The sequence below is a fragment of the Chryseobacterium sp. CH21 genome (assembly GCF_004119445.1).
Classification (GTDB): Bacteria; Bacteroidota; Bacteroidia; order Flavobacteriales; family Weeksellaceae; genus Chryseobacterium.
On sequence record NZ_QICI01000041.1, the window covers coordinates 1 to 57,671 of the forward strand.

Sequence of the window (57,671 nt, forward strand, 5' to 3'; positions counted from 1 at the left end):
GAAGTTCAATGCATTCTAATTTGAAAGCAATGCTAAATTTTTCTTTTCTATACATAAAAAATGCCCCTAAAAAGCGTCTAACTTTTTGGGGGCAGTCCAATCGTCCGGCTTTTTCTATTTTTTTAAATAAGAGATTAAATTTTTTCTCCGTTCACATATACTTCGTATCCGATTTCTACATTCGGTTCTAACGTTTTTGATACAGAACAGTATTTTTCAAAAGAAAGTTCTGCTGCTTTCTGTGCCTTTTTTGGATCAATTTCTCCTTCTAAAAGGAACTTAACGTTAATAGATTTAAAAGGTTTTGCATCATCTACCTGTACTCTTTCTCCTTCTACTTCAGCCTGGAAACTCTTGATTTCCTGACGCTGCTTCTTCAAAATAGAAACTACATCAATTCCGCTGCAGCCTGCCACCGCCATCAGTACACTTTCCATTGGAGAAACACCTTTTGCTCCCGGCTGGGAAGTATTATCCAAAAGAATAGAATTTCCCTGAGCATTGGTACATTCAAATAAAAAATCGTCGTTTATTCTGTTAAGTGTAATTTTCATTGTTTTTTGCTTATTGCTTCTACAAAGTTATAAAATTCCTCTTGCTTTTATCTCCAAATATTTATTGATAACATCGATATTCAAATTTTCCGGAAGCGTATAGACTGTATAAATTCCATATTTACGGAGTTCCTGAATAATCAGTTTCTTTTCAAATTCGAATTTTTCAGCAATGACCTCATCATAAATCTCCTGCATATTTTCAGGATTTTTGTTGATGAGCGTCTGCAATTCCGAATTTTTGAAAAAACAACAACCAGCAAATGGTTTTTAGCGATTCCGCGGAGATATTTCAGCTGTCTGTTTAATCCATCCAGTGTTTCAAAATTGGTAAAAAGCAGAATTAAACTTCTTTGATTGAGGGAATATTTTACATCCTGATACAAACGGTTGAAATCACTTTCGAAGAAATCTGTTTTAATATTATAAAGTGCTTCAGAAATTTTCTTCAGCTGTCCGGATTTATTATCCGCGGCAATTTTATTTTCAGCTTTTTTAGAAAATGTCATCATTCCGGCTCTGTCTCCCTTTCTCAAAATAATATGAGACAGTGCCATCGTTGCATTAATGGAATAATCCAGTAAGCTTAGTCCGTTGAAAGGCATTTTCATGGTTCTTCCTTTATCAATCAGCATAAAAATACGTTGTGATTTTTCATCCTGAAACTGGTTTACCATCAGGCGGTTGGTCTTGGAAGTAGCTTTCCAGTTGATTGTTCTGATATCATCTCCGGGAACATATTCTTTGATCTGCTCAAATTCCATCGTGTGTCCCAGCTTTCTGACTTTCTTGATTCCACCTAATAAAAATTCACTCTGAATGGCCATCAGCTCATATTTTCTGAGATGAATAAAAGACGGATAAGCAGGCAGCATAGCATCTTTCTGGAAAATAAATCTTTTTGAGATGAATCCCAATGGTGATGATGCATACACATTTAAACCTCCAAAATGATATTCTCCCCTTTCTTTAGGCTCTAAAGTGTATTGAAAAAAGGTGTTTGCTCCTGAAGCAATTTGTTTTTGGATCAGAAAATCTCTTTTCTGAAACTGGAACGGGATTTCGTCAATAATCTTAGTGTTTATAGTAAAACTATAATTATTTTTGATGTCAATTTTTACAAAATTCTCATCTCCGTTGGAGAGTTTTTCCGGCAGAATCCTTTGAACCTGTAATGCATTCTTTTGATTAAAAAGCAACAGAAAATCTACCATTGCCGCAAGAAAACAAATCAGGAGTGCAATATGGGCTGCCCACATCAGCAACGGAAAGAAAAATGCCAGGACATACAGAATCCCCACTCCGATGAGTGTAAAAAAGAAACGTGTATTGATGTATAAGTTTTTCATTGGTTAGGTGGCAGGTTGCAGATGAAAGGTTTTAGGTGGTCGTTTATTAGCTTTTCCACATTCATTATTATTGTAAGGAATTAATGAGTCCGTTCAACATTTTGGATATTTCTATAATTTCCTGATTTAATTTCAAATAACCATCTTCATTTAAAAAACCGAGATTTTTTGAAATGATTAATTGTGTTTCTACTTCTGCACAACTGCCTCTTGCTATTTTTAAAAATTGTAGATAATCAGGCTTGCTTCGTCTTGAGTTTCCCTCAGCAATATTAGAGGGAATAGAAACAGCAGACCTTCTGATTTGTGATATTAATCCGTAGATTTCGGTTTTAGGAAAAGTTTCAGTAATCCTATAAATATCAGTAACAAAATCAATCGATTTCTGCCAAACTAAAAGTTCTTTAAAATTTGCCATATATAATAATTTTGTCACTATTTAAGCATTCACTTACTATCAACTGCTACCTGCCACCTATTATCTACTACCTATCTAGGAATTTCTATTCCTTCTAAAATCTGACGGATAATTTCATCTGCGGTAAGACCTTCCATTTCTCTTTCCGGAGAAACGATTACTCTATGTCTTAACACAGCATAACTTGCTTCTTTAATATCTTCAGGAGTTACAAAATCTCTTCCTCTTAAAGCTGCAAATGCCTTTGACGCTGTAAGAAGCGCCAGTGATGCTCTTGGAGAAGCTCCCAGATACAAGAATTGATTTTCTCTGGTATTGATGATAATTTTAGCAATATATTCCATCAGTTGGGTTTCCACAATGATTTCTTTTACGAGTTGCTGGTAGTTTTTCAACTGTCCGGCTGTGATAACCCTGTTTACACCTTCTGTTTTATCTTCTTTTTTGCTTTCGTGCTGATTTTTAATGATTGCGATTTCCTGCTCAAGATTAGGATATCCTACATTGATTTTGAATAGAAAACGGTCCAGCTGAGCTTCCGGAAGTCGGTATGTTCCTTCATGCTCAATTGGGTTTTGTGTAGCAATAACCAGGAAAGGTTCTTCCAAAATATAACGTGTCCCGTCCATTGTGATCTGTCTTTCTTCCATCACTTCAAATAATGCAGACTGTGTTTTTGCCGGCGATCTGTTGATCTCATCAATCAGGATGAAATTGGAGAAAATAGGTCCTTTTTTAAATTCAAATTCTGAGTTTTTTACATTGAATACGGATGTACCTAAAATATCAGAAGGCATAAGATCCGGCGTAAACTGAATTCTGCTGAAACCTACGTCAATGGTTTTGGCCAATAATTTTGCAGTGATTGTTTTCGCTACTCCCGGAACTCCTTCAATAAGAACGTGACCGTTTGAAAGCAGTGCAGCCAAAAGATGCTCAATCATCTTCTCCTGCCCTACAATTACTTTACCGATCTCGGATTTTACTTTCTCTAAGCTTGCACGAAGTTCAATCATATCAATTCTCGACTGAAACTGTTCTTCCTGCTTATTAAGATTGATAGAGCTTTCGTTTTCTATATTGGGGTTGTCAAAATTTTCCATAGTAAAATTTAATTTACGATCTCACAATGTAATAATTATATGCTTTCATTGAGACTACATTATTATCATAGATCGAGTTTCACATTGTTATTTTATTTAAGTATATCATCAAGGAGTTTATTGATCCTTGTAAGGTCTTCTTTCATTACACTGGCGTAGGGATACTGAGCTTTTTTGATAAGTATTATCGCCTCACCTATCATCTCTACTGGCTTTCCGGTTTTCAGTTGTAATTTTTTGGCAAATTCTTCATCTAGATTCTGTGTATCTATCAACAGATCCATTCTCACTTTATTCAGAAAATATTGGGCTTTTTTTGCCATCATATCATGAAAATCACCTTCCTGAAGATACAGATTTCCAATGCTTTTCACAAAATCCAGGGAAGTATTTCGTAAGGGTTCTTCTACAGGTACTATTCTCTGTTTTCTTTTTGCATTAAAGAAAATGAAAAGGATAAATCCACCCAAAAATACCCACCAGGCATATTTTAAAGCCGGATTCGACAATACGAATCTCATAAAGAAACGGGATGCAGAACTTTTGTTGGATACAAACCAAAGAGTTTCTCTATCCTGCAAATATGAAAACACATCCTGAGCGTACTTTACATTTCCCGGTTTGAGAAGATAATAATTGGTTAGAAAAAGAGGTTCAGTATGAGCATAGATATGTCCTTTTCCAAATTTAACTTTGATAAAGTTGGCCTGATCTGTATTTTTTCTCTCTACCGTTTTCCCAAGTACTTCTACTTTAGGTTTGATAAATGAGAATCCTCTGCCTGATGGAAATTTATCCAGCCTAATAAAATCATTCTGATACTTTTTATCCGTAAGCTTCAGTACATTTTCCTCTTGAAAAGAAATCTCAGAATCATAATATCCGATACTGTCTGAGACTTCTTTAGGCATACGGGTTACCATCAGCATGGCATCTGATCCTTCAGCTACCTGAGTCAGAATTTTATTCCAGGACTCTCTGTCAATATCATTTTCAATAACAACAATATTATGAGGGGGCTTTTTATGCTGACTGTAATATTCGTAAGGTGCCTGCTCAATCTTCTTCAGATTATTTTTAAAAAGATCTTTAGCTTCATTATTAAAAACAAACAACCCGAACGGAGACTTTTCATTGAGATCAAAATTCTTCCGCCAGTCTACAGTTTCTTTTTTGTTAACTTCAAGCAATGCCAAAATAATCATCACAACGATGAAAATTACAGCATATGTTTTGAAAGTTTTATTCATGGTTACTATGGTTATGGTTTAAATGCCTGATACTGATTTTTAAATTTCTGGTAGCTCTCTTCTTCAATGTTGAATTCTCCGTACCAGACATAATCAAAAATATAACACAGATTAGAGAAGTCATTTTTCAAATGAGGAGCTTTGAGCTCTGCAGCATAGTCTTTATTTGTTTTTTCCGGATTCCAGTTGATCAGTTTTTTGTCACTCAGTTTTTTCAGCACAAACAGGAATTGGTAACGAACTGCCGAACGGTAATCTCCTGCATGTTCAAATTTCGCAATACTTTCCGGGAAATTGATTTCATGGATATTCTCATGAAGTTCCTGTACATTGAGATCCAGTTTTTTATTCTTTTTACCAAAAATAAAATTCCCATCCTTTCCCATGATATATTTAATGATGAAATACAACAAAAATCCTACAAGAAGAATCGCAAACAGACGAATAAGGACAGTGGCAAATTCTCCCGACTTAGTCAGTGTCGTTTCACCAAAAATACTCTGTATAATCTGATTAATTTTTCGCATCAGCTTTTGAAAGAAAGATTCTCTCGGTTTTGATACGGAATAGTCAAATTCATTTCCTTTATATCTTGACGGAATGTTTTCTTTAAATGTTTTAGGATATACCTCATTCTCCGAGACCGGATTTTTCATCAATACAGAATCCGCACGCAGCATATTTCTGTAATGCCCTGTTGTATATAATGAATCTACCAGATTATCAGAATCAGCATTATCGTCCTGAGCATAAACCTGCCCAAAAGAGAGAAAAAGCAATATGAAAAAAATAGTTTTATTCATTGATTCCAATCGTATCTATTTCTGCCAATTCTACTTTCTGATGAAGATCTGTTCTGCTGTCATAATACATCAATCCCGCATTCACATACATCAGATTTGAAAGAAAAAATGAAAGCAGCATCGAAATTCCATACAATACAAAAAACAGGATTCCCGCAGTTCCGGTAAAAGGATTCTGTTCAAAATTTCCGTCTGGTGTAGAAGTAAGGAGCGATCCGTAAAAAAATATCATAGGGATAAATGTGAATATAGATGTTATCATATAAATAATAATAAACATCACAAATGCAGATCCCCAATATTTCCAGTATGGTGATTTCTCACTGCCATTCGGGTAAGAAAACTGAGAACGTAAAGAGTAGCTTAAACTTCCCCAGAAACCTCTGTCCGAATTAAAATAATCATACATCAGAAAGGTAGTAAAATTAAATATCGTGGGATATAAAAGCAGGATTAGAAACAATCCGATAATAATAAAGATGAGGATATAAGAAAATCCAACCACAAATAAAATTGCCGGAGTAACAATAAAGATCATCCCAAGGCACAGCTTGCCGATTCTTCCGGCATTGTTTTTAAAGTCATTCAGAATTTCATCAGCCTTTATCTTTTCTGCCCCTTGTGCAATTCTTTTTAAATAAAAAACCGGATACAGGTAATTGACAATCATCAAAACCATGAAAAGCAGAAATGTCAATAATCCTACTGTAATCAGCATTCCGGAATTTTCTGAAAAATATTGTTCAAAATAATATGTTTCACCGCCAAGATTAGATCCGAATATCTGTGAAAAGAGTTCTTTATATCCAAAAATCACCACAGTAACCATTAAGATCAAAAGCAAGCCATTGATCAGAATATAGTTTTTGAAATAATTCTTTCCGTATAATTTGAAAAAGTTGAAACTATCACTTATAAAAGTTCCAAAATCTCTTTTTTTATAAAATTGTATCATTGATGTGTTTATTAGTTTTTTTGTAGACAACAGACGGATATACAAAATAATAAAATCCTATAATTGCCAGTGATCCTAAAATAATGACCAGGTTCAGAAACAAAGGCATTTTCAAAGCATGTCTTGTAACGTAACCTTCTATAATCCCTGCACAAATAGTGAAAGGAACAGTACTTAAAAATATTTTAAATGAATCTTTAAATCCTTTTTTAAAAGAATTAAACCTTGAAAAAGTTCTTGGAAATAAAATAGAAGCTCCCAGAATCAATCCGCACATGGCTTCTACCACCATGGCAAAAATTTCAAAAACTCCGTGAAGCCAAATTCCTCTTGCACTGTCTTTCAATGCTCCGTAATCATAGAAAAAATACTGAAAAGCTCCCAACATTACACTATTGGAAAGTAGCGCAAACAAAGTACCTACTCCTCCGGCAATTCCGTAAATATATAATTTTGCTCCAACCTGAATATTATTAAAAATAATTCCGATCGTGCTTCCCCATGTACTTCCACTCTGATAAACGCCTACAGCATTGTTATTTTTGATATTTTCAACGGTTTCATTCACATATCCTTCGCCCAAAATAATATTGACAAAATCCTTATCATAAATTGCAGAAAGCACACCTATTGAGGTAAATAAAATGAAAAACAGAAATGCATACATCAGATATCTCCGATACTGATACACCAACAGTGGAACTTCAGTTTTAAAAAAGTAAACCAGCCTGTTCTCCTCTACCCTTTTGGTTTTATAGATTTTCTGAAAAATCTGGGCAGATAAATGATTCAGATAAACGGTGGTGTTGCTTTTGGGATAATAAGTCTGGGCAAATGAAAGATCATTGATCAGGTTTATATACAATGAAGACAGGTCATCAGGATTTTTTTTAATTTTCCCTTGAATAACCTGTTCGATTCCCAACCATTTTTCTTTATTTTGTTTAATGAAATAAACTTCTCTCATAATTGTTAAGGCTAAAATAATAAAAAATATGTCTCAAATTGCGATAAATACCTCACAAAATGTAAATATTAATTTTAATATTGCTGGTGTAGGAGAAAGGATGCTCGCCTTCATTATTGATCTTCTGATCAGGATTGCTTACGTGGTAATTATCCTGTATTTATTCTTTAATATTTTCGATTTGGGATATCTGTTAAACGGCCTTGATGACTGGTCCATAAGAGCTGTTTATCTTGTACTTACCTTTCCTATTTACATATATCCTCTTGTATTGGAAAGCCTGATGGAAGGACAAACTCCCGGTAAAAAACTGATGAAAATAAAAGTGGTAAAGATTGATGGTTATCAGGCCAGTTTCGCCGATTATATGATCCGCTGGGTTTTCAGGATTGTAGATGTTTCATTTGCCGGTGTGATAGGACTTATTTCTATGATTGTTTCTAAAAATAACCAGCGTCTGGGTGATATCGCATCCGGAACAGCTGTGATTTCCCTAAAAACAACATCAATATCTCTCATACTATTCTGGAAAATATTCATGAAAATTATATTCCTTCTTTCCCTCAGGTAATTGCTTTAAGTGATAATGACATGAGAATCATCAAAGACAATTATACCAAAGCTTTGAAAGTAGATGACCGCCAGATCATCAATAAACTATCTGATAAAATAAAAAGCATACTGAAACTGGAAATAGATCCTACGAAAATGACGGAAAGACAGTTTATCAATGTCATTATCAAAGACTACAATTACTATACAGGAAAAGACAATTAGTAGAGTCAATCGTCAATTTTGCTTCGCAAGTGAATGGTCAATCTGAAAAATCTTGAGTAATTAACAGCAAGACTCATTGCTTATTGCTTATTGCTTATTGCTTATTGCTTATTGCTTATTGCTTATACAAAGCTCGGTGCAATTTTTGTATATTTATCATTAAAGTCCTGAAACATGAAATTTGAAAACAATAAATCCGGAAACGGCGGTGTTCTTACTTTAAATAACGAAACAAAAGAAGTGGGAAGACTTACTTATACTATTTTTCCTGAAGATCATAAATTCATAATCTCTTTCGTATTGGTACACCCGGAATTTGAAGGCAGAGGAATGGGAAAATATTTAGTTGAAGAAGCCATCAGATTTGCAAGAGAAAACAACTGGAAAGTATACCCGCACTGTTCCTATGCAAGATCTGTGATGATGAGAATGAGTGATGTGGACGATATTTTTTTAAAGAATTAAAACCTCATTGAGCAGGATATCTTCAATATCATCAGGATAATCCACTTTAAGATGATGATCAGAAGCTACCCACTCCATAATTTCCTGAAGATTTAAAACCTTAGAATTGGGGATTCCCATTTTGTCAAGAGCACATGCATTGCATTCCTGCTCATATTGATTATGGATAGGAATGACAAATAGTTTTTTATCCATAAACAAGGCTTCCGCCGGACTTTCAAAACCTGCGTTGCACAAAATACCTTCACAGCCTTCAAAGTATTTCAGATACTGGCTTTCATCAATAGGAAACACTTCCACATTTTTTACTTTCACCTGTACTTTGCTGTATTTTGAAAACACTTTCCATTCCACAGGGATTTTTCTTAAAACCTTGATGATATTTTCATCTGCAAAGCTTGGAAGATAGACAAGATAATATCCCTGTTTGTAAGGATTCAGATTTCTGATCTTTCTTCTGATCACCGGTTTTTTGATCTGTGGATGATAATTCTCAAAATGAAATCCTATTTTTCTCTCGCTGGGAACATAGTATTTTAAAATCATTTCTCCAAGAAAGTCCTTTTTCTTTGGTTTTGGAGTTTCCGCAAAACTCATGGAAGCTTGATGACTCAGTTCTATCATCGGAAGCTTCTTCAGCTTGGAAGCCCAGCCCGTCAAAGGTTCATAATCATTAATGATCAAATCATATTGTGACAGCTCAAGTTCTCTGATGGTTTTAGCGGCTTCAAGAAATTTATTTTCTGTAAATGTTTTTCGGTACGATAAGCCGCCTGTTTTGTTATAAAGAAGGGAAATACCTCTGTATTGGAAATTAATATCAAAATCAGCCTTTAATTGCGACTGGTGTCCACTGATCAATGTGTCAACAGATGCATATTTTTTGAGAAGAGGAATAATTTCCTGCGCCCTGGCAACATGCCCGTTTCCAGTACCCTGAAATGCATACAAAATCTTCATTTAGGAAAAGTTGGTTACAATTTTTAAAAGAGCAGAATTATCCATCTCCGGGATTTCTTCCACTTCATCATCTTTCAGTAAGTGTTTATGGTCATCATAGTAAAAAATCTTCCATTCTTTATCATAATATTCTAAAGCAGACAGATTTTCAATCCAGTCACCGGAGTTCAAATAAGTACAGGATCCTTTTTTATTGACTACCTCACGAATCTGTGGTTGATGGATATGCCCACACACCACATAATCATATTGATTGTCAATGGCCAGCTCAGAGGCTGTAAGTTCAAAATCTCCGATATATTTAACTGCTTTTTTCACATTGTTTTTGATCTTTTTTGAAAACGAGTATTTCTCTTTACCCATTTTTTCTAAGAACCAATTTACAACATTATTGATAATAATAAGAAGATCATACCCTTTTCCGCCAAGTTTGGCGATCCATTTGGAATGCTGGACGGATGCATCGAAAACATCACCATGAAATATCCAGGCTTTTTTCTGATCGATATTCAGACAGACTTTATTACAGACTTTAAGTTTTCCGAGTTCAAAATCTGTAAACTTACGAAACATCTCATCATGATTGCCTGTAATGTAATAGACGTCTGTGTTCTTTGTGGCTAATGAAAGAATCTTTCTGATTACTTTCAAATGAGGTTTAGGGAAGTAAGACTTTTTAAACTGCCAGATATCAATAATATCGCCGTTTAAAACTAAAGTTTTAGGCTGGATAGAATTGAGATATCTCAACAATTCTTTAGCCTTACATCCATAAGTTCCCAAATGAACATCCGATATAACAACTAATTCAATGTTTCTTTTCATAGTTTTGTACAAAGAAACTAATTGAAAATTAACTGTATATGAATGCTATATTATTTTTTATAAAGAGTCCATCAGCTCTTCTGTGATTTCCATGTTGTGATAAACGTTTTGAACGTCGTCATCCTCTTCGAAACGCTCAAGCATTTTCATGTTAGCTTTGAACTGTTCTGCGTTTACTTCTTTTGTATTGTTTGGAATTCTCTGAAGTTCTGCACTTTTTGCTTCAATTCCAAGATCATCCAATTTGTGAGATAAAGAACCGAAATCTTCAAAAGCAGTTGTAATCATTACTTCTTCTTCGTCTTTTTCTACATCTTCTGCACCTCCGTCAATCATTTCCATTTCAAAATCATCCCAATCCATTTTGATTTGAGCTAAATCAATGGTGAAAATTCCTTTTCTGTCGAAGATAAATGCTAATTCACCGTTTTTACCAAGGTTACCGTCAAACTTATTGAAAACAGCTCTTACATTGGCTACAGTTCTTGTTGTATTGTTTGTAGTACATTCTACAAAAAAAGCAACACCACCTTGCCCATACCCTTCATAAGTGATTTCTTCATAGTTTTCTGCATCTACACCACTTGCTTTCTTAATTGCTCTTTCTACATTATCCTTAGGCATGTTGGCCCCTTTTGCGTTTTGGATACATCTTCTCAGTGCAGGATTAGATTCAGGATCTGTACCTCCAGCTTTTACAGCTAGTGCAATATCCTTTCCTATTTTAGAGAATGTTTTGGCCATTTTATCCCATCTGGCCATTTTAGAAGCTTTTCTATATTCAAATGCTCTTCCCATTTTAATTTTTAAATTTCCAACAAAATTACTCAAAAGTCAACAAAAAAAAAATACCTCCAATAAAATTGGAGGTATTCATTATTTAGAAAAATTAATTATTTTTTCTTTTTAGCAGCAGCTTTTTTCTTAGCTGGAGCTTTTTTAGCTTTTTTCACTACAGTCTTCTTCTCTACAACTTCTAGATCAGATTTCTTAAGTGCATCCCAAGCAGCACCGTTGATAGCCTCAACAACTACTTTTCTGTCAACCATTCTTTCAGCGTCAGAAGCTTTTTCAGAAACAGTAGCGTCTCTTTCACCAACTCCTACTGATTTCAATTGATTACCACTAACACCTCTAGCTTCTAGAGCACCTACTACTGAAGCAGCTCTTTGTCTAGAAAGTTTCAAGTTGTAAGCATCAGCACCTTTCTTATCAGTGTGACCTGTTACTAAGAATGTACCATCGTTAGATTGCTTAATGATAGTCGCAGCTTGATCTAATTTACCGCTAGATTCAGGTCTGATAGTAGCCTTATTGAAATCAAATAAGATATCTTTAAGAGCACCAGTAGCTTCTTTAGCGATTACATCTTTTGGCTTAGGACATCCGTTGTATTCTGGAAGACCTGGAACAGTAGGACAAGCATCATCTTTATCTAAGATACCGTCACCGTCTGTATCTGGCCAAGGACAACCGTTGTTTTCAGCAGGACCTGCTACTGTAGGACAAGCGTCATCTTTGTCGATTACACCGTCACCGTCAGTATCTGGCCAAGGGCATCCGTTGTTTTCAACTGGACCAGCCACTTCTGGACATTGATCGTCTTTATCTGGAACTCCGTCACCGTCAGTATCAGGACATCCTTGGAATTCTGGTAAACCTGGAGTATCTGGACAAAGATCATCTTTATCTAGGATACCATCCTTATCTCTATCTCTGTTTCCAAATCTGAATAAGATAGAAGCAGAAGCTTGCCAGAAGTTAGCCACTGTAGATTTATCACCTGGAGTTGATACATAATCTCCTTGAACACCAAGACCGAAGTTCTTAGTTACCCAGAAGTTAGCACCAGCACCTGTAGCTACAGTAAAGTGGTTAGCTTTACCATTTTCGTTACCATCCTTACCATTTACAACGTTTTCGATTGGATTACCGTTAGCATCAACAGATGTTCTAGGGAAAGTAAGAGCTGTATAGTCATGTCTTAAGTAGTTAGCACCAACTCTTAAATATGGATCAAACCAAGATTCTTCGTTCCATAAAAGACCTGCAGCGTGAGCCTGGAAACCTAGACCTGTCATTAGGAAAAATTCTTTCCCCATGTTGAATCTTTTGTTTTCAACATTTCCAACAGAAGTCTGCCAGTCAATTACTAAACCTTTACCAACATTTCTAGCAACTGTTAACTTAGATAGTGGAGGTGTAATAGAGAAATTGTTCACATTGAACATACTCTTTGTCAAATTGTTAGCAGAGAACGTATTACTGAAGCTTGAACGTGCTGCTACATGATTTTCTGCATGAGCACCAACTCCGATTAACCACGGATTGTTGGTAGTCTGTGCGAAAACAGTAGAGGCAACAGTAAGCGCCAATGCTGAAATTCCTAATTTTAGATTTTTCATAGAATTAAATGATTAAATAATTGATAATGCAAAATAAATATAATTTTTCTTTATATACAAAGTTTTCAATGATTTTTAACTTTTCTTTAATATTCTGTCGAGGTTCCGTTTATTTTCTCTATCTTTTATCGCCTCTCTTTTATCGAAAAGTTTTTTCCCTCTACCAAGGGCTATCAGAACTTTTGCTTTCCCTCGGTCAGTGATATATAATTTTAAAGGTATTATGGTGTTCCCAGCATCCTTTAACTTTTTTTCAAGTTTTTGCAATTCTTTTTTGTGCAAGAGCAATTTCCGTTCCCTTTTTGTTTTATGATTATAAAAAGTTCCTAATTTATACTCATCAATCATCATGTTTATGATGTATAATTCCCCATCAATAAACTGACAGAAGGATTCTGTGATAGATGCTTTGGAAGAACGTAAAGATTTTATTTCTGTACCCGTCAAAACCATTCCGGCTTCGTATTCTTCCAGAATTTCATATTCAAAACGGGCTCTTCTATTTAATATGCTAACTGTTTTTTCAATCTTCATCATTTTAAAATTTCGTTAATAAAATATATAAAAAATACCATACATTTAAAAACTTGACTATTATATTATTACAGAATACCCAAATTCTTTTCGTATTTTTGCGCCAAATTTACAAAACTATATGTTAACAGTATCTAACTTATCTTTACAATTCGGGAAAAGAATTCTTTTTGACGAGGTAAATATTATGTTTACCAAAGGAAACTGCTACGGGATCATCGGAGCAAACGGTGCGGGAAAGTCTACATTCCTGAAAATACTAACAGGAAAGCAGGATCCTACAACAGGGCATGTATCTCTGGAACCAGGGAAAAGAATGTCAGTTTTGGAGCAGGATCACTTTGCTTATGATCAGTATACTGTTCTTGAAGCTGTTTTGAGAGGTAATAAGAAATTATTTGAGATAAAAGAGGAAATGGATGCGTTATACGCAAAAGAAGATTTCTCTGACGAAGACGGTATTAAAGCCGGAGAATTAGGTGTAATTTATGATGAAATGGGAGGATGGACCGCAGAATCTGATGCGCAGACTATGCTTTCAAACGTTGGAATCAAAGATGATATGCACTGGCAAATGATGAGTGAACTTGAGAATAAAGACAAAGTAAAGGTTCTTTTGGCTCAGGCACTTTTCGGAAACCCTGATGTGTTGATTCTGGATGAGCCTACCAACGACCTTGACATTGATACCATCTCATGGTTGGAAGATTTCCTTGCAGACTATGAAAATACAGTAATCGTTGTATCTCACGACCGTCACTTCCTTGATACGGTTTGTACACACATCGGTGACTTGGATTATGCTAAGCTAAACCTTTACACCGGTAACTACTCTTTCTGGTATCAGGCTTCTCAATTGGCAACAAGACAAAGAGCTCAAGCCAACAAGAAAGCAGAAGAGAAGAAAAAGGAACTTCAGGACTTCATCGCAAGATTCAGTTCTAACGTTGCTAAGGCAAAGCAGGCTACTGCAAGAAAGAAAATGATCGACAAATTAAATATTGACGATATCAAGCCTTCTTCAAGAAGATACCCTGCTATTATTTTCGAAATGGAAAGAGAGGCCGGAGATCAGATTTTAGATGTAAAAGGTCTTGAGAAAACAAAAGACGGTGAATTACTATTCTCTAACATTGATTTAAATCTTAAGAAGGGGGACAAAGTAGCTATACTTTCTAAAAACTCTTTGGCGATTACAGAATTTTTCGAAATTCTGGCCGGAAATGTAGAAGCTGACAAAGGAACCGTTGCATGGGGAGTTACAACCAACCAGTCTCACATGCCTTTGGATAACACCAACTTCTTCCAGGAAGATCTAAGTTTAGTTGACTGGTTGAGACAGTTTACAAAGAATGACGAAGAGCGTCACGAAGAGTTCGTAAGAGGATTCTTAGGAAGAATGTTATTCTCAGGAGATGAAGCTTTGAAATCTTGCAAAGTACTTTCCGGAGGTGAGAAAATGAGATGTATGTTCAGCAGAATGATGCTTCAGAAAGCTAACGTTCTTTTACTAGATGAACCTACCAACCACTTAGACCTTGAAAGTATCACAACGTTGAACAACTCTTTATCCAACTTCAAAGGAAATCTTTTACTGGCATCTCATGACCACGAAATGCTTTCAACAGTCTGTAACAGAATCGTTGAACTGACTCCTACAGGAATCATTGATAGAGAAATGACTTATGACGAATACCTTGCTGATAAAAAGGTAAAAGAATTAAGAGAGAAAATGTATTCTTAATCCGAACAACATTAAAATTTATATAAAAATCCCTCAAAGTAAATGCTTTGAGGGATTTTCGTTTAAACAATAAATAAAATAATTATTTCGTCAGTTTTGCTGTAGGCAAAGAAACGGTTCCCGGATCTTTCCATAAGCCATCTTTTTCTGCTTTCTTTTTAATAGATTCGGCTCTTTTGTTGCTATCCGGATGAGAATTGAACATTTTCTCAAAATTGGTCTGTGCACTTCCTTCTGAAAGTAAACCTAATTTTTTGAATGCTGTATAAGCTCCTACCACATCATATTTATTTGCTTTCATGAAATCATATGAATATGTATCTGCTTCCGACTCCTGTTTTTTGCTGTGTGAAGCATCCAAAAAAGCATTTGCCATCTTTCCTACCTGGCTTTCATTAAGTGTGGCTACCGCTGATGAAGCAGATGAAGCGGCATCTAATGCAGCTGCTTTCAGGTAAGCCGATTTCATAGCATCCTTGGTATCCTGATTTTTCACGTGCCCAATTTCATGTCCGATAACTGCAAGTAATTCATTATCCGTCATAATATCCATCAGAGAGGAGAATACACGCACACTTCCGTCTGCACAGGCAAACGCATTAATGTCTTTTACTTTGTAAACTTTATAATTTAAATTCAACCCGTCCTGAGATTTGTGTTTTCCAAACAGTTTGTTCAGTCTCACGGTATACGGATCTTTAGGACCTGCTACAGCATTATTTTTATCCATCCAATCTACTGATTCTTTGGATAATTTAACGGCATCTTCGTTGGTAAATGTTAAGGCTTTTGCACCGTTTGAGACCATTCCGGCAGCTTTTCCGAGATTAATTTTCTGTGCATTGATCGAATACATAGCCCCCAATAACATAAGGCTTAAAGTAATTTTTTTCATAGTCATTTAAAATTTGGAGCACGAAGATAACTTTTTTGAGAATTATAGAGGTAAAATTTACTTAAATCTTTACTGAATATTATTTTTATTCTCAACAAGATGATCATAAAAACACTTAAAAAGTATCATTTGAATGAGTACAGCATCACTGTAAAGACAACCTCTGAAGGAAATAGAAAGAGAGATATTACGATCATTTTTATCAGCAGGGATAAGTTTTACAAATGATACCGTAAGTCTTATTTCAAAATCTAATTTGCTGATTTTTAAAGCCGCTTTTAGAACTTTTTTCCTTATTTTTGTGAAATGAGTCAAAAATGGATTTACAAGCCTGAACCCGATGAGGAAGTTGTGGACAGACTAAGTTCGTCACTTGGTTTTGGTACTTTTGAATCTAAACTTCTCGTTTTGAGAGGTATTGACAACTACCAAAAGGCCAGAGAATTTTTCAAACCCAATCTTACCGATATACACAATCCGTTTTTAATGGCAGACATGCAAAAAGCTGTAGAGCGCATTGCCACTGCAATTGAAAATGGTGAAAAAATATTGGTATATGGTGACTATGATGTGGACGGAACCACAGCTGTTGCTTTAATGTACCTTTATCTCAGTAAAATTGTTGAGAAAAAATACCTTGATTATTATATTCCAGACAGAAATTCTGAAGGATATGGAATTTCTACAGAAGGAATTGATTTTGCCAAAGAAAATGGTTTTTCATTAATCATTGCTTTGGACTGCGGAATCAAAGCACTTGATATGATCAGCTATGCCAGTAATCTGGATATAGATTTTATTATCTGTGATCACCACCTTCCGGGTGAAGAAATACCTAATGCAGCAGCAGTACTTGATCCTAAAAGAAATGACTGCCGATATCCGTTCAAAGAACTTTCTGGATGTGGTGTTGGTTTTAAACTTTGCCAGGGACTTAATACAATTTACAAATTACCGGAAGCTGAATTATTTGAACTGACTGACCTTCTTGCCATCTCCATTGCAGCTGATATTGTTTCTATGACAGGAGAAAACAGAGTTTTGGCTAAAATGGGATTAAAAACACTTAGAAAGACCAGAAATCTTGGATTAAGACTTTTGATTCCTGAGGATAAGCTTTCTCATTTTGAAATTTCCAATATTGTTTTTGAAATAGCTCCAAAAATCAACGCTGCCGGAAGAATCTCTCATGGTAAAGCAGCTGTAGAGCTTATGGTTTCTGACAATCTGAAACATGCTAACCAGATTGTAAGTGATATCATGAATCTCAACGATGAAAGACGTGAGCTGGATATGAATTCCACCCTTTCTGCATTGAACCAGATTATAGAATCTCAGCAGGAAACCAAACATACAACGATTGTTTATCATCCTGAATGGAACAAAGGAGTCATTGGTATTGTAGCCTCAAGACTTATTGAAACCTACTATAAGCCAACCCTTGTATTTACCGATGGTAATAATGGGGAAATGGTAGCTTCAGCAAGATCTGTCTCTGATTTTGATGTACATGAAGCTCTTGATCTGTGTTCTGAATATTTCCTTAAATTCGGGGGACATCACGCTGCTGCCGGACTTTCGATGGAGAAAGATAAGTTCGCGGCTTTCAAGGAAAAATTTGAAAGAATTGTTTCTGAAAAAATTAAAGAACACCAGAAAGAACCTTCCATTACCATTGATACGGAGATTAAAATTGATGAAATCAACAGAGAGTTTATCAATTTTCACAGAAAGTTGGCCCCATTTGGACCTCATAATATGAAACCTATTTTTACCCTGACAGATCAAAAGCTCTCAGGATATGTAAAAACTATGGGAAAGGATAATAATCACCTGAAATTTTACATCAAACAGGAATCTACAGGACGAAATATTGAATGTGTCGGATTCAAACTGGGACAGTTTGTGGAAGATTTTAAAAATAAAAATTTTGATCTTGCTTTTACCCTGGAAGAAAATCACTGGAAGGGCAATGTAACTCATTATCTGAATATTAAGGATGTAAAATTTAGAGAGTAAGTAAGGTTGCAGGATTTAGGTTGCAGATAAAATCAGAATCAACAGGAAATTCTGTCAACCTAAAAACTTGATTTCCTTGTTTATACTTTAAATCACTACCACCTATTACCAGCTCTACTACCTAACAAAAAATGAAAAAAATCGGTTTATTTTTCGGATCATTCAATCCTATTCATATCGGACATCTTATTCTGGCTAATTATATCCTGGAGAACTCCAATATGGAAGAACTTTGGTTTGTTGTGAGCCCACAGAACCCTTTTAAAGATAAAAAATCTTTACTGAAAGATCATAACAGGCTTGATATGGTACAGCTTGCAGTGAAGAATTACCCGAATATGAGAGCTTCCAACGTGGAGTTTTCTCTTCCGATGCCTAGCTATACCATCGATACCCTTACCTATCTTCATGAGAAATATCCTGATTATTCTTTCAGCCTGATCATGGGTGAAGATAATTTGAAGAGTTTTCATAAGTGGAAAAACTCTGATATTCTGATCAAAAACCATCATATTATTGTGTATCCAAGAGTATTTGAAGGAGAAAAAACAGATTCTGAATATCTGCAACACGACAATATTTCTTTGATAAAAGCACCGGTAATAGAACTTTCCGCCACTGAAATCCGAAATATGATCAAAGATGGTAAAAATGTAAGACCTATGTTACCTCCTGAAGTTTTTGAATATTTGGATGGTAGCAGTTTTTATCAATAAACCATGAAACTGTACTTATTCTTATTCTCTGTTCTTTTGCAAAGTTGTTTATATGCCCAGGAATCAACAACTTTAAAAAGCGACTCTCTTAAAGAATTACAGAAAATTGCTATTGCTGAAAGGAAAAGCTATAATAAAAAGCATTGCAGTGAAGATTCAATCAAGGCTGTAAAAAGCTCGGAAATTCAAAACAAATATTTCATCAATATTGCAGCTCCCTCTGGTGATAAGTTTTTACCCGGAGAAGAACTCAAAATAATTTTAAAAAAGCATAATATCATTTGGGGCGGAGAATGGATGGGCAGTGATATAGGTTGGTATTCTGGTGAATGTTATTATTCGGTAATGACTGAATTGACTGAAAAAAAATTTGGTAAAGATTTTATTGATGGTCTCGTTAAAGAATCTGTAGCCATGTATGTAAAAAAACACCCTGGTAAAATCTTTGATAACGATGAGCATTGTGAATGGACCTATAAAGGTAAGTATCTCAGCTATACAGAGGATAATGATCAGTTAAATAAAGACTTCTTTAATAGTTTTACTTACCCAGAAGGCTATGAAAATTACAATCCTTCTTTTCAAAAATACCGTTCAAGCACTGTGGTTACGCTCATGTTAGATCAAAAAGGAAAGGTTTTGAAGCATCAATTTAGTCATCGTATTTATAATGATCACAATTTGAAATATATCCCTTATTTCGAAAAAGAGATCAATAAGTTTATAAAATACACTAAATTTGAGCCTGTAAAATACAGTGGGTATCCCGTAAAAAGCGAAACATCCTTTTTTATCTACTATAAATAATTATTCATGGACTTCATCGAAAAAATATTCTCAAAATATTCTCAGGAAAAAATTATCAAATGGTTTAAACAGATTTGTCTTGCTGAAGCCATTTCATGTCTTTTGCTGTACTGTGTGGCAATGATCTGGATTCGATATGATGAAAACTTATATTCCATTATCTTCATCAGTGTTATTGGGAGTTTACACGGATTATTTTTTACACTTTACCTTTTACTCTGTCTTCCTGCAAGAAAAATTTATAACTGGGATGATGAAGATTTTGTTTTCGCTTTATTATCCGCATTTTTCCCTTTTGCAACAATTTGGGTGGATAAAAAACTTGCCCGATTTGATAGGGAGTGATATTAAAAAACTTCTTTTTTTAGTTATTTTATCATTCTCGGCGATGATGATAAGATTTGCCATGATAAAATCTTAATGATTTCATATTGTTCAATTCCTCAAAATTTCATTACTATTCTACAAAATAGTATAAGCTTTTAAGTATAGAATACCTATTTCCTCTTTTTTTTCTGATGAAAATGGTCTCTTACTTTTTAGAGACTCATCTTATTTTTCCCTTTCAGCTCTTCATTTTCTGGTAATAAATCTCAATATTTTCAAATTTTTAAACTTCTATAATTGAAAAAATTTGAGAATGTATGTAACGAATTTATGGGTATTGTTGTCTTATTATACAGAAAGGTAAAGAATTCAATATTTTCAAATAAATTTTACTAACTGATAATCAATACGTTAAAATTATTTAAAAATATTTTTAAGTACTTTGTATTGCATGATACTAAATTTATTATATATCTTTGCAATGTAAAATAACAAACCATACAAGCTATTAATTAAAAAAGAATAATAATGAAGACTCAAATTCTTATTGCAGCACTATTTTTCGGTGGACTTGTCACTGCCCAGCAGAAAAAAGACAGTATGAAAGTAAATGCTATTGATGCAGTGAATATCAAGAAGCAGGTTTTCAAAAAACAAGGTGACAGATTAGTTTATGATGTAGCTTCTTCATCTATTGCTAAAGGAACCAACACCTTCAATCTTTTGAAACAAACTCCGATGATTTCCAGTATAGACGGAAAAACGCTGAAGATTTTGGGAAAAAATGATGCGATAATTTACATCAACAATAAAAAAACCAATATGGATTCTGAAGCATTGATTGAAATGCTGAAATCTACTCCATCTGAAGATATACAGAAAATAGAAGTCATTACAGTTCCGGGAAGTGAATTCCAGGTAGAATCCAAAGAAGGGGTTATCAATATTGTCATGAAAAAAAGTAAAAATAATGGCTACAACGGAACGCTGAAAATGCAGAATGAGCAAGGTTATTACAACAATCCCAATGCAGGAGCTTCTTTTAATTTCAGACAAGGAAAATGGTCCGGTAATTCTAATTTCAGAACGGGAAGCTGGACAGACAGACAAAGATACACACTGTCTAACGGAGATCCTACTTTTAGAAATGAATCATATGGATTTAATGATGATCCCAACAAAAATTACGGAGGAGGTTTCAACATTGATTATGAGATCAATAAGAAACACAGTCTGGGATTCTCTTACAACATGAGATACAATAAAAGTTTCAATTCTGTACTGGATATTACCAACTGGCAGGATGGAGTTTTGAACAACAGAACTGTGAATAATGAGGATGCACAAACCAGAAATCATTCTTTCAATTTAAATTATGAAATGAAAACCGACTCTCTGGGAAGTAAGCTGACATCGAATGTGTCTTATTTATGGTTCAACAGGAATAAAGTAAGTTTTAATGAAAGCTTTCCTCTGAACAGTAATCCTGATAACAATTATTCTGCATTACATCAGTCTGTACCCCAAATTATCAACAATTATGCTGCTAATATTGACTATCTGAAAAAGACTGCTAAAGGATCAACATGGTTGATGGGTGTAAGCTATAATCACACCAATACCGATAATGATACCAAGCAGGATAAATTGAAAAACGGAGAGTTTGTCATAGATCCTAACCAGACGAATCATTTCATTTATAAAGAAAATATTTTGGGAATTTATCTGAATTATGAAAGAAAACTGACTGAAAAGTTATCCGGGAAAATAGGAGCACGTTATGAAATGACAAGAAGTACGGGAGATATTGTAGACAAAACAGGATTTGAAAGAAACTATAATAACCTTTTACCTTATCTGAATTTAAATTATGCCATCAATTCAGACCATAATTTGAGTTATACTTTTTCCAGCAGAATCAGAAGACCAAGATTCTGGGAACTGAATCCTTCCAGAACTTACTTTACTCCTACCAATTATACGCAGAACAATCCTTTTATACTGGCTGCTAAATTTTATAATCAGGAGCTGAACTATATGTATAAAAATGCCTATTACGCAAACCTTAGCTTTAATATGGTAGAAGATGCTGCCGCTTCTGATCTGCTTCCATTACAGGGAACGGTAACACGTCCTAAAAGAGATGCCAATGGTAATATTATTACTGATGGTAGTGGCAATGCAATCACGGAAAAAGTAAGATTTCTAAGATATATCAGAACTAATTATGGAAAAAACAGAGAGCTAGCTTTAACTCTTGGGATGAACAAATCATGGTTCAAAGATATCTGGACAACCAATTATTCTGTGAACTTAGGCTATGTAACATTTACAGGCGGTGTATGGGAAGACCCAACTTCTATGCCGGTTCCGGGAGAAACTGAAGAAGTGGAACCATATATCATTGATGTGAAAAACTACAATATGTCTGTTACCATGAATAATGTCATCCGACTTTCATCTAAAAAAGACTGGTTCTTAGGAGTTAATTATTTCTTTGGAAGCCAGACTGCCATGGAAGGAGGTATGATAGGAGCAAGACAAAGTTTTGATTTCAACGTGAAGAAAATTATCGGCGACTGGACGATTGTAGCGGAAGTTAGCGACTTATTTAATCAAAGCTTCTACAGAATTAAAGGAGTACAGCCCAACGGAACCTATAATAATATTGCCAACTTCAATTATCCAAGACTGATGAGCATAGGGGTTACTTATAATTTTGGAAATCAGAAACTGAAAAAAGCAAGGGAAATGAAATCAGCTAATGATGCTGTAAAATCAAGAACCTAATCTTTAAAAACTTTTATCATTAAATCCACTCTTAAATAAAACAACATGAAACGTATAATTTTGTCAATGGCCATCGTATTTGGTACCTGCGCATTTGCTCAGGAAAAGAAAGCAGACACGGCAAAAACAAAAAATATAGAAGGAATTACCATCACAAAACAGGTTTTCAAAAAACAAAGCGATCGTTTTGTATATGATGTGGCAGCTTCTCCCATAGCCAAAGGAAACACCACTTTTGACCTTCTGAAGCAGACCCCGTTATTATCTTCTACGGATGATAAAACATTGAAAATTGCTGGGAAAAATAATGCTCTAATCTATATCAACGGAAGAAAAACGAATATGGATTCTGAGTCTCTGGCTCAGTTCCTGAAAAATACTCCGGCAGAAAACATTCAGAAAATTGAGGTCATTACCGTTCCTGGAAGTGAGTTTCAGGTAGAATCATCCGATGGGATCATCAACATCGTTCTCAAGAAAAAAATGAGTGATGGCCTTAGCGGAAACATGAGAATGTCTAATACCACCAATAAATACAACGGAAGCCAGGCAAGCTTCTCTGCCAATTACAGAAAAGGTAAGCTGGGAGTGAGCGCCAATCTTAGTGGTGGAGAAAATATTGAAGCACAAACCTACACTTTAAGAAATGGTACTGCTAAAACTTCTAATCAATCCACAGGAGATATTGATGATCCTAATAAAAACCTAGGTGGTTATTTGAATATTGATTATCAGCTGAATGAAAAAAGTAATATGGCTTTGTCATGGAACACATGGGCGAATAAAAGCTATAATTCAACAGTCAATCTTTTCAATACCATCAAGACAGAAGACGGCACAAAATATACATGGTCTAAAAACAAAGAAGATGCAAGGTCTTATAACAATTCACTGAACTTAAATTATGAGTTAAAAACTGATTCTCTTGGTAGTAAGCTTAATGTAAATGCAGCGTATCTTAATTATAAAAGATTCCAGTTTACAGACAACAGAACGTATATGTCTGATGCGAATATGGGAACTGGAAATATGACAACACAAGTATTCCAGGATCTACCTCAGATCATTAATAACTTCTCCGGAATGGTAGATTATATTCAGAAATTTAAAAATGACCTGACGATATCGGTAGGAGGAAATTACAACAAAACCAAAACAGACAACGATTCTAAAAACATAACGTACTCTTTTGATCCCGCAAAAGATCCGGACCCAAGACCCAATCACTTTATCTATGATGAAAATATTTACGGGGCTTACCTTACTGTAGAAAAGAAATTCTCGGATAAAATCTCTGGAAAAGTTGGGGCAAGATATGAGATTACAAACAGTCTCGGAACGTCTGATAATGCACCTACAGACGAACTTAAAAGGATTGAAAGAAATTACAACAACATCCTTCCTTATTTAAGTTTCAATTACGCTATCAACGATAAAAATAATATTTCGTACTCCTTTTCAAGCAGAATGAGAAGACCAAGTTTCTGGGAAATCAATCCTGTAAGAAATATCCTGACGGATGACAATTACACGCAGAACAACCCATTTGTAAAAGCATCTTCTACCTACAATCAGGAGCTTACGTACATGTTTAAAAATTCATATTTCCTGATTTTAAACCATTCTTACATTAAAGATGCTATCACTCAGGTTCCGCTGCAGGGATATCCTGTATCGCCGGATGGTACAGTGGGTGCCAATCCTGTATTGAGATACATCAGAACCAATTTTGGTGATAAGCAGGAAATGTCTGCCATGGTAGGTATTCAAAAGTCGTTTTTCAAACAATACTGGACTACCAATTTTAATATTGGAGTTCAGCACAACATCAACAACGGGAGCCTTGATACCGATCCTACTACAGGAGACCGATTCAGAAACCAGGATGGTAAAAACATCGCTTACACCAACAAAACGAGTTCTACCAGTCTTTTGATTCAGACCAACAACACCATTCGTCTTGATAAAAAGAAAACATGGTTCTTTGGAGTTAATTATTTCTTCGTAGACAAGCAACAGATCGAGCTTGGATTATTAAAAGGCTTAATGAGCTTAGACCTCAGCCTGAAGAAAATGTGGAACGACTGGACCTTTGCAGTGAATGTGAATGATGTTCTGAATACCAACATTGTCAAAATTGAAGATTTTCAGGATAACGGAAATTACAACTACATCCACCAAAACCGTTACAACAGAAGCTTTACGGTAAGTCTCACTTACAATTTCGGAAATCAGAAAGTGAAAAAGGTAAGAGACATCGAAGGCGCATCAGATGCTATTAAAAGCAGAACAAGATAAAAATTATCTTTCTTCATATTCAATTATTCTTACGGTATCCGCTGATTCTTTTCAGCGGATTTTTTTATATTTAATAACTATGAAAAATCACGTTCCAGTTATTTTAATTTGCCTTAGTTTTCTTTTTCTTTGGACAGGCTGTACAGAAAAGAAGATAAAACTGGGCAAGGATATCAACTTTGATAAGGAGGAAAATATTCATTATGGGAACAGTCCTGAACAGGTAATGGATGTCTATATTCCCAATACAAAAACAACCAAAGAAAAGGATGTTTTTATCATTATTCATGGTGGAGGCTGGCGCTCTGGGGATAAGTCGCAACTTACTTTTTTCACTCTTTCTATGATGCAGAAATTTCCTGATCATATTTTTGTCAACATGAATTACAGGTTAACTTCAGAAACAAACTATGGACTTCCTAATCAGGTAAATGATATTAAAAATATTTCTGTCTTTTTAACAAAGAAATTTAAGTACAGTCCGAAATTAATATTATTAGGAAACAGCGCCGGAGCACATTTATCCATGCTGTATGCTTATCAATTTGATACAGATAAAAAAGTAAAAGCTGTTATTAATATTGTGGGTCCTGCTGATCTTTCTGATCCGGGTTTTAAAAATTATCAGGAATATTCCTTTGTGGAAAGAAGATTGGTAGATCCTCGTATCGTAGAATCGGGGATTTCCAGAATAGATTTTGCAAGCCCTGTAAAATGGATCAATGAAAGCTCCCCTCCTACTTTATCGTATTACGGAAATTCGGATCGTGTTATTCCTTCTTCACAAAAGAAAATATTAGATTCTGTTTTAAATAAAAACCATATCCCTCATGAGTCTTATCTATTCAATGGTGGACATCTGGACTGGGATAAACATCCTCATGATCAATTTCTTATTGATAAAATTGAAACATTTCTTAAGAAAACAGACAAAAAATAATACGTTCTGATTTTTCAAAACGTGTTATTCTTTTATATTTTATTTTAAATTTATTCTGATTTTGCAACGGCTGTTCTTTCAGAAACACCATTCGCATTGAAAGCTTCAATCTGGAAGTAGTAAGCATCTGTTCTGTCTGCTCCCGTAAAGAAATATTCATTCTTTCCGTAGACCATAATGCTTCCATATAATTTATCAGGAGTCTTACCGAAATAGATTACATATCCATCCGCATCAGGGTTCTGCTGCCATTTCATCCAGATACTTCTTCTTTCACCATATTTTTTCGGGTCAGCTCTTAAAGGTACAAAACCTTCCACTTTAGAGGGCTGTTTTCCTGCTCCTTTCCCAAACACTCTGAAACCACTTAAAGCAAATTTGCCTGTTGGCATTTTCAGGTTTTCCATTTTCAGGAAACGGGCTTTTGCAGGTTGTTCAAGCTCAACATAGTCATGAGGAACGTCTTTTGTATTTTTGCTTTTATCAACAATCACATTCCATTTCTTCCCATCATTGGAACCATAGATTTTATACTGATGCATTTTCCCTAAGGTTTTCCCCATAAACTCCGCATCCTGATCTGCATAATTGATCTGAATGGCATTGATCGTAGAAACTTCTCCAAGATCTGTCTGGAACCATTCTCCGGAATTCCCTGTTTTGGCACTCCAATACGTTTTGATGTCTTCATCTACAGCATTATTGGGCTGATACCCTCCTAAAGTAGACGAAACCTGAACCGGTTTATTATAATTCAAGAGCATCCATCCGGCAAAAAGACCTTTAGTAAAATCTTTACCTTGTGCATACTGCGGAAGATAAGTTGGATAATCCCCATACGCCGTATTACAGTACATGACATCATCTTTATCAAAACCGGCAGGCCAGATTCCCAGTCTTCTTTCAAAATTATTTTTAGTAGAAATAAAGATGGTGGAAATGTGCCACCAGTTTTTATAATTGTCTTCAAAAGTAGCTCCGTGACCTGCTCCTCTGGCAAAACCTCCCGGTTTGTAAGAGAATGGATTATGCTGTTGATATTCGAAGCCTTCCAAAGGACTTTTGCTCACGTATACTCCATCAGAATATCCACTGAATTCAGTTGCCGGAGCACCATACTGCATATAATATTTTCCGTTGTGTTTCGTCATCCATGCTCCTTCCACAAAAGGCTGAAGAAAAACATTATCATTGTATTCACCAAAACGTTCCCATCCGTGATCTTCGGGTTTTAATTTAATAATAGGCTTTACGAAACCTTCAGACTGAAGGTTTTTCACTTTCACTTCTGTTCCAAGCAATGGCCATTCGTTACTCGAACCCCAGTACAGATACAGCTTATTTTTATCTTCGTCATAATGGAATGCCGGATCCCACGCTCCCACTTTCAAAGTATCCACTGCAATTTTCCAGTCATCTTTGGTAGGATTTGTACTTTTCCAGATCGGGAAATCCTGTTCCCAGGTAGAACCATACACATAAAGAGTATCTTTCATAGCCCATACCGCAGGAGCATTAAGATCATGGGTATATTTATTATCTCTTAAAAATTTACGTTTGACAAATTTCCAGTCCAGCATATCATCACTGTACCAGTATCCTTCCTGATTGGTAGAAAAAAGAAACAGTTTATTCTTAAAATTAACAATCACCGGGTCTGCCGTAGCACGGTGTTTCCCTTGCTTTGAAAAAACTTCGAAAGGAGTATAACCATAATCAATATTAATGGGATTACAGAAGGTTTTCTGCTGAGCCCCTACAATCATTCCAAGAAAAATTGCTAATGACAGAAAGTATTGTCTCATTATTAGATTTTAAAGATTAGGGCAAAGTTAACTAACTTTTTTTGGTTTTCTCCAAATAAAGCCATCAAGCAGATAATGAGTAAGCTGCGGAACCACCAATAACGGAACAAGGAATTGAAATATTTTTTCAGAAACAATCACATTTAGGGAAAAATGTTCATTCCATACCAGAGTTTCCCATAAAAATTCTTCCAAAAAAGCAAATCCTAAAAGAACTCCAACAAATAAAAATATTCCTGAAAGAGATTTAAAAATCTGCATTCTTTTCAACTGACTATTTTCCTTTTGCTGTATTTCCCGGATATAAATCAATGCGATATAAGGAATTCCGTGAGAAACTACATTCAGAAAAGTAAACAAAAGGTCATTATTGAAGTAGACAATCCCAAAATACCAGGAAAGAAAAGTTCCGGTGATCAATATTATTTTCGGGATATTAATATTTTTTGTTTTAAAAGCTTCGAAAACCGTTTTAATGATCCAAATGAGTAGAATTGTAAAGTATGCAATCGTAATCAGAGGAAGATAGTTCGGAAGATTTTGAAGCCAGTCAAACTCATTGTTGACAAACCATGTAAAGGCCCGAGGGGTTTTAAACCAGTACAACATCGGAAAAATAGTGGCAGAATAAACAGCGACCTCATCTATTTTCTTGCTCCAGTTATTGGGTTCAAAACGGGCATAGATCCTCATAAAACCGTACTGCTGGCGTATAAAATGAAAAACGGCAATCAATGCCAGTACCGACCAGAATGTCAGGTTCCCGAATTGAAACAGGATAATTCCCAATATCCAGCTTACCGCAGGAATCCCGAGATAAAGCAATTTATTTTTCTGTATCTCTCCCTTTACGAAATACGTTTTGAACAAAGTAGAATATACATGTGCCACATCCACAAAAACAATCAGGAAAAGCCATGTGTAAAAGGAATAATGATTTTCCAGCCCCTGAATCTGTTTCTGAAAAAGAAAAATAACAAGCAATACAAGGAAAGGTGGTGATAAAATAAACCACCAGTCTGTTTTTGCATTATGTATCCACGGCTGTTTCATTGTATTGTTTTATATCATTTGTTCTGCAGTCCGGATTCCCTGATAAAAGGCTTCTTCAAAAATAGATATTCCTGAAAGATCAGAATGGGCAAAGAAAATTTTTCCATCTACAGATTCTTTTGCTATTTTGGTTTCTTCGCCAAAAATCTGATTGGGAACGGGAGCAATCATGGCATGTCCTATTTTATGAAACTGCATTTCGAGAATAAAATCTTCTATCAGAGGATGTGCTTTCTTCAAATCATTTAAAACTAAATCTTTCAGTTCAGCCTCTTTCATAGCGTAGAGCTTTTTTCTTGCCTTTTTGCAATCTGCTGTTGAAAAACTTTTATAGTGGGTAATCACTTTCTCACCAATAATCTGGTTCAGATTCTGATGTTGATCAAAGATATAGCCTAATCCTGAAGAACCGTAGATCACATTATCCCATGCCAGTTCTTCATCTCCTCCAAATTCATTCTTTAGCGTAATGGTTGTTAAAAGCCAGGGCACATAATGAAATGATGATGCTCTTTTTTGATTAAAAATCCTTTCATTCACAAACTGTGGTGATGCAAACAGGACTTTATCAGCAATGATCTTTTTCGTTTTCTTTTGAGCATTATCAAAACTCAATACCTCAATTTTATCATTGATTTTTACATCAAAAACAAGATTTTCAGGCATATGTTTTCCCTCCGTGTATTTTGAAAAATGTTTTGCAAGCCTCGCATTTCCTTCCGGCCAGGTGAATACCTGATCTTTGTATTTCGTGCTCCAGTTGTTTTTTCTTCCTGCAAAATAATGAATTCCCGCCCATGCTGAAACGTAATCTATTCCTAATCCGAAATCATCTCTACATGAATAATCCAACAGCCAGAGAAGTTCTTCGGAGTGATAATTATTTTCTTTGAGCCAGTCTTTGAATACAATTTTTTCAAGCTTTACAACCTCATCTTCTCTGCTTGAATCATGTACCGGAATGGCAAACCAGTATTTCCCCTGCGAATCTTTCTTTATCCGAAGCTCATCCATCAACTTAAAAAAGCGGTTAAGCTCTTGCTGGGTTGTTGCTGAAATACCTCTTTGAGGAACAATGTCATTCTGCCAGAAATTTTTATAAAATAGTCTTTCCTGTTGTGGAAAGGTCATTTGGTATTCATCAAGAATGGGTTCTCCGTTATCTTCTGTTCCTAAACATATTTTGCACTCTTTCAGGAAGTCTATAATTTCTACGTTTTCCTTATTGGGTAAGGGTAAATAATGTGCTCCTAACGGAAACTTTGAAAATGAATTTTGCCCATTGGAAGAATTTCCTCCCAAATGGTTTTCCATTTCAAGGAGAAGATAATCCTGTTCATTATTTTGGTTAAAAAATCGGCAAGCAGAAAGTCCGGATATTCCTCCACCTACGATAAGATATTTTGTGTGGATAACTTCTGAAAATTGTGGAAAATCTTTTGCCCATAACTTATGTCCGAGAACATGATTAGTTCCCGTAATCTTAAGCAGCAATGATTTTACTTTCTTTTCGCAGTACTGCAAAAAGGGAAGCATCAGGCTACCTAAAAATATAGTTTTAAGAAAATCCTTTCTACTGTACTTTCCCCCACTCTTCATCGAAATAACGGACTAATATCTGATTATCCAGACGGTTAACTTCTACATCTTTCACTTTCATATCTTTGTTAAAATATGCCATTTGTGAAAAGTTATAATCATAGTATTTTAAGCCGGGAAGCTTTCTGTATACTCTATTATTGATCGGTTCAAATGAAGCCATCGAAAATCCCCACTCCCCAAAAGACGGAACATAGGTATGATAGGCTGCTGTGAAAGGAAAAATCTGATTGATTGTTTTTTCGATACACCAGAAAGATTTCGGAGCAAAATACGGAGAGGTGGTCTGAACCACAATTTTCGTATCAAGCGTTGTCAGCTTCTCCAGTTCTTTATAAAACTGCAGGGAATATAGTTTTCCTAAGCTGTAATTGGATGGATCCGGAAAATCGATGATAATGACATCAAACTTCTTTTTGCTGTCTTTTACCCAAATGTAGGCGTCTTTATTGATAATTTCTATTTTCGGATTGGAAAAAGAATTTTGGTTTAACCTGCGCATGGTTTCGTTGGTCTTGAAAAACTGAGTCATTTCACCATCAAGATCCACAAGGGTTACTTTTTTAACGTCTTTATATTTTAATACTTCTCTGGCTGCAAAACCATCACCACCTCCCAAAATCAGTACATTATCAATGTTTTTTGCCATAGACATTGCAGGATGTACTAACGCTTCATGATAGCGGTATTCATCAGTGGATGAAAACTGTAAGTTGTTATTTAAATATAAACGGAATTCGTGAGTATTTCTCGTTAAAACGATTCTTTGATAGGGTGAACTTTTGGTATACACTACATTTTCACCATAAAGTTTCTCTTCAGAATAAGACAGAATTGTATCTGAGAAAAAGAAAAGTCCCAGCAAGAATGTAAATGCTGCAATAGATTTTACTTTTAAGGATAAGGGTTTTGATAATTCCTTGGTAAGGTAATAACATAGAAATATCGCAATAGAGATATTAATTAACCCAAAGAACAAAGGTGTTTTTACAATTCCCAGCTTTGGAATTAAAACCAGAGGAAAAAGAATCGATGCCAATAAAGCTCCAATATAATCGAATGCAAAGACGTTTGAAACTAAATCTTTAAACTGTACTCTGTCTTTCAGAATGTTCATCAAAAGAGGGATTTCCACTCCAACCAAGCAGCCTGTGAAAAAGACAAAAAGGTATAGAACGCTTTCAAAGTGTGCCAGAGTATTAAACAGAATAAACAGCACCACAGAGCTGATTCCGCCTACGATTCCCACAAGGATTTCGATCTCAATGAATTTATCAATAAGATTTCCTTTGATGAATTTTGCAAGGTAGGAACCTACTCCCATTGAAAAAAGGTATACCCCAATAATGAAAGAAAACTGCTTTACAGAGTCTCCTAAAAGATAGCTCGCCAGGGCTCCGGCCACCAGCTCATAAATCAATCCACATGTAGCAATGACGAATACTGAAAACAATAAAAGCAGCTCAAGAGGAATCCTCTTCTTATCCATGAATTGCCGCGCTTATAATCATTGAAATTCCGATGATAAATGCTCCGAAGACAATAGCCAGTGCTATATTTTTGTTCTGAGCGATCTCATGCCATGTTTTTTCCGGAGTAAGTTTTTCTATAACGAAATAGCATACAAGCAGAATTGCGATTCCCAGAAATGAATAAAGAACCGAGTTGAGTATTGGTAATAAATTGATGTTGTCCATAGTTTTTATATTTTTATTTGTGATAGTATCTGTAGAATCCTACTCTGGAATGGCTTCTGGTAGTTCCATCGCGGTATGTTTCCGTTTTGGCACAGTCGCAGACCTGATTTCCCCGGTAGGTAAGGTATACAAACCAGGTCATGAAAAATCCTCCGATCAGGCAGAGCATCCAGTTTTGTCTTATGTAATGTAAAATAGTGTTCATCATGATGTGGCATAAGGGGTGTTTGAGCTGTTCTTCCATTTACTCACATTAAAGAAATGTCTTCCTATCAATAAAGCAATAAAGAGTACAATCATTATGAATAAAATGAATCCGAAGTTCCAGAATGAAACGGGAAGCCAGGTTGCCTTGAGCTGTACATAAGTATTGCTTGAAATAGGATCTGTAGTGAGTTTAGGTGCTTCAGCATTGATCAGAGAATCTATTTTTGAAGTTCCGAACGACGCTTTTACCAGTTTACCCAATTCTGTTGTATCTTTTTCTAAAGTTTTTCCGTCTGTAAAGGTTGTAGTTTGGGCCTTAAACAAGTCTGTAATTTCAATAGTTCCTGATTTATCCCGGGATATCATCACCTTCGAATCCGGAGACTGAAGGTTGGAAAATGTTGGTAAAGCCCCTTCCTTCTCTGCAGAAATAAGAAAGTGATATTGTCCGGAGCTTACTCCGCAAAGATTAAATTCTTCGGACTGACTTCCTTCTGACCAGCTTTCTCCATCTTCGTAACCATGATACTGTTCGATATCTTTGGAGGTATAGATAATTTCATTGGTTTTTTCATTCACAAGACTCAGCTGGATATTTGCCCAGGAATTATCAACACCTGAAAATGCATTTACCTTTAATGGTGCTGAACCTCCTGAAAGGGTAAAACTTTTGCTCACCATTTCCTTGTCCTGTACATCTGCAAAGTTGATGGTCTCCGCAAAAACAGTTTCGTTGGTTCTTGAAGTATAAACATACAACTGAAGCAGACATATCATTAATGCAGCCACACAAAAGATGTTGACCATCTGTTTGATATCAAAATAATAAGGCTGAACGATCCCCACTCCCGTGTAATAAGGCATGTGAGCTATTTTAAAAGCTCTTTTTACATCATGTTTTGAAATGTGAACTCCATAAAAATATTCGCTTTTCTTGCTGGTCTTCTCCTGAGAGATCATACGGGTTCCATTGACATATTCTTTGTAAGTGGCAACACTGAAATCAAGGTGCTCATCAAAAAATCCGGCTGCAGCGTCAATGCTGCATGGAGTGTTTTCGTACCAGCGATAAGTTCGTCCGAGATAGGTTGGTAATTTCGAATTTTTACTTTTAAAATCGTCAGGGTGCATTGAGGTTATAAAGACCCAATGGCCATCACTTTCACTCAGGAAAGCATCATTTCCTTTACTGTCTTTTAAAGAGTATTCACGCCAGAAAATGCCTGTTCCGTATTTCTTGACAATAATAGAAACAACGGTATATTCTACACCTTCAATTTTTCCTTTCTGTCCGACGTCCAATACAACGTTTTCGGTCGGTACTTTCAAATGTTTGGTCTTCTTATTTCCGGCTGCATCAATGAGATGAGAGCAGGTGTTACAAACATATTCCTCGATAGGAAAAGTGAGGTCTAATTTATTTTCTGATTCGCATGCTGGGCAGACGTAATGCATTTTTTATCTGTAAATTTTGTGTTTCTGAATGGTATTAGCTTTAAAATACTGAACCACTTCATCTGCAATCTGCTCTACTTTTGTGGTATTGTCCTGTGTATAATTACAAAGAAAAACATCAAAAGTAAGCTGTTTGAATTCCGGCCACGTGTGGATACAAAGGTGAGACTCTTTCAGGATTACTGCTGATGTAAAACTATCATTTTCAAAAATATGATTGGTAACTCCTACAATTTCTACATCTTTGGTTTTCAGAATTTCTTCTGTAAACGTCAGAAAACCTTTGCTGTCTAATAACAAATCTTCTGACTCTGTTTCCAAAGTCAGAAGAATATGTAAACCTTTACTTGATAATGGGTTCAATTAATTTTTTTGGTAAATATATTATTTTTTTGGAAGAAAAACCTCAGCAAGCATACATCTTGCACTTCCTCCACCATTTACTTCAATGGTATTGAGGTCAGAATAGATAATTTCGCAGTATTTTTCAATAGCAGCTACCTGTTCTGAAGATAAAGACTGATAAGCTGTCTGGCTCATCACCAAAAATCTCTCACCGGCTTTATTTTGAACCTGAAGCATATTTCCTGCAAACTGCTGCATCTGTTCTTCTGAAATTTCAATAATTTCTTTTCCGGAACCTTTAATCGTTTCTATTACTTTTTCTCTTTCCAGCTCATCATCAATACAATCTAAACAGATTACGACAAATTTATCGGCTACACACATCATGACGTTGGTATGATAAATAGGAAGTCTTTCTGTCCCTACTGTCTGGAATGAATGAAATACAACAGGAGTGAATCCGTATTTTGAGCAGAATTCTCTGAACAGTTTTTCATCCAATCTCAAAGAAACAGAACCGTAAGCAATTTTGTTATCGTGATCGAAAATCATACTTCCCGTTCCTTCCAGGAAATGTCCCTGAGTTTCCGAGAAAGACCAGTCATCTACTTCAACCACTTCAAATCCTTGAGCTTCGATAGTTTCAATAATATCATCTCTTCTTTCCACTCTTCTGTTGGAAGCGAACATAGGATATAAAACTACTTTCCCGTCTTTATGGAAGCTTACCCAGTTGTTTGGGAATATAGAATCCGGAGTATGAGGATCCAGCGTGTCTTTTATCGTGATTACGTTAATCCCTTTTCCTCTTAGTTTTCCGACAAAAGTACTGAACTCAGCCAAAGCTTTTGACTGGATATCAGAACCTGTCTGCTCTACCTGAAATAATTATTTTTGCTGTTTCAGCGTTGTAACCGAATGCAATCGGTTCTATCATTAATACTGTATCTGTTGTTTGCATTTTTTATAAGTTTGAGGGTATTAGCGTATAAGAGTTTGAGAGTCTGAACAGCGTTTTACAAATTATTATCTTCTTTATTCATTGAAGAAAATGAACACCACTTTTCTGACTGACTCATCATATTAACTAACATCCCTATTATTTGGTTATACTTTTTGTGCAAAATATTGTATTGCTCTTCATTCATGTAATGGCAGGCAAAAGCAAACTGAAGCCATGTTTGAGTTTCTCTTGCTTCTCCTTCTGAATCTGTAAGCTTAGCTATGAAGGATTTTTCATATTTTCTTTTCCCCCAAGCCTCACTAATATTTGCCGTTACAGATCTTGACGATCTTCTTATCTGATCTGTAAGTGAGTAAAGTTCTTCTTTTGGAAAGGATTTTGAGAGCTCATAAATCAGCTGTGCTATTTCAAATGATTGTTGATAAACTTTTAAGTCCTGATGAAATTTGATTGTTGACATACCCAAATATTTTTTTAAAATTAAAAAAATATTCAAACCCATCAACACTCAGACTCTAAAACTCCTTCACTCTCAAATCCTAAAACTCTCACACTCAATTACTCCCTAACAAGCGGCATTGTAGAGCATCTCAACAAACCACCCATTTTGGATATTTCTCTGTAAGGAATTTCTTCAACCGTCATTCCCCATTCGTTTCTTAAATGGTCGTTCATTCTGGTGAATGCTTTGTCTGAAACCACTACATCGGGAGAAATGGAGAAAATATTCGGAAACATCTCAAACATTTCTTCATCATTGATGTGGAAACAGTTTTCTTCTCCGAAAATATCAATGATCAAACGATAATCACTTTCATCTACGAATCCATTTTTGTAGATGATACATTTGTCTTCTCCAATCGGATTAAATGTGCAATCCAAATGCAGAATCCCTTCAAACGGAACTTTATCGTTTTTCTTCAGTTCCAGATCTATAATTCTTTTCTTTGGAAAATATTCTTTTAAGATTTCAATGGCATACTCGTTGGTTCTTGCCGTCTTATAGTTTCGGTAGTCTTCGCTGAAGCAGGTTCCGATGAAAATAAAATCATTCCACACAATTACGTCTCCGCCTTCAATATGTGCCGTTTCCGGAAGGTTAATGATCTTTCTCCATGCTACTTTCTCAAAAACGCTTTTGTATGCTTCCTGCTCGTCTGCTCTGTCTGCAATCACATTGGAAATGATCATCTTGTCATCTATCACAAAAGCTACATCTCTGGAAAAAACCTGGTTGTAATCTTTGATGATACTTGGGCGCAGTACTTCAACGTTATACTTTTTTAAAACCGCTTCAAAAGCGTTCATTTCATTGATAATATCCTCTTCTTTAGGATAAATATTATGTTCGATTGAGTAATATGACTTGGCGTCATAACTTTCCTCTAGTGTGGGAACGGCTCCCAATGAATTAGGCTGGCCTAGAACTACTGACTTCAGCCTACCCGTTTCGTTTTTAATGTTTAGTCTCATAAAGATTTATGCAATACTACAAATATAAGTAAAGGTCGCTACCTATAAAACTTTTGGATTGCTTTCTCCTTATAATTTTCTCTAGTAATCCGGTTCTTCTGGATGACAGTTTTATTACAGTTATTTTATCCGGATAATACAACAAATACAGAAAATACAACTATCTGATTCTCACTTACAATTTCACCTTACGCAATTACTGTTGAAATGTACGTACTTACTTAATGTAGCTGGTCTCATTTTCTGTGTACCATTATATTCGCAATACTAATCTTAAATCTTATTTATTATGAAAAAGATCCTTACATTTTTTTTTACCGTATTATTTACCGTAATATCAGTAACCAGTTTATGGGCACAGAAATCTTTTAGCGTCAAATATGTAGGTGAAGCTAGTCTTAGCAGTTCTCCACCTAATCATATTAAAGTGGAGGCTGATTATGATCGTCATTATCATATTGTTTCACCTCCTTACAGTTCTACACAGACCACTCATGTTCTTGAAAGCAAGTATATCACCAACGGAACAACTGTCGCTTATCTTTCTCCTTCGACTCCCAGTCCAGGTACAGGTCAGACTTTTGAACTGTTCCATTTAAAAGTAACCTGGAATACTCTACAAAATGGATTTCCAATTTCAAGGGTCTATACCTTTAATGATTTACAGATTCTCTCTGTCAATAACGGGAATGAAGTAGACCTCACGATACAAGGGGCCAGAATACGTCTAAAGGAGATCAGTTCAGGAAACCATTTTCTTTATCAGGTTACGCTCACCACCTACTAAGCAAGCTGATACTGTTTCCTCACAAAAAATAAGCTCCGCTTTTACAGGTAGGATTTGTTTTTTAATTTTTCAAAAAAATGACTGACATCATTTATCTACAATCTACTATTTTTCATATACATACAAACACAATTTTTGGTTACATTTAAAAATAAAGTCCTATATTAGTGATATAATTTTCGCGAAATTATAACCCATAAAACTTAACTATTAACACCAAAAATCAAAGTCATGAACAAGAACATTAAAGTGCTAAAACACGCACAAAAACTAGGTAGAGATCAACAAAAATCAATAACAGGCGGAATCGGACCTACAAGACCAAGATACTGCTGTGAATGGGATGCTGATGGAAAATGTATCATCTGGACATGTGGAAATTGTGTATGCCCATAATAAAAAACGAAAACCTGCTTTATCAAGCAGGTTTTCTTATCTTGTTCTGTTTTCTTCTTCTGTTTTCTGAGTTTCCTTTACCTGATATTTTGAACTTCCTATCGTATAACTGAGTGAAAATATCAGCCTGCTGCTGTCCCACCAATGGGTAAAACGGTTATCCATAATCTGCTTATGCCTGAATTCCAACCTCTGTTCATATGAATCCAGCAGATTATTAAATCCGATCTTAGTATTCAGTTTATTATCAAACCATGACTTCTGTAATGATACATCTACCGTATATCTTGGTTTAATGATGTAAAGGCTATTCCCCGTTTTAGATTCATAAGTAGCAAAGACATTTACCGTAAATCCTTTGGGAAGTGAAAATACCTGATTGAGTCTCAGCTCATAATTATAGATATTCAATGCAAAGACTTCCTCCATATAAGGTCTGAATTCATAATTGTAATATCCTGCAATCTGGCTGGTGATATTCCACCATTTTGTAATCCTGACCGGAAAACTTGTTTCCAGAATTGCAAAATTCCGATAGGGAAGATTGGTTCCCAAATATTCCAGAACATTCGTTTCCGGATTATAGAGAGGATAGCGGGTCATCACATCTTTTTCTTTTCCTACAGTAAAGCTTGTAATCCAGTTTTTATGCCGATAGGTTGCTTTGATTTGGCTGGTAAAAGAAGGCAATAGATAAGGATTTCCTATCCAGTAATTTAACGGACTGAAATAAAACCGGAACGGATTAAGTTGTGAGAAAACCGGTCTTGTTATTCTTCTGCTGTAAGAAAGAGACAACTCATTGAAAGCATTAAAGGTATACGATGCACTTAGAGACGGCAGCCATTTCAGATAGTTTCTGGAAACAACAGAATCCAAAGTAACGGTCTTGGAAATACTGCTTGTATTTTCAAACCTTAATCCTGCGTTGATTTGAAATTTCCCCATTTTTTGTCTGTAAGACACATATCCAGCCCATATTTTTTCTTTGTATGAAAATATATTACTCCGGGTAGGATCAAAGACAAACTGGTTTCCTGCTGATAATGTATCATATCTGATATTATTATTGGTATCAGAATGACTGTATTTAACACCTGCTTCAATATCGGTGTTATTTATTTTTTGAGAAGCATCTATCTGGGCGGTATGGATATTAATTTTATTAAAAAGGTCAGATTTCCAATAGGAAAGTACATTCGCTGTCCCATGATCTTTATTGATAAAATCATCATTCTGTTTATTATTAACCGAAAGATAGTTTCCTAAAAAACTGATTTTAAATCCTTTGTTCTGGAAAGAATAATCTGCTGTTATTCCATAATTGTTCTGGCTGTAAGCTGTAGGATTCCCGCTGGCAGTATTTACTACCACATTAGTTTCACTTTGATCTGTTGTATATAATGATCCGTTGCGTATTCGGTCAATGTTCCGGAAGTTTCCTCTTAAATTGAGTCCGAATCTGTTTTTATCATTCAGTCTGAAATCAGCACCTGCCTGCAGATTATAAACCTTTCCAAAGTCTTCCTGATAAGTACGGGTACGCATGATATTTGTATTTGCCAAACGCTGTAAAGCATGATAACGATAGGTTGAAATTCCTTCATTGTAACCTGTCTGTACACTGTAGGTCACTTTTCCGGTATGATAAGAGATATTTACTGCATTTTCACGGGAGTTGAATCTATTAATGTATACATTCCCGTTATAGCCTAATTTCCATCCAAGACTGATATTCTTTTTGAGTTTAATATCAATAACTCCTTTAAATTCTGCATCATACTTCGAAGACGGATTGGTATTTACCTCCACAGATTCTACCATTTCGGGAGATAAAGACCGTAAATAAGCCTGCAATTCCTGATTACTCATGACGACAGGTTTTCCATCAATCAGAATGGCAGGTGTAATTCTTCCTCCAACAAAGATTCCGTCTTCCTGGTCAACTGTAACACCAGGAGTCTTTCTCAGGACATCAAGAAGATGAGTGGAGGTTTTAAAATCTCTGTTTCCGGCAACAGACAACACAAGATTACCATCACTCATTTTCATCTTTCTGGGAGCAGACTGAATGATAACTTCTGAGATATTTGTTGTGGAAGATTTTGCCTCAGCCAGAGAATCCTGAACTTTTGCTTTTACAACACCCTGCTGTGCTTTTCCAAAGAATAACAGAAAAAACAGGAATAGCAAGAACCATAATTTAACGATCATAAATTTTAAATTTTATGAAATCAAAAGTATCGGCTTGCTGTAATATTACGGTTTTGAAATTGAAATTCCGCAGTACTGAATTATAAATTTGAACTCTGAAACCTAGGTTCAGTAAGGGTTTGAGACTGTTTATACAAAAGAGGTGTTGTATTTTTTATTTTTTTGAAAGTTGAAAAGAAAGTTGATTTGGAATTGAATCCCACTTCATAGCCTATCTCTTCAATTTTCAGATAAGAACCATTTTCTATTTTTTCACAAGCTTCATTGATCCTGTATTCATTGATGCAGGTAGCAAAACTTTTCCCCAAATTATCATTCAGCAGCTGAGAAAGCTGGTGAGAAGAGATGTTCATTTTGGAGGCAAGATCACTCAATTTTAAATTCGGATTTTTATAGAGCTCTTCTGTATCCATTAATCTTTCTAATTTTGATACAAAACCATCAGCCTGTTCTCCGGAAATCTTTTTATTGGAATATTTTTCTGTTTCTTTTACCGGAAGCTGTTGGTATTTTTTATTAAATAAAATCAAAAAGTTGGCATACAGTACAAACGAAAACACAAGGCTTCCTCCTGCACAGTAAATTTGTAGCCAGCCTGTAGAAATCAACTGGTAACTCAAAAATATAATCACATTGCTGACCAGAATCGGGAGTACAAAGTTATTGGGACTTTTATGATTCTGTTTATGTAAAATATAATACTGATAGACCGTAAGAAATACAAATACAGACCAAACAGCATAGATAAAAGTAGCAAAATAGTTATCCCATGTAATGGGAAACACCAGATATAATACCCCGACAACTCCTAAGATAAGGGTTAATATCCCGAACCATTTCTGACAGTTCTTCCAATCAAACTGATCCTGCTGGAAGGAAGATTTCACATAATAATATAAAGCCGGTCCAGCAAAAAATAAGGCTGATAGTCCTAAATGTGCTATAATTCTGGGTAAATCGGGATAAAAATAAAAACATACAGAAACCACTACTCTTGAGCTTAACATTAAGAGAAGAATTCCGAGGAAAAAATCCGGGAGATATTTCAGTTTTTTAACAAACAACAAATAAATGCCCAGCAGAAGTCCGTTGAATGCTCCTACTGCGCTGAAGAAAAATAACATCTGTTGTCCGAAAGTCATTGGGTATTAATTTTTTACAGTAGTAAATTTAATCAAATTATTATATTCGATTTCGCAAAATAACTGAAAATATTAAAAATTGATACTCAGAAGTGTTTTCCTTTACATTACGATCCGTTTTCCGGTCTTTTAAAGATAAGTGATTTTACGATGGAAATAATATGACCATTTTAAAAATAAAGAATCCCAAAGCAAGCTTTGGGATTCTTTTATAGTATAAGCAAATATTATCTGCTTGCGATGTCGATGTAGTTTCTTTCCTGAGCACCTTGGTAAACCTGTCTTGGTCTTCCGATTGGGTCTCCTTTCAGTCTCATTTCTTTCCACTGAGAAATCCATCCCGGAAGTCTTCCTAATGCAAACATTACAGTAAACATTTCTGTAGGAATTCCTAATGCTCTGTAGATGATTCCTGAATAGAAGTCTACGTTTGGATATAGTTTTCTTTCTACGAAGTACTCATCTTCAAGAGCTACTCTTTCTAACTGCATTGCAATGTCAAGAGCTTTATCCTGAATACCAAGCGCAGTAAGGATATCATCAGCAGCTTTCTTGATAATTTTCGCTCTTGGGTCGAAGTTTTTGTATACTCTGTGTCCGAATCCCATTAGACGGAAGCTATCTCCTTTATCTTTAGCTTTAGCAACATATTTAGATACGTCACCACCATCTTTTTCGATAAGCTCAAGCATTTCGATTACCGCTTGGTTAGCACCACCGTGAAGTGGTCCCCAAAGTGCAGATACTCCAGCAGAGATAGAAGCGAAAAGACCTGTGTGAGCAGAACCTACCATTCTTACTGTAGAAGTAGAACAGTTTTGTTCGTGGTCTGCGTGAAGGATTAATAATTTATCTAAAGCATTCACTACTACCGGATCGATTTCGAAATCAGCGTTTGGTAGTCTGAATGCCATTTTGTAGAAATTCTCTACGTAATTTAGGTTGTTATCCCCGTGGTTTAATGGTAAACCTTGAGTTTTTCTGTACGTCCAAGCACAAAGGTGAGAGAACTTAGCGATCATAAGCTCAGCAGCATGATCCATTTCTTCTTTAGAGTTTACGTTTACTGCTTTTGGGTTGAAAGCTGTCAAAGCAGAAGTTAAAGAAGATAAAACTCCCATCGGGTGAGCAGAACGAGGAAAAACATCAATGATTTTTTCATTTCGTCTGCGATGAAGTTATATTTTTTAATATTGTTGTCGAATGAAGTAAACTGATCCTGAGTAGGTAATTCTCCATGTAATAAAAGATACATTACTTCAGTGAAGTTAGATTTTTCAGCAATCTGCTCGATTGGATAACCTCTGTAGAATAATTCTCCTTTATCTCCGTCTAAGTAAGTGATGTCGCTAATAGTAGCTCCTGTATTTTTGTAACCTAAATCCAGAGTGATCAAACCTGTCTGGTCTCTTAATTTTGAAATATCAATCCCTCTGTCTCCGATAGTACTATCCACGATTGGATATTCATATGAATTACCGTCGTAATTCAATATTACTTTGTTGTCTGACATTATTTATTTATTTTTTTTAAATATACCACTTTCCATAAAATACGGCAAACAAAAATTATCGCTTGCCGTTATTTATAAATTCAATTATCTTTTTATCTTAAATGCTTCCAGTCCTGGGAAAATTGCAGTTTCACCAAGAGCTTCTTCAATTCTTAACAATTGGTTATATTTTGCCATTCTGTCTGATCTTGAAGCTGAACCTGTTTTGATTTGTCCACAGTTCATTGCTACTGCTAAATCAGCAATTGTAGAATCTTCAGTTTCTCCTGATCTGTGAGACATTACTGAAGTGAATTTGTTGTTCTGAGCCATTTGTACTGCCGCCATTGTTTCAGAAAGAGAACCAATCTGGTTTACTTTTACAAGGATAGAGTTGGCAATATTTTCTTTTACTCCTCTGGATAGTCTTTCTACGTTGGTTACGAATAAATCATCACCTACCAACTGTACTCTGTCACCAATTTTATCAGTAAGCATTTTCCAGCCTTCCCAGTCGTTTTCCTGCATACCATCTTCAATAGAAATGATTGGGTATTTTGCAGCCAGTTCAGCTAAGTAAGAAACCTGTTCGCTGCTTGAAAACTGAGCGGCATCAGGGGTCTGGAATTTTCTGTAATCATAAATTCCGTCTTTGTAGAATTCCGAAGCGGCACAGTCTAGTGCTAACATAATGTCGTCACCTGGCTTATATCCTGCTTTTTCGATTGCCTGAAGTAAAGTATCTAAAGCATCTTCAGTCCCTTTGAAAGTTGGTGCAAAACCACCTTCGTCACCTACTGCAGTAGATAGACCTCTTGAATGAAGGATCGATTTCAGGTTGTGGAAAATTTCAGTTCCTTTTCTCAATGCGTGAGAGAAAGAATCTGCTTTTACCGGCATAATCATAAATTCCTGAAATGCGATAGGAGCATCAGAGTGAGACCCACCATTGATTACATTCATCATTGGAACAGGAAGTGTGTTGGCATTCACACCACCTACATATTTGTATAGAGGCATTCCCAATTCTGCAGCTGCAGCTCTTGCTACTGCCAAAGAAACACCAAGAATAGCATTAGCGCCTAGATTTCCTTTGTTAGGCGTTCCATCTAGATCGATCATAATCTGATCAATATAATTTTGTTCGAAAACCGGCTGTCCTACTAAATTCTCTGCAATTACTTCTTTTACATTTTCAACAGCTTTCAGAACTCCTTTCCCTTGGTATTCTGAACCACCGTCACGTAATTCTACTGCTTCGTGTTCTCCTGTAGATGCCCCTGAAGGTACAGCTGCACGGCCCATTGCTCCGCTTTCTGTAAATACATCTACTTCGATGGTAGGGTTACCTCTGGAATCTAAAATCTGTCTTGCTTCTATGTAAGAAATTGCACTCATTTTTTATTTTTTTTGTTTAGACAAATTTAATCAAAATTTAACTTTCAGGGGTATTTCGAGGGATTTTTTTGAGATAAATCCGAGTTAAATTTTAGTTAATTTATATTATGATAATTCTACAATTTCTTAGCAAAAGATCAGCGATTTAAAATGAGAAAATAATGCTTTTAAAACTCTTAGTTTTTGAATAATTTTTGACGTTAGAATTTCAAATTTCTATGATTTTTTTATAACCCTTATAAAGTGACTCTGAATAAAAAGCTGGTCCCAGGGTTTTCGGATATGATATTGCATTCTCCAGACAGTTCATTCATTCTTCTTTTCATATTCCGCAGGCCGTTTCCTTTTGACTGGTCATCTTGAATTCCCCTTCCATTATCAGAAATTCTCATGGAAAAGTTATTTTTTTCCTGTGAAAACGAAAGTTTCAAGGTATTGGCATGGCTGTGCTTATATACATTATTAACAGCTTCTTTTAAACAGAGAAAGAGATTACGCCTCATTTCTGTGGAAACCGGTGTTTCCGTAATGATGTCTTCACATTCAGAATGCAGTACTATTTTTGTTTTCTTTAGGAAATTTCCGGTATAAAGTATGGCATAGTCTATGAAGCTACCTAATGTATCATTTCCGGAATTCAAGCTCCAAAGCATCTCTCGCATAGAAATATTCATTTCTTCGGAGGTTTTCAGAAGTTCGTCAATGTCGTTTTGCAGATCATCATCTTCTGCTTTCTGTTTCAGAAATTCTGCCTGAAGTTTTAATGCGGAAATTCCTGCTCCAAGATCATCATGCATATCATGAGAAATACGTTCCCTCTCCTGCTCCAGAACTTTTTGTTTCTCTAGTTCTTTCTGAAGGAGCTGATTTTGGTATTCGGCTTCTTTGAGCTGCTGCTGCTGAACAAAAAAAAGCTGCCTTTTATTATACAAAACAACAATAAGAACAATGAAAATAACAAAAGTTATCAACAGAATAACGGCAATAATATAGGCCAACCTTATTGTATCCGGCAATTGTTTCATATTGTGTTTTATTTTCCGCTATTCTCGAAATTTTTTAAGCCCATATAGAACATTCCATACATGATGATATTAACGCAATACTGCATGGTTTTTAAAATTTGTAAAAAACCCGGATCATTATCCTGAAGAAAAAACATGGGGATGGATCTGAAAATAAAAAAAATACTCCAAAAAAGTAATCCGCATGATACCCAGAAATGCGGGTCATTAAAGATTTTTATTTCGTCAAAGTTTTTTAATCTGATATAAAACCATACCAGTGCATTAATGATAAAATAAAAGCAAACTAATATTCCCAATGTGTTTTCATAGTTTTCACCGTAAAACTTTACAAACAGAGCAATATAAGCCAATATAGCAATCAGAACATACAGAAAGAATATTCTGAGTTTTTGAGGGAAGATTCTTGCATAGTATCTGTTGAAAAATATAAGCAGAAAAATACTGTAATAATTAAAAAGATAAGCAAAGTCAAATTTCTGGATGTATATTTTATAGTGTCCATAAAGTTCTAGGCACAAAGAAAGGAATAAGTATATTGTAAAATAGTTTTGGCTGGAAAGACCTTTCTTTCCAGCTAAAACCATCGACTTTACAGTATCTATAAAGAGTATTGATATGTATATAATCTGAATGAGCATTTCTATGGATATAGTGAGCCCATATCGAAGAATCCTTCTTTTCCTATAAGATCATCCGGCAGGTATCTTCCAATCATGGTAAGTCTTTTTTCCTGGCCTTGATAAGCGGCTTCATACTCAGCGACTTCAAAAACATAATAAGGATTATCTTTAAAATAATCTTTGATGATCTCAATTTCTATTACTTCACCTGGGATAAACTTAACTTCTTTGTAAAGACGCCCTTCAATATTCCTTTCATGTAAAATCCTATTGATGTCTGCCCAGGTATAACCAATACACCATGTCTGTTGTAAAGGATTACTATAAGTATTCATTTTATGATAAAACTCGGATGAAGTGTATTGAGTATACATTGCTCTTGCCTCATCAAGACTAATAAGATCCTTATCGATCTCAAATTTATGTCCTAAATTAAAGATGATATAATGCGCAAGTGGATCACCATTATGGTCCAAAGGTGTTGCAATAAAGTATAAAAATTCATTGGCTCCAGTAGAAAGATGGGTGTTGCCTGTATACTTTGCGTAGTCTTTCTGGGTAATAAAGACAAAGTCAAATCTTAGTTCATTACCTCGAGTGCTAAATGTATTGTATAAAGCTTCAAAAGTACTGATGTCTACGGAATAACTATCCAAATACGGATTGACCAGTTTTGAAGCCGCTCCGGAATTGTTTAAAACACCTTTTTTTGCCTGAAACATAAACATGATTCCGATATCGTGATCCATATACCCTGCTGCAACCAACGGATTGGTTCTCTCTTTGTTTTGTGTAATCAGATTCGCAAGTTTGTTTCCAATGCCCTCTTTTCCCAATTCGGGATTTTTTAACTCTAATGTCTCCATAATTTCTTAGTTTTTAAAATTGTTAAACTTATTGATAGCCTCCACTTTATTGTTTACGTGGAGTTTTCTGTAGATATTGCCAACATGTTTTTTAACCGTATCAATACTGATACATTTTTTATCCGCTATTTCTTTATAAAGAAGTCCTTCAGAAAGAAGCTCAAGAATTTCTTTTTCACGTTCTGTGAGTTCATCGAAACCTTTTATTTCCGTAAGATTTCTTTCGAAATGCTTGAGAACTCTGCGTGCAATTGAAAAACTCATAGGAGCTCCACCACTGTATACATCCCGGATGGAAGAAAGAATTTTATCCATGCTTTCTCCTTTAACGAGATATCCCATGGCACCAGCTTTTAAAGAATTAAAGATTTTCTCATCATCATCGAAGCTGGTACACATGATAAATTGTGTATGGGGCATTTCTTTTCGTAGTTTTTCTATGATTTCTATTCCCAGCATATCTTGCAGCTGGATATCCATCATCACTACATCCGGAGAAATATCAGGAAGGTTTTTCATGGCATCATTTCCATCAAAGAATTGAGCAATTACCTTCATATCCTGTTGATAATTGATGACTTTCTTCAACGCATTGTTGTAGTTTTTTTCATCCTCTACTATGGCGATGGAAATACTCATGACTTTGTTTGTTTATAGCAAATTTCAACAGAAAACAAATTGAAATCAATTACACCTTTGTGTAATATTGACAATGGAGTTTATAGTTATGGTTTAGTTTTTTTAATTCTATTAAATTTAATCAATTTTTCGTTCCAAAACCTACATTAATTTAAATTAATAATATCATAATAAAACAAACGATAAATAAATGACAAAATTTCATTTTAAAAATCAGCTTTATATACAGAAAAATTCATTTTAAGGAACAGCTACTGATTGGGTTTTAATTTAACGGAAAAAGAAGAGAATTATATTTCAATATTGACAGAAATTTCTCATCTTGTCAGGCATGATTTTTGTAAAAATTAAAGAATAAAAATCATAATAAATATCAAATAATATAATCATGAAAAAAGGTCTTTTAGCACTTGGTGCTGTACTTACATTAACAGCTGTGAGCTGTAAAAAAAGTGAAAGCGGAAACAAAAGCGTTATCAAAACAGACAGCTCAACAACTGTAGTGACAGACAACAACGGGAAAATAGATTCGGTGACACAAAGTTCTTCAACAGTAGATATCAACGGGAAGAAAACTGAAAAGACAGATTTTGTTTATAAAGCTACAGACGGAACGTTAGTAAAAGTGATCTTCAAAAACGATCCCAAAGAAAGTACAGTAGCCATTACCAGCAATAAGAAAACATTCACATTGCCAAAGACAGAAACCAAAGGTGATGAAACAATTTACAAGAAAGATGATATGACCGCAAGAGTAAAAGGAGACAGTCTTCACCTTGAACAGGGTAATAATATTATCGAGCTGAAAAGAACAAAGATTTAAAATAAAAAATGTCCCAAAACCTACTGGGACATTTTATTTTTACAGATTATTAAATCTTTTTCAGCAAATCACTATTGATCCATCCATATATTGGCTCACCATCTTTTCCTGGCTTAAACAAGACATATACATAGAACCACCCCAGTTTACTTTGAATAAATTCAACCTGGGTATCTTTTTTAAGCTCTACAACAACTTCGAATTCTGTTCCTGCACCATTTCTTACATTGGCATATTCAGCATTCACTTTATACATATCTGCAGTATCGTCTTCTCTCCCTAATAATTTCGCTCTGAAATTCTCCATAGGAAATGCAGGTCCCGGATCATTTTTTCTGAAAGGAGCAATATCATCATGACCCAGAATATTTTTGATATTGTAAGTTTCCATCAAAAGTTTGCAAACCTGAAAACATGTTTCAAGTTGCTTTTCTGTAAAGCTATGCCAATAAGAGGTTTCATTTTCATGCTTATGCTTGGCGGTTACGACTACATCTTTTGAATACTCTTTTTCAAACCATGCATAAAATCTTTCATTTACTTTGGTAAGTCGGCCCGGATTTTCAAGTTCAATCCCGATAGAAAAGTCATTAAATCCTGAGCGGTCTGCCCATCGGCTTCTTCCCGCATGCCAGGCTTTTTTATTGAATTCCACCATTTGGGTAATCCTGCCATCACTATCTATTATAATATGTGCTGAAGCTTTTGCTGTAGGATCCTTAAACCAGTTTATCGAATTTTCAGCTCCCCGTCCTGCAGTAAAATGAATGATAATGTATTCCGGAACAATAATTCCCTCTTTATTGGGAGTCTCTATAAAGCTAATGCTCTCCCCGGAAATTGTTTTTCCTAACTTATCTTTAAGATGATCATGATCAAGATTTTTTTAAACCCTCAAAGTTATTCTAAATATATTAATTAAACGTTAACGAAATAAAAAAACCATCCGAAATACGGATGGTTTTTATTTAATATCTGAATGAATATTATTATTCTTCAGTTTTTTCTTCAGTAGTATCAGCTTTAGCTTCTTCTACTTTCTCTTCTACTACTGGAGCATCAGCAACAACTGCTGCTTTAGCTGGCGTAGATCTTCTGCTTCTTCTTGTAGCTTTTTTCTCTTCAGCATTAGGGTTGTAAAGCTCGTTGAAATCTACCAATTCGATAAGAGCCATATCAGCAGCATCACCTGGTCTGAAACCTGTCTTAATGATTCTTGTATAACCACCGTTTCTTTCAGCGATTTTAGGAGCTACAGTTCTGAATAATTCAGCAACCGCAAATTTATTTTGAAGGTAAGAGAATACTACTCTTCTGTTGTGTGTAGTATCTTCTTTTGCTTTTGTTAATAGAGGCTCAACATATACTCTTAAAGCTTTAGCTTTAGCTACAGTAGTGTTGATTCTTTTATGCTCAATTAGAGAACAAGCCATATTAGAAAGTAAAGCACTTCTGTGAGAAGCTGTTCTTCCTAAGTGATTGAATTTTTTACCGTGTCTCATTATTAATTATTTATCAGCGTCTAACTTATATTTTGCAACGTCGAAACCGAAGTTAAGACCTTTTGAATGCACTAATTCTTCTAGTTCTGTCAAAGATTTTTTACCAAAATTTCTGAATTTCATCAAATCAGACTTACTGTAAGAAACCAGTTCTCCAAGAGTTTCTACTTCAGCTGCTTTAAGACAGTTAAGGGCTCTTACTGAAAGATCCATATCTGCTAATTTAGACTTAAGAAGTTGTCTTGTGTGAAGAGTTTCTTCATCGTATTGGATAGATGCTTTTACAGCTTCAGTTTCAAGCGTGATTCTCTCATCAGAGAATAGCATGAAGTGATAAATTAATATCTTCGAAGCTTCAGTTAAAGCATTCTGAGGGCTGATAGAGCCGTCAGTTTCTATATCTAATACAAGTTTTTCGTAGTCTGTTTTTTGCTCTACACGATAATTTTCAATGCTGTATTGTACTTTCTTGATCGGCGTGAAAATAGAGTCGATAGCAATAGTTCCTACAGGAGCATTGTTTGACTTATTTTGTTCAGAAGGAACATACCCTCTTCCTTTTCAATATTGAAAGTAATTTCGAAAGTTACATCACTGTTTAGGTTGCAAATCACTAAATCTGGGTTTAAAACCTCAAATCCGTTGATAGACTTTCCTAAATCACCAGCAGTAATAACCGTTTGACCTGAAACTTTAGCAACAACCTGCTCGTTAGCCTGGCCTTCTGCTGCAGCTTTTAATCTTACCTGCTTAAGGTTAAGAATAATTTCGGTAACGTCTTCGATTACTCCTGGAATAGTTGAAAATTCGTGCTCTACACCTTCTATTTTGATAGATGAAATAGCGTATCCTTCCAGAGAAGAAAGCAACACTCTTCTCAAAGCATTACCGATTGTAAGCCCGAAACCTGGTTCTAAAGGTCTGAATTCAAATTGACCTTTAAATTCATCAGAGTTAAGTAAAATTACTTTATCGGGTTTTATGAATTGTAAAATTGCCATATTATTGGGTTGAGCAAAAATTTGATTAAAAAATTATTTAGAGTAAAGTTCGACGATAAGGTTCTCCTTAATGTCCTCCGGAATTTGGATTCTTTCAGGAGCCGAAATGAAGGTACCTTCTTTCTTCTCATCGTTGAATTGTAACCACTCATAGTTTGACTTAGAAGCCAATGCATTGGTAACAACATCAAGAGACTTAGACTTTTCTCTTACAGCGATTACATCACCAGCTTTTACCAAGTAAGAAGGGATATTAAGAATCTCTCCGTTCACAGTGATGTGTCTGTGAGAAACTAATTGTCTAGCTCCAGATCTAGTTTTAGCAAAACCTAATCTGTAAACTACGTTATCCAATCTTGATTCACAAAGTTGTAATAGAACTTCCCCTGTTACTCCTTTGCTTCTGTGTGCTTTTTCAAATAAGTTAGCAAACTGTCTTTCTAAAATACCGTAAGTATATTTAGCTTTTTGTTTTTCAGCTAACTGAACTGCATATTCTGATTTTTTAGCACCTCTTCTTTTGTTAGGACCGTGTTGTCCTGGCGGTTGGTTTTTTCTCTTTTCGAAGTTTTTATCATCTCCGTAGATTGCAGCACCAAACTTTCTAGCAATCTTAGTTTTAGGTCCAATATATCTTGCCATAATGGGTAAATTCTAAAAATTAAACTCTTCTTCTTTTTGGTGGTCTACATCCGTTGTGTGGCATTGGAGTCACATCAACGATTTCGCTAACTTCAATTCCTGAATTGTGGATAGATCTGATAGCAGATTCTCTACCTGCACCTGGACCTTTCACAAACACCTTTACTCTTCTTAAACCAGCTTCGTGAGCTACAGCAGAGCAATTTTCAGCTGCCATCTGAGCAGCAAATGGAGTATTCTTTTTAGAACCTCTGAATCCCATTTTACCGGCAGAAGCCCAAGAGATAACCTCTCCGTTTTTATTTGTTAAAGAAATGATGATGTTATTGAAAGAAGCCTGAATATGTGCTTCACCAATAGCTTCAACTTTTACTTTTCTCTTCTTAACTACTTTAGTTTGTTTTGCCATAATTCCTAACGATTATTTACTAGCTTTTTTCTTGTTAGCAACAGTTTTTCTCTTTCCTTTTCTGGTTCTAGAGTTGTTTTTCGTTCTCTGGCCTCTTAAAGGTAATCCAAGTCTGTGACGTATTCCTCGTTGGCATCCTATGTCCATCAATCTCTTGATGTTCAATTGCACTTCAGATCTTAATTCTCCTTCAACTTTTACGTTGTCTAAGATATAAGTTCTGATGGCAGCCAATTCATCGTCATTCCATTCGTTGACTTTTTTGTCTTCGCTGATACCGGCAGCTTTAAGGATTTCAGAAGAAGTACTTCTTCCAACTCCGTAGATGTAAGTTAAACCGATAACTCCTCTTTTGTTTTTTGGTAAATCAATACCTGCAATTCTCGCCATAATTTAATTAACCTTGTCTTTGTTTAAATTTTGGGTTCTTCTTGTTGATTACGAATAGTACACCTTTTCTGCGTACGATTTTGCAATCAGCGCTTCTTTTTTTAATTGATGCTCTTACTTTCATTTTGATCGTATTTATTTTTTAACAAGAGCCAAATGGAGATCCGTAGATTCCATTTGGCGTTTGTTTAATATCTAAATGTGATTCTCCCTTTTGATAAATCATAAGGAGACATTTCTAGTTTTACCTTATCACCAGGTAAAAGTTTAATATAATGCATTCTCATTTTACCAGAAATATGAGCGATAAGAATATGCCCATTTTCTAGTTCTACACGGAACTGAGCGTTCGAAAGTGCTTCCGTTATAACGCCGTCTTGTTCAATATGTTTTTGTTTTGCCATAAATTAATATCCAGTCGTTCTTGATAATTTAGACTGCATTAAGCCATCATAATGATGGTTCAGCAGATATGTATTAATCTGTTGAACTGTATCTAAAATTACACCCACCATAATTAATAGTGACGTTCCCCCGAAAAATAGGGCAAACGCATCTGTCTGAACAAAGGTTCCATGCACAATTGCCGGAAGGATTGCAAAGATAGACAAAAATATTGCACCTGGCAAGGTAATTTTTGATAAAATATCATCTAAATAATCAGCGGTCTCTTTTCCTGGTCTTACTTTCGGTACTAAACCTCCATTTCTCTTCAAATCATCAGCCATTTGGTTTACCGGAATTGTAATTGCAGTATAGAAAAACGAGAAGATAATAATTAATAGTGCAAACAATACATTGTACTGCCAGCTAAAAACATTCTTGAAACCTGCAAGAAAAGTATTAGACTCATCGAATTTTGTTAATAATCCTGGTACGAACATCAATGCCTGAGCAAAGATAATCGGCATTACACCAGCAGCATTTACTTTCAATGGAATCCATTGTCTTGCTCCCTGCATAAGATTTCTGTTTACACCTCCTCTTGCTTGAGCTCTGCTTACATACTGAATTGGGATTTTTCTGACAGCAACTGATAAGATCACTGCTAAAAGAACAACCACCATCCAGAATAATACTTCAATAAGGATCATGATAGATCCCATTCCTCCTTTTCCATTCTGCACGGCCATTTCCTGTACGAATGCTTCTGGTAATCTTGAAAGGATCCCCACCATAATAAGGATAGAGATACCGTTTCCGATACCTTTGTCGGTGATTTTTTCACCTAACCACATTGCGAATACTGAACCAGCAACCAAGATAACAATACTTGGCAACCAGAACATGATAGAATTTGGCTCTACAAAGTATGCAGACTGGAACTGAGCATACGGTAAGAATAATTGAGTAATAGAAGTTAAGTAAGAAGGTGCCTGTACCAGACAAACTCCAATCGTTAACCATCTTGTAATTTGGTTCAATGTATTTCTACCTGACTCTCCATCTTTCTGAAGCTTCTGAAGATAAGGAATAGCCATTCCCATCAACTGAACAATAATAGAAGCAGAAATATAAGGCATGATACCCAACGCCATTACGGAAGCGTGGCTGAAAGCTCCCCCCGTAAACGACGAAAGCAAGCCAAGGAGACCTGCTCCTTGCTTGTTACCGCCTTGATTTTTATAATGCTCTAAGAGATCTCCCACCTCTGCAAGGTTAATTGCAGGAAGTGAGATATAAGATGCGAATCTATACACAAGGATAATACCTAACGTAAAGAGAATTTTATCTCTTAATTCCTTTAGGCTCCATATATTTTTAAGTGTTTGTATAAATTCTTTCATTAGTAAGTATTATAAGGTAATTGCTTTTCCACCTGCTTTAGCAATAAGCTCTTCAGCAGATTTAGTGAATTTGTCAGCAGAGATTGAAACCGCAGATTTCAATTCTCCTCTACCCATAATTTTCACTAATTCGTTTTTAGAAACTATCCCGTTTTCTACTAAAACTTCTTTCGTGATATCTCCAGTGATGGATTTGTTCTCGATTAAAGTTTGAATAGTATCAAGGTTAACTCCTCTAAACTCTTTTCTGTTTACGTTTTTGAATCCGAATTTAGGTAATCTTCTTTGTAAAGGCATCTGTCCACCTTCGAAACCGATTTTTTGAGAATAACCAGCTCTAGCTTTCTGACCTTTGTGTCCTTTTGTTGAAGTACCTCCTTTTCCGCTACCCTGACCTCTACCAATTCTCTTTGAGTTGAAAGTAGATCCTGCAGCAGGTTGTATGTTATTTAAATTCATTTTAATTTCTCTTTTATAAAATTATTTTTGAACTTCAAGTAAGTGTCCTACAGCAGCGATCATTCCTAAGATGGAAGGAGTAGCTTCATGTTCTACAACTTGGTGAAGTTTTTTTAATCCTAATGCTTCAAGCGTTCTCTTTTGGGTTTTTGTTCTACCAATAGCGCTTCTTACTTGCTTTACTTTAATTGTTGCCATTGTTTTATATATTAACCGTTAAACACTTTACTTAGAGAAACTCCTCTCATTCTAGCGATTTCTTCAGGTCTTCTGATGTCTAATAACGCTTTGAAAGTAGCTTTTACTACGTTGTGAGGGTTAGAAGATCCTTTAGATTTTGAAAGGATATCGTGAATACCAGCAGATTCCAATACCGCTCTTACCGCACCTCCGGCGATAAGTCCTGTACCGTGAGAAGCAGGTCTTAAGAAGATATCTGCACCACCGTATCTAGCAGTAGTTTGGTGAGGGATAGTGTGGTTCATTACAGGAACTTTCACAAGGTTTTTCTTAGCATCTTCAACTGCTTTAGCAATTGCAGAAGCAACCTCTTTAGATTTTCCTAAACCGAAACCGATAACACCTTCTTCGTTACCTACTACAACAATAGCAGAAAATCCGAAAGCTCTACCTCCTTTTGTTACTTTTGTTACTCTGTTAACAGCTACGAGACGATCTTTTAATTCTAATCCTCCCGGTTTTACTCTTTCTATATTATCTAGTCCTAACATATTTTCCGAAATTTAATGATTAGAATTTAAGTCCACCTTCTCTTGCACCATCAGCTAGAGCTTTTACTCTACCGTGGTATACGAATCCGTTTCTGTCAAATACAATACTTTCGATTCCTGCAGCGATAGCTTTAGCAGCGATAGCTTTACCAACAGCAGCAGAAACTTCAGTCTTAGTACCTTTAGCGTCTACACCTTTTTCTCTAGAAGAAGCTGATGCTAAAGTTTTACCATTTTTATCGTCGATTAACTGAGCGTAAATTTCCTTATTACTTTTATATACAGATAATCTTGGCAATTCAGAAGATCCAGAGATTTTCCCTCTTACTCTTCTTTTGATTCTTATTCTTTTTTCTAATTTACTTAATGCCATAATACTTATAATTTATTAAGCAGATTTACCAGCTTTACGTCTAACAATTTCTCCTACGAATTTCACACCTTTTCCTTTGTATGGCTCAGGCTTTCTGAAAGAACGGATCTTTGCAGTAACCATTCCTAGAAGTTGCTTGTCGTGAGACGTTAAAGTAATAATTGGGTTTTTACCTTTTTCAGTCAATGTATCAACTTTTACTTCACTTGGAAGTTCTAATACGATACCGTGAGAGAATCCTAAAGCTAACTCAAGTTTTTGACCTGCGTGAGAAGCTCTGTATCCTACCCCTACTAGTTCTAGTTTCTTTTCGAAACCTTCTGATACACCTACGATCATGTTAGCGATTAACGCTCTGTATAAACCGTGAAGTGCTTTGTGTTGCTTAGAATCAGATGGTCTGTTTACATTAAGCTCACCATCTTTTTGTTCTAAAGTAATTCCTGCTGTAAGCTCCTGAGAAAGTTCTCCTTTTGCTCCTTTTACAGTTACTACACCGTTGTTTTCAGTGATTGTAACTCCAGCTGGAATTGTTATAATTGCTTTACCAATTCTTGACATTTTCCTCTGATTAAAAATTAATAAACATAGCAGATTACTTCACCGCCTACTTTCTCTTCTCTAGCTTTCTTGTCAGTCATTACTCCTTTAGAAGTAGAGATGATAGAAATACCCAAACCGTTTAGTACTCTTGGAAGTTCAGTAGAACCTTTGTACTGTCTCAAACCTGGTCTAGAAGCTCTTTGGATAGACTTGATAGCTGGTTTGTTGGTTTGCTTATCGTACTTTAAAGCGATTTTGATCACTCCTTGAACAGCGTTATCTTCAAACTTGAAGTTTAAGATATACCCTTGATCAAATAGGATCTTAGTAATCTCCTTTTTGATTTTCGATGCAGGAATTTCCACCACTTTGTGGCCTGCGCTTTGTGCGTTCCTTACTCTTGTTAGGAAATCTGAAATTGGATCTGTTACCATTTTTCTTTTATAAATTATTGGTTAAAGAACAATCAGTATTGAAAAGACTTGAAGATTAAAATATCAGACGTCAGAAATCTTCGGTCTGATATTTTTATTCTCTAGTATCTTGACAACTTAATTGTCCCGATTTTTAATTAGTAATTATTACCAACTAGCTTTTCTTACACCTGGGATAAGACCGTTGTTTGCCATTTCTCTGAAAGTTACTCTGGAAATACCGAACGTTCTCATGTATCCTCTTGGTCTACCTGTTAGTTTACATCTGTTGTGTAATCTTACAGGAGAAGCATTTTTAGGCAATTTTTGAAGTCCTTCGTAATCACCAGCTTCTTTAAGAGCTTGTCTTTTAGCAGCGTATTTAGCAACTAGTGCTTCTCTTTTGCGCTCACGCGCTTTCATTGATTCTTTAGCCATTTCTTAGTTCTTTTTAAATGGTAAACCGAAGTGAGTTAATAATGCTTTAGCTTCTTTATCTGTTTTCGCAGTAGTAACGAAAGTGATGTCCATCCCTTGGATTTTTTTCACTTTGTCAATTACGATTTCAGGGAAGATAATTTGCTCAGTAATACCTAAGTTGTAGTTACCTCTACCATCGAAACCATCTGCTTTGATACCAGAGAAATCTCTGATACGTGGTAAAGCAGAAGAAGTAAGTCTGTCTAAGAACTCATACATTCTCTGAGCTCTCAAGGTTACTTTTGCACCTACAGGCATTCCTTTTCTAAGTTTGAATGCAGCTTCGTCTTTCTTAGAGATCGTACCTACTGCTTTCTGACCTGTGATGTTTGTCAATTCTTCTACAGCATAATCAATAATTTTCTTATCTGCAGTAGCATCTCCTAAACCTTGTGATACAACGATTTTCTCTAATCTAGGTACTTGCATGATTGACTTGTACCCGAATTCTTCCATCATTGCAGGAACAATTGTCTCTTTGTATATTTTTTTGGGTCTTGCTATAAATTCCATGTTAATTCAAATTATAAAGTTTCACCCGTTTTTTTGTTAATTCTTACTTTCTTATCTCCTTCGATTTTGTAACCGATTTTGATAGCTTTTCCGTCTTTACCAACTAAAGCTACGTTTGAGATATGAATAGAAGCTTCCTTTTCAGTAATTCCTCCTTGAGGATTAGAAGCTGAAGGCTTAACGTGTTTTTTGATGATGTTAAGTCCAGCAACGATTACTCTTGGGTCTCTACCTTCTTTCTTAATCACTTCAATAACTTCACCAGTCTTACCTTTGATATCTTTCTTACCAGTAGTAATGATTACGTTATCTCCTCTTTTTATTTTTAACTTTGACATTTCTTTTAAAAATTTTTAAAATTAAAGTACTTCAGGAGCTAATGAAATGATTTTCATATATTCTTTGTCTCTCAACTCACGAGCAACTGGTCCGAAAACACGCGTTCCTCTCATTTCTCCTGCTGCGTTTAGTAATACACAAGCATTGTCGTCGAATTTGATGTATGAACCATCTTTTCTTCTTAC

Annotated in this window: 60 protein-coding genes and 5 pseudogenes (1 of these 65 running past the window's edge); 13 read left to right on the forward strand and 52 right to left on the reverse strand. The window is 35.4% G+C overall.

The genetic code is table 11. The features are described from left to right. Positions 1-134: 134 nt before the first annotated feature. From BOQ62_RS07055 to BOQ62_RS07090, 8 genes and pseudogenes are all read right to left on the reverse strand, one after another. The gene (locus BOQ62_RS07055) at positions 135-554 is read right to left on the reverse strand and encodes an OsmC family protein (RefSeq protein WP_105702098.1); all 420 of its coding nucleotides are present in this window, start codon (positions 552-554) and stop codon (positions 135-137) included. A gap of 27 nt (positions 555-581) precedes the next feature. After that, positions 582-1,903: pseudogene (locus tag BOQ62_RS07060) on the reverse strand (DUF58 domain-containing protein). Between the two features lie 67 nt (positions 1,904-1,970). After that, positions 1,971-2,321 (reverse strand): four helix bundle protein, encoded by a 351-nt coding sequence (locus BOQ62_RS07065; RefSeq protein ID WP_129038248.1) that lies wholly within the window; start codon positions 2,319-2,321, stop codon positions 1,971-1,973. Positions 2,322-2,392: 71 nt separating this feature from the next. Then, positions 2,393-3,424, reverse strand: a complete 1,032-nt coding sequence (locus tag BOQ62_RS07070) for an AAA family ATPase (RefSeq protein ID WP_228413794.1) — start codon at positions 3,422-3,424, stop codon at positions 2,393-2,395. A gap of 92 nt (positions 3,425-3,516) precedes the next feature. Next, complete coding sequence (locus tag BOQ62_RS07075) at positions 3,517-4,674, reverse strand: DUF4350 domain-containing protein (RefSeq protein ID WP_129038250.1); 1,158 nt, start codon at positions 4,672-4,674, stop codon at positions 3,517-3,519. A gap of 11 nt (positions 4,675-4,685) precedes the next feature. Beyond that, the gene (locus tag BOQ62_RS07080; RefSeq protein WP_129038252.1) at positions 4,686-5,477 is read right to left on the reverse strand and encodes a DUF4129 domain-containing protein; all 792 of its coding nucleotides are present in this window, start codon (positions 5,475-5,477) and stop codon (positions 4,686-4,688) included. Next, complete coding sequence (locus tag BOQ62_RS07085; protein ID WP_129038255.1) at positions 5,470-6,432, reverse strand: DUF4013 domain-containing protein; 963 nt, start codon at positions 6,430-6,432, stop codon at positions 5,470-5,472. Before BOQ62_RS07085 ends, BOQ62_RS07080 begins: the two co-directional genes overlap by 8 nt. After that, positions 6,416-7,399 carry a stage II sporulation protein M gene (locus BOQ62_RS07090; RefSeq protein ID WP_129038257.1) on the reverse strand — a complete coding sequence of 328 codons (984 nt, stop codon included), beginning with the start codon at positions 7,397-7,399 and terminating at the stop codon, positions 6,416-6,418. Before BOQ62_RS07090 ends, BOQ62_RS07085 begins: the two co-directional genes overlap by 17 nt. 28 nt (positions 7,400-7,427) lie before the next feature. Between BOQ62_RS07090 and BOQ62_RS07095 the strand changes: the two are divergent. Both BOQ62_RS07095 and BOQ62_RS07100 read left to right on the forward strand, forming a co-directional pair. Continuing rightward, positions 7,428-8,176: pseudogene (locus BOQ62_RS07095) on the forward strand (RDD family protein). 174 nt (positions 8,177-8,350) lie between these two features. Further along, complete coding sequence (locus BOQ62_RS07100; protein ID WP_129038259.1) at positions 8,351-8,641, forward strand: GNAT family N-acetyltransferase; 291 nt, start codon at positions 8,351-8,353, stop codon at positions 8,639-8,641. Here the strand turns inward: BOQ62_RS07100 and BOQ62_RS07105 are convergent. The 5 genes from BOQ62_RS07105 to smpB all read right to left on the reverse strand — a co-directional run bounded on the left by BOQ62_RS07105 (position 8,630) and on the right by smpB (position 13,365). Next, positions 8,630-9,601 carry a glycosyltransferase family protein gene (locus BOQ62_RS07105; RefSeq protein WP_129038261.1) on the reverse strand — a complete coding sequence of 324 codons (972 nt, stop codon included), beginning with the start codon at positions 9,599-9,601 and terminating at the stop codon, positions 8,630-8,632. The genes BOQ62_RS07100 and BOQ62_RS07105 overlap by 12 nt on opposite strands. Further along, entirely contained in the window at positions 9,602-10,426 is an 825-nt protein-coding gene (locus tag BOQ62_RS07110) for a UDP-2,3-diacylglucosamine diphosphatase (protein ID WP_129038263.1), read from the reverse strand. A 57-nt stretch (positions 10,427-10,483) separates the two neighbouring features. Continuing rightward, a complete protein-coding gene (locus tag BOQ62_RS07115; protein ID WP_129038265.1) occupies positions 10,484-11,224 on the reverse strand; it encodes a YebC/PmpR family DNA-binding transcriptional regulator in 741 nt (246 codons plus the stop codon). A gap of 95 nt (positions 11,225-11,319) precedes the next feature. Continuing rightward, positions 11,320-12,831, reverse strand: a complete 1,512-nt coding sequence (locus BOQ62_RS07120) for an OmpA family protein (RefSeq protein ID WP_129038267.1) — start codon at positions 12,829-12,831, stop codon at positions 11,320-11,322. A 75-nt stretch (positions 12,832-12,906) separates the two neighbouring features. Next, on the reverse strand, positions 12,907-13,365 hold the full coding sequence (gene smpB / locus BOQ62_RS07125) for an SsrA-binding protein SmpB (RefSeq protein ID WP_045501613.1): 459 nt from the start codon (positions 13,363-13,365) through the stop codon (positions 12,907-12,909). Between the two features lie 121 nt (positions 13,366-13,486). Here smpB and BOQ62_RS07130 point away from each other — a divergent pair, with 121 nt between their 5' ends. Further along, positions 13,487-15,109 carry an ABC-F family ATP-binding cassette domain-containing protein gene (locus tag BOQ62_RS07130; protein WP_129038269.1) on the forward strand — a complete coding sequence of 541 codons (1,623 nt, stop codon included), beginning with the start codon at positions 13,487-13,489 and terminating at the stop codon, positions 15,107-15,109. Positions 15,110-15,191: 82 nt separating this feature from the next. On the opposite strand, the gene BOQ62_RS07135 is transcribed toward BOQ62_RS07130, so the two are convergent. Next, complete coding sequence (locus tag BOQ62_RS07135) at positions 15,192-16,004, reverse strand: M48 family metalloprotease (RefSeq protein WP_129038271.1); 813 nt, start codon at positions 16,002-16,004, stop codon at positions 15,192-15,194. Positions 16,005-16,310: 306 nt separating this feature from the next. On the opposite strand from BOQ62_RS07135, the gene recJ reads away from it, so the two are divergent. The 7 genes from recJ to BOQ62_RS07170 all read left to right on the forward strand — a co-directional run bounded on the left by recJ (position 16,311) and on the right by BOQ62_RS07170 (position 25,901). Next, positions 16,311-18,023, forward strand: a complete 1,713-nt coding sequence (gene recJ, locus BOQ62_RS07140) for a single-stranded-DNA-specific exonuclease RecJ (protein WP_129038273.1) — start codon at positions 16,311-16,313, stop codon at positions 18,021-18,023. A 131-nt stretch (positions 18,024-18,154) separates the two neighbouring features. After that, on the forward strand, positions 18,155-18,739 hold the full coding sequence (gene nadD, locus BOQ62_RS07145; protein ID WP_129038275.1) for a nicotinate (nicotinamide) nucleotide adenylyltransferase: 585 nt from the start codon (positions 18,155-18,157) through the stop codon (positions 18,737-18,739). 3 nt (positions 18,740-18,742) lie between these two features. After that, positions 18,743-19,546, forward strand: a complete 804-nt coding sequence (locus tag BOQ62_RS07150; RefSeq protein ID WP_129038277.1) for a hypothetical protein — start codon at positions 18,743-18,745, stop codon at positions 19,544-19,546. A 6-nt stretch (positions 19,547-19,552) separates the two neighbouring features. Beyond that, complete coding sequence (locus BOQ62_RS07155; RefSeq protein WP_129038279.1) at positions 19,553-19,891, forward strand: DUF3817 domain-containing protein; 339 nt, start codon at positions 19,553-19,555, stop codon at positions 19,889-19,891. A gap of 510 nt (positions 19,892-20,401) precedes the next feature. Continuing rightward, complete coding sequence (locus BOQ62_RS07160) at positions 20,402-22,663, forward strand: outer membrane beta-barrel family protein (protein WP_129038281.1); 2,262 nt, start codon at positions 20,402-20,404, stop codon at positions 22,661-22,663. Positions 22,664-22,708: 45 nt separating this feature from the next. Continuing rightward, a complete protein-coding gene (locus BOQ62_RS07165) occupies positions 22,709-24,961 on the forward strand; it encodes a TonB-dependent receptor domain-containing protein (RefSeq protein WP_129038283.1) in 2,253 nt (750 codons plus the stop codon). Positions 24,962-25,040: 79 nt separating this feature from the next. After that, positions 25,041-25,901 carry an alpha/beta hydrolase gene (locus BOQ62_RS07170; protein WP_129038284.1) on the forward strand — a complete coding sequence of 287 codons (861 nt, stop codon included), beginning with the start codon at positions 25,041-25,043 and terminating at the stop codon, positions 25,899-25,901. A gap of 50 nt (positions 25,902-25,951) precedes the next feature. On the opposite strand, the gene BOQ62_RS07175 is transcribed toward BOQ62_RS07170, so the two are convergent. The 11 genes and pseudogenes from BOQ62_RS07175 to BOQ62_RS07225 all read right to left on the reverse strand — a co-directional run bounded on the left by BOQ62_RS07175 (position 25,952) and on the right by BOQ62_RS07225 (position 36,499). Next, a complete protein-coding gene (locus BOQ62_RS07175; RefSeq protein WP_129038286.1) occupies positions 25,952-27,706 on the reverse strand; it encodes a discoidin domain-containing protein in 1,755 nt (584 codons plus the stop codon). A 27-nt stretch (positions 27,707-27,733) separates the two neighbouring features. Continuing rightward, entirely contained in the window at positions 27,734-28,759 is a 1,026-nt protein-coding gene (locus BOQ62_RS07180) for a hypothetical protein (RefSeq protein ID WP_129038288.1), read from the reverse strand. Positions 28,760-28,768: 9 nt separating this feature from the next. Beyond that, positions 28,769-30,358 carry an NAD(P)/FAD-dependent oxidoreductase gene (locus BOQ62_RS07185; RefSeq protein WP_129038290.1) on the reverse strand — a complete coding sequence of 530 codons (1,590 nt, stop codon included), beginning with the start codon at positions 30,356-30,358 and terminating at the stop codon, positions 28,769-28,771. Beyond that, positions 30,333-31,847, reverse strand: a complete 1,515-nt coding sequence (locus tag BOQ62_RS07190; protein ID WP_129038292.1) for a polyamine aminopropyltransferase — start codon at positions 31,845-31,847, stop codon at positions 30,333-30,335. The genes BOQ62_RS07185 and BOQ62_RS07190 overlap by 26 nt, the downstream gene beginning before the upstream one ends. Then, a complete protein-coding gene (locus tag BOQ62_RS07195; protein ID WP_129038294.1) occupies positions 31,840-32,055 on the reverse strand; it encodes a DUF350 domain-containing protein in 216 nt (71 codons plus the stop codon). Before BOQ62_RS07195 ends, BOQ62_RS07190 begins: the two co-directional genes overlap by 8 nt. A gap of 13 nt (positions 32,056-32,068) precedes the next feature. Further along, the gene (locus BOQ62_RS07200; protein ID WP_164976703.1) at positions 32,069-32,263 is read right to left on the reverse strand and encodes a hypothetical protein; all 195 of its coding nucleotides are present in this window, start codon (positions 32,261-32,263) and stop codon (positions 32,069-32,071) included. Further along, complete coding sequence (locus BOQ62_RS07205; protein ID WP_129038296.1) at positions 32,260-33,717, reverse strand: DUF4178 domain-containing protein; 1,458 nt, start codon at positions 33,715-33,717, stop codon at positions 32,260-32,262. The genes BOQ62_RS07200 and BOQ62_RS07205 overlap by 4 nt, the downstream gene beginning before the upstream one ends. A 3-nt stretch (positions 33,718-33,720) precedes the next feature. After that, complete coding sequence (locus tag BOQ62_RS07210) at positions 33,721-34,080, reverse strand: S-adenosylmethionine decarboxylase family protein (protein ID WP_047380623.1); 360 nt, start codon at positions 34,078-34,080, stop codon at positions 33,721-33,723. 21 nt (positions 34,081-34,101) lie between these two features. Then, positions 34,102-35,023, reverse strand: a pseudogene (gene ctlX, locus BOQ62_RS07215) (citrulline utilization hydrolase CtlX). 55 nt (positions 35,024-35,078) lie between these two features. Further along, positions 35,079-35,486, reverse strand: a complete 408-nt coding sequence (locus BOQ62_RS07220) for a four helix bundle protein (RefSeq protein ID WP_228413796.1) — start codon at positions 35,484-35,486, stop codon at positions 35,079-35,081. Between the two features lie 98 nt (positions 35,487-35,584). Continuing rightward, a complete protein-coding gene (locus BOQ62_RS07225) occupies positions 35,585-36,499 on the reverse strand; it encodes a dimethylarginine dimethylaminohydrolase family protein (RefSeq protein WP_129038300.1) in 915 nt (304 codons plus the stop codon). Between the two features lie 289 nt (positions 36,500-36,788). Between BOQ62_RS07225 and BOQ62_RS07230 the strand changes: the two genes are divergently transcribed. Together BOQ62_RS07230 and BOQ62_RS22420 are read left to right on the forward strand one after the other, a co-directional pair. Next, positions 36,789-37,286, forward strand: coding sequence for a hypothetical protein (locus BOQ62_RS07230; RefSeq protein WP_129038302.1), 498 nt, complete (start codon positions 36,789-36,791; stop codon positions 37,284-37,286). Between the two features lie 231 nt (positions 37,287-37,517). Continuing rightward, complete coding sequence (locus BOQ62_RS22420; protein ID WP_164976704.1) at positions 37,518-37,682, forward strand: hypothetical protein; 165 nt, start codon at positions 37,518-37,520, stop codon at positions 37,680-37,682. A 36-nt stretch (positions 37,683-37,718) separates the two neighbouring features. Here BOQ62_RS22420 and BOQ62_RS07235 read toward each other — a convergent pair whose 3' ends face one another. The 8 genes and pseudogenes from BOQ62_RS07235 to BOQ62_RS07270 form a co-directional block, all read right to left on the reverse strand. Next, positions 37,719-39,896 (reverse strand): TonB-dependent receptor domain-containing protein, encoded by a 2,178-nt coding sequence (locus tag BOQ62_RS07235; RefSeq protein WP_129038303.1) that lies wholly within the window; start codon positions 39,894-39,896, stop codon positions 37,719-37,721. 80 nt (positions 39,897-39,976) lie between these two features. Next, positions 39,977-41,038: a helix-turn-helix domain-containing protein gene (locus BOQ62_RS07240; protein WP_129038305.1), complete on the reverse strand. Its 1,062-nt coding sequence runs from the start codon at positions 41,036-41,038 to the stop codon at positions 39,977-39,979. Between the two features lie 227 nt (positions 41,039-41,265). Next, a pseudogene (locus BOQ62_RS07245) lies at positions 41,266-42,551 on the reverse strand (citrate synthase). A gap of 84 nt (positions 42,552-42,635) precedes the next feature. Next, the gene (gene eno / locus BOQ62_RS07250; protein ID WP_105683346.1) at positions 42,636-43,928 is read right to left on the reverse strand and encodes a phosphopyruvate hydratase; all 1,293 of its coding nucleotides are present in this window, start codon (positions 43,926-43,928) and stop codon (positions 42,636-42,638) included. Positions 43,929-44,164: 236 nt separating this feature from the next. Next, positions 44,165-44,953: a sensor histidine kinase gene (locus BOQ62_RS07255; RefSeq protein WP_129038307.1), complete on the reverse strand. Its 789-nt coding sequence runs from the start codon at positions 44,951-44,953 to the stop codon at positions 44,165-44,167. 8 nt (positions 44,954-44,961) lie between these two features. Beyond that, entirely contained in the window at positions 44,962-45,540 is a 579-nt protein-coding gene (locus tag BOQ62_RS07260) for a hypothetical protein (protein WP_129038309.1), read from the reverse strand. Positions 45,541-45,596: 56 nt separating this feature from the next. Beyond that, positions 45,597-46,442: a hypothetical protein gene (locus BOQ62_RS07265; protein WP_129038311.1), complete on the reverse strand. Its 846-nt coding sequence runs from the start codon at positions 46,440-46,442 to the stop codon at positions 45,597-45,599. Between the two features lie 6 nt (positions 46,443-46,448). Further along, positions 46,449-47,081 carry a response regulator gene (locus tag BOQ62_RS07270; protein WP_129038313.1) on the reverse strand — a complete coding sequence of 211 codons (633 nt, stop codon included), beginning with the start codon at positions 47,079-47,081 and terminating at the stop codon, positions 46,449-46,451. 388 nt (positions 47,082-47,469) lie between these two features. Between BOQ62_RS07270 and BOQ62_RS07275 the strand changes: the two genes are divergently transcribed. Beyond that, complete coding sequence (locus tag BOQ62_RS07275) at positions 47,470-47,904, forward strand: hypothetical protein (RefSeq protein ID WP_129038315.1); 435 nt, start codon at positions 47,470-47,472, stop codon at positions 47,902-47,904. A gap of 49 nt (positions 47,905-47,953) precedes the next feature. On the opposite strand, the gene BOQ62_RS07280 is transcribed toward BOQ62_RS07275, so the two are convergent. The 19 genes and pseudogenes from BOQ62_RS07280 to rplN form a co-directional block, all read right to left on the reverse strand. After that, the gene (locus tag BOQ62_RS07280; protein WP_129038317.1) at positions 47,954-48,745 is read right to left on the reverse strand and encodes an N-acetylmuramoyl-L-alanine amidase; all 792 of its coding nucleotides are present in this window, start codon (positions 48,743-48,745) and stop codon (positions 47,954-47,956) included. A 148-nt stretch (positions 48,746-48,893) separates the two neighbouring features. Next, positions 48,894-49,406, reverse strand: a complete 513-nt coding sequence (gene rplQ, locus BOQ62_RS07285; protein WP_105702140.1) for a 50S ribosomal protein L17 — start codon at positions 49,404-49,406, stop codon at positions 48,894-48,896. Between the two features lie 6 nt (positions 49,407-49,412). After that, positions 49,413-50,407 (reverse strand): annotated as a pseudogene (locus BOQ62_RS07290) (DNA-directed RNA polymerase subunit alpha). A gap of 33 nt (positions 50,408-50,440) precedes the next feature. Next, positions 50,441-51,049: a 30S ribosomal protein S4 gene (gene rpsD, locus BOQ62_RS07295; protein WP_105702142.1), complete on the reverse strand. Its 609-nt coding sequence runs from the start codon at positions 51,047-51,049 to the stop codon at positions 50,441-50,443. 19 nt (positions 51,050-51,068) lie between these two features. Further along, positions 51,069-51,458 carry a 30S ribosomal protein S11 gene (gene rpsK, locus BOQ62_RS07300; protein WP_034694697.1) on the reverse strand — a complete coding sequence of 130 codons (390 nt, stop codon included), beginning with the start codon at positions 51,456-51,458 and terminating at the stop codon, positions 51,069-51,071. A 12-nt stretch (positions 51,459-51,470) separates the two neighbouring features. Further along, positions 51,471-51,848: a 30S ribosomal protein S13 gene (gene rpsM, locus BOQ62_RS07305; protein ID WP_068940272.1), complete on the reverse strand. Its 378-nt coding sequence runs from the start codon at positions 51,846-51,848 to the stop codon at positions 51,471-51,473. A 7-nt stretch (positions 51,849-51,855) separates the two neighbouring features. Then, positions 51,856-51,972, reverse strand: a complete 117-nt coding sequence (gene rpmJ / locus BOQ62_RS07310) for a 50S ribosomal protein L36 (protein WP_007839480.1) — start codon at positions 51,970-51,972, stop codon at positions 51,856-51,858. Positions 51,973-52,036: 64 nt separating this feature from the next. Beyond that, a complete protein-coding gene (gene infA, locus BOQ62_RS07315) occupies positions 52,037-52,252 on the reverse strand; it encodes a translation initiation factor IF-1 (protein WP_027381317.1) in 216 nt (71 codons plus the stop codon). Positions 52,253-52,255: 3 nt separating this feature from the next. Then, positions 52,256-53,635 (reverse strand): preprotein translocase subunit SecY, encoded by a 1,380-nt coding sequence (gene secY, locus BOQ62_RS07320; RefSeq protein WP_089692682.1) that lies wholly within the window; start codon positions 53,633-53,635, stop codon positions 52,256-52,258. A gap of 9 nt (positions 53,636-53,644) precedes the next feature. Next, positions 53,645-54,094, reverse strand: a complete 450-nt coding sequence (gene rplO / locus BOQ62_RS07325; protein ID WP_089692683.1) for a 50S ribosomal protein L15 — start codon at positions 54,092-54,094, stop codon at positions 53,645-53,647. Between the two features lie 21 nt (positions 54,095-54,115). Next, on the reverse strand, positions 54,116-54,292 hold the full coding sequence (rpmD, locus tag BOQ62_RS07330; protein ID WP_027371710.1) for a 50S ribosomal protein L30: 177 nt from the start codon (positions 54,290-54,292) through the stop codon (positions 54,116-54,118). Between the two features lie 11 nt (positions 54,293-54,303). After that, positions 54,304-54,825 (reverse strand): 30S ribosomal protein S5, encoded by a 522-nt coding sequence (gene rpsE, locus BOQ62_RS07335; RefSeq protein WP_042721505.1) that lies wholly within the window; start codon positions 54,823-54,825, stop codon positions 54,304-54,306. A 19-nt stretch (positions 54,826-54,844) separates the two neighbouring features. Then, the gene (gene rplR, locus BOQ62_RS07340; protein ID WP_034694689.1) at positions 54,845-55,198 is read right to left on the reverse strand and encodes a 50S ribosomal protein L18; all 354 of its coding nucleotides are present in this window, start codon (positions 55,196-55,198) and stop codon (positions 54,845-54,847) included. 15 nt (positions 55,199-55,213) lie between these two features. Continuing rightward, positions 55,214-55,759, reverse strand: coding sequence for a 50S ribosomal protein L6 (rplF, locus tag BOQ62_RS07345; RefSeq protein ID WP_129038319.1), 546 nt, complete (start codon positions 55,757-55,759; stop codon positions 55,214-55,216). Between the two features lie 17 nt (positions 55,760-55,776). Continuing rightward, on the reverse strand, positions 55,777-56,175 hold the full coding sequence (gene rpsH, locus BOQ62_RS07350; protein ID WP_047376575.1) for a 30S ribosomal protein S8: 399 nt from the start codon (positions 56,173-56,175) through the stop codon (positions 55,777-55,779). A gap of 147 nt (positions 56,176-56,322) precedes the next feature. Next, positions 56,323-56,592, reverse strand: coding sequence for a 30S ribosomal protein S14 (gene rpsN / locus BOQ62_RS07355; protein WP_002983233.1), 270 nt, complete (start codon positions 56,590-56,592; stop codon positions 56,323-56,325). Between the two features lie 3 nt (positions 56,593-56,595). Then, positions 56,596-57,147, reverse strand: coding sequence for a 50S ribosomal protein L5 (gene rplE / locus BOQ62_RS07360; protein WP_105702144.1), 552 nt, complete (start codon positions 57,145-57,147; stop codon positions 56,596-56,598). Positions 57,148-57,158: 11 nt separating this feature from the next. Beyond that, the gene (rplX, locus tag BOQ62_RS07365; protein ID WP_034694681.1) at positions 57,159-57,485 is read right to left on the reverse strand and encodes a 50S ribosomal protein L24; all 327 of its coding nucleotides are present in this window, start codon (positions 57,483-57,485) and stop codon (positions 57,159-57,161) included. A 21-nt stretch (positions 57,486-57,506) separates the two neighbouring features. Further along, positions 57,507-57,671: the 3' end of a 50S ribosomal protein L14 gene (gene rplN, locus BOQ62_RS07370; RefSeq protein ID WP_002983226.1), read on the reverse strand. Its footprint extends 204 nt past the window's final position; only the last 165 of its 369 coding nucleotides appear in the window; the start codon falls outside the window, past its right edge; it ends in the stop codon at positions 57,507-57,509.

Coding starts and splice junctions, on each gene's coding strand:
- rplX (WP_034694681.1), bottom strand. CDS start 57,485: ATGTCAAAGTTAAAAATAAAAAGAGGAGATAACGTAATCATTACTACT.
- rpsD (WP_105702142.1), bottom strand. CDS start 51,049: ATGGCAAGATATATTGGACCTAAAACTAAGATTGCTAGAAAGTTTGGT.
- rplE (WP_105702144.1), bottom strand. CDS start 57,147: ATGGAATTTATAGCAAGACCCAAAAAAATATACAAAGAGACAATTGTT.
- BOQ62_RS07185 (WP_129038290.1), bottom strand. CDS start 30,358: ATGAAGAGTGGGGGAAAGTACAGTAGAAAGGATTTTCTTAAAACTATA.
- rplQ (WP_105702140.1), bottom strand. CDS start 49,406: ATGAGACACGGTAAAAAATTCAATCACTTAGGAAGAACAGCTTCTCAC.
- BOQ62_RS07105 (WP_129038261.1), bottom strand. CDS start 9,601: ATGAAGATTTTGTATGCATTTCAGGGTACTGGAAACGGGCATGTTGCC.
- BOQ62_RS07115 (WP_129038265.1), bottom strand. CDS start 11,224: ATGGGAAGAGCATTTGAATATAGAAAAGCTTCTAAAATGGCCAGATGG.
- BOQ62_RS07240 (WP_129038305.1), bottom strand. CDS start 41,038: ATGACTTTCGGACAACAGATGTTATTTTTCTTCAGCGCAGTAGGAGCA.
- BOQ62_RS07265 (WP_129038311.1), bottom strand. CDS start 46,442: ATGGAGACATTAGAGTTAAAAAATCCCGAATTGGGAAAAGAGGGCATT.
- BOQ62_RS07055 (WP_105702098.1), bottom strand. CDS start 554: ATGAAAATTACACTTAACAGAATAAACGACGATTTTTTATTTGAATGT.
- rpsE (WP_042721505.1), bottom strand. CDS start 54,825: ATGTTAGGACTAGATAATATAGAAAGAGTAAAACCGGGAGGATTAGAA.
- BOQ62_RS07070 (WP_228413794.1), bottom strand. CDS start 3,424: ATGGAAAATTTTGACAACCCCAATATAGAAAACGAAAGCTCTATCAAT.
- BOQ62_RS07260 (WP_129038309.1), bottom strand. CDS start 45,540: ATGGTTTTAGCTGGAAAGAAAGGTCTTTCCAGCCAAAACTATTTTACA.
- BOQ62_RS07200 (WP_164976703.1), bottom strand. CDS start 32,263: ATGATGAACACTATTTTACATTACATAAGACAAAACTGGATGCTCTGC.
- rpsH (WP_047376575.1), bottom strand. CDS start 56,175: ATGGTAACAGATCCAATTTCAGATTTCCTAACAAGAGTAAGGAACGCA.
- BOQ62_RS07170 (WP_129038284.1), top strand. CDS start 25,041: ATGAAAAATCACGTTCCAGTTATTTTAATTTGCCTTAGTTTTCTTTTT.
- rplF (WP_129038319.1), bottom strand. CDS start 55,759: ATGTCAAGAATTGGTAAAGCAATTATAACAATTCCAGCTGGAGTTACA.
- BOQ62_RS07180 (WP_129038288.1), bottom strand. CDS start 28,759: ATGAAACAGCCGTGGATACATAATGCAAAAACAGACTGGTGGTTTATT.
- rpmJ (WP_007839480.1), bottom strand. CDS start 51,972: ATGAAAGTAAGAGCATCAATTAAAAAAAGAAGCGCTGATTGCAAAATC.
- BOQ62_RS07235 (WP_129038303.1), bottom strand. CDS start 39,896: ATGATCGTTAAATTATGGTTCTTGCTATTCCTGTTTTTTCTGTTATTC.
- BOQ62_RS07205 (WP_129038296.1), bottom strand. CDS start 33,717: ATGCATTACGTCTGCCCAGCATGCGAATCAGAAAATAAATTAGACCTC.
- BOQ62_RS07065 (WP_129038248.1), bottom strand. CDS start 2,321: ATGGCAAATTTTAAAGAACTTTTAGTTTGGCAGAAATCGATTGATTTT.
- infA (WP_027381317.1), bottom strand. CDS start 52,252: ATGGCAAAACAAAAACATATTGAACAAGACGGCGTTATAACGGAAGCA.
- BOQ62_RS07120 (WP_129038267.1), bottom strand. CDS start 12,831: ATGAAAAATCTAAAATTAGGAATTTCAGCATTGGCGCTTACTGTTGCC.
- BOQ62_RS07230 (WP_129038302.1), top strand. CDS start 36,789: ATGAAAAAGATCCTTACATTTTTTTTTACCGTATTATTTACCGTAATA.
- BOQ62_RS22420 (WP_164976704.1), top strand. CDS start 37,518: ATGAACAAGAACATTAAAGTGCTAAAACACGCACAAAAACTAGGTAGA.
- BOQ62_RS07075 (WP_129038250.1), bottom strand. CDS start 4,674: ATGAATAAAACTTTCAAAACATATGCTGTAATTTTCATCGTTGTGATG.
- BOQ62_RS07155 (WP_129038279.1), top strand. CDS start 19,553: ATGGACTTCATCGAAAAAATATTCTCAAAATATTCTCAGGAAAAAATT.
- BOQ62_RS07085 (WP_129038255.1), bottom strand. CDS start 6,432: ATGATACAATTTTATAAAAAAAGAGATTTTGGAACTTTTATAAGTGAT.
- BOQ62_RS07175 (WP_129038286.1), bottom strand. CDS start 27,706: ATGAGACAATACTTTCTGTCATTAGCAATTTTTCTTGGAATGATTGTA.
- recJ (WP_129038273.1), top strand. CDS start 16,311: ATGAGTCAAAAATGGATTTACAAGCCTGAACCCGATGAGGAAGTTGTG.
- BOQ62_RS07090 (WP_129038257.1), bottom strand. CDS start 7,399: ATGAGAGAAGTTTATTTCATTAAACAAAATAAAGAAAAATGGTTGGGA.
- smpB (WP_045501613.1), bottom strand. CDS start 13,365: ATGAAGATTGAAAAAACAGTTAGCATATTAAATAGAAGAGCCCGTTTT.
- BOQ62_RS07100 (WP_129038259.1), top strand. CDS start 8,351: ATGAAATTTGAAAACAATAAATCCGGAAACGGCGGTGTTCTTACTTTA.
- rpmD (WP_027371710.1), bottom strand. CDS start 54,292: ATGGCAACAATTAAAGTAAAGCAAGTAAGAAGCGCTATTGGTAGAACA.
- BOQ62_RS07195 (WP_129038294.1), bottom strand. CDS start 32,055: ATGGACAACATCAATTTATTACCAATACTCAACTCGGTTCTTTATTCA.
- BOQ62_RS07255 (WP_129038307.1), bottom strand. CDS start 44,953: ATGAAACAATTGCCGGATACAATAAGGTTGGCCTATATTATTGCCGTT.
- BOQ62_RS07220 (WP_228413796.1), bottom strand. CDS start 35,486: ATGTCAACAATCAAATTTCATCAGGACTTAAAAGTTTATCAACAATCA.
- BOQ62_RS07165 (WP_129038283.1), top strand. CDS start 22,709: ATGAAACGTATAATTTTGTCAATGGCCATCGTATTTGGTACCTGCGCA.
- BOQ62_RS07275 (WP_129038315.1), top strand. CDS start 47,470: ATGAAAAAAGGTCTTTTAGCACTTGGTGCTGTACTTACATTAACAGCT.
- BOQ62_RS07110 (WP_129038263.1), bottom strand. CDS start 10,426: ATGAAAAGAAACATTGAATTAGTTGTTATATCGGATGTTCATTTGGGA.
- nadD (WP_129038275.1), top strand. CDS start 18,155: ATGAAAAAAATCGGTTTATTTTTCGGATCATTCAATCCTATTCATATC.
- rpsN (WP_002983233.1), bottom strand. CDS start 56,592: ATGGCTAAAGAATCAATGAAAGCGCGTGAGCGCAAAAGAGAAGCACTA.
- rpsM (WP_068940272.1), bottom strand. CDS start 51,848: ATGGCGAGAATTGCAGGTATTGATTTACCAAAAAACAAAAGAGGAGTT.
- rpsK (WP_034694697.1), bottom strand. CDS start 51,458: ATGGCAAAACAAACTAAAGTAGTTAAGAAGAGAAAAGTAAAAGTTGAA.
- BOQ62_RS07080 (WP_129038252.1), bottom strand. CDS start 5,477: ATGAATAAAACTATTTTTTTCATATTGCTTTTTCTCTCTTTTGGGCAG.
- BOQ62_RS07270 (WP_129038313.1), bottom strand. CDS start 47,081: ATGAGTATTTCCATCGCCATAGTAGAGGATGAAAAAAACTACAACAAT.
- BOQ62_RS07150 (WP_129038277.1), top strand. CDS start 18,743: ATGAAACTGTACTTATTCTTATTCTCTGTTCTTTTGCAAAGTTGTTTA.
- BOQ62_RS07225 (WP_129038300.1), bottom strand. CDS start 36,499: ATGAGACTAAACATTAAAAACGAAACGGGTAGGCTGAAGTCAGTAGTT.
- BOQ62_RS07160 (WP_129038281.1), top strand. CDS start 20,402: ATGAAGACTCAAATTCTTATTGCAGCACTATTTTTCGGTGGACTTGTC.
- rplR (WP_034694689.1), bottom strand. CDS start 55,198: ATGGCATTAAGTAAATTAGAAAAAAGAATAAGAATCAAAAGAAGAGTA.
- rplO (WP_089692683.1), bottom strand. CDS start 54,094: ATGAATTTAAATAACATACAACCTGCTGCAGGATCTACTTTCAACTCA.
- BOQ62_RS07135 (WP_129038271.1), bottom strand. CDS start 16,004: ATGAAAAAAATTACTTTAAGCCTTATGTTATTGGGGGCTATGTATTCG.
- secY (WP_089692682.1), bottom strand. CDS start 53,635: ATGAAAGAATTTATACAAACACTTAAAAATATATGGAGCCTAAAGGAA.
- BOQ62_RS07130 (WP_129038269.1), top strand. CDS start 13,487: ATGTTAACAGTATCTAACTTATCTTTACAATTCGGGAAAAGAATTCTT.
- eno (WP_105683346.1), bottom strand. CDS start 43,928: ATGAGTGCAATTTCTTACATAGAAGCAAGACAGATTTTAGATTCCAGA.
- BOQ62_RS07190 (WP_129038292.1), bottom strand. CDS start 31,847: ATGGATAAGAAGAGGATTCCTCTTGAGCTGCTTTTATTGTTTTCAGTA.